The sequence below is a fragment of the Flavobacterium rarum (SeqCode) genome, assembly GCF_965234445.1.
GTDB classification, from domain to species: Bacteria; Bacteroidota; Bacteroidia; order Flavobacteriales; family Flavobacteriaceae; genus Flavobacterium; species Flavobacterium rarum.
In genome coordinates this window covers 115,344-173,014 of record NZ_OZ248503.1, presented here as the reverse complement: position 1 = coordinate 173,014, position 57,671 = coordinate 115,344, and the positions used below count along the sequence as shown (strand labels likewise).

49 protein-coding genes (2 of these 49 cut by a window edge) are annotated in these 57,671 nt (G+C 33.7%); 16 read left to right on the top strand and 33 right to left on the bottom strand.

Annotation, left to right across the window (positions count from 1 at the left end):
* Positions 1-1,389: the 3' portion of a T9SS type A sorting domain-containing protein gene (locus AC8GF4_RS14605; RefSeq protein ID WP_506595654.1), read on the top strand. Its footprint begins 393 nt before the window's first position; only the last 1,389 of its 1,782 coding nucleotides appear in the window; its start codon lies off the left edge, out of view; the stop codon is at positions 1,387-1,389.
* Between the two features lie 88 nt (positions 1,390-1,477).
* Here the strand turns inward: AC8GF4_RS14605 and AC8GF4_RS14600 are convergent, their stop codons facing one another.
* The 8 genes from AC8GF4_RS14600 to gcvP all read right to left on the bottom strand — a co-directional run bounded on the left by AC8GF4_RS14600 (position 1,478) and on the right by gcvP (position 11,097).
* Complete coding sequence (locus AC8GF4_RS14600; RefSeq protein WP_506595653.1) at positions 1,478-2,239, bottom strand: ABC transporter ATP-binding protein; 762 nt, start codon at positions 2,237-2,239, stop codon at positions 1,478-1,480.
* Entirely contained in the window at positions 2,236-2,985 is a 750-nt protein-coding gene (locus tag AC8GF4_RS14595; RefSeq protein ID WP_506595652.1) for an MlaE family ABC transporter permease, read from the bottom strand. The genes AC8GF4_RS14600 and AC8GF4_RS14595 overlap by 4 nt, the downstream gene beginning before the upstream one ends.
* A gap of 70 nt (positions 2,986-3,055) precedes the next feature.
* A complete protein-coding gene (locus AC8GF4_RS14590) occupies positions 3,056-3,904 on the bottom strand; it encodes a glycosyltransferase family 2 protein (protein ID WP_506595651.1) in 849 nt (282 codons plus the stop codon).
* A gap of 99 nt (positions 3,905-4,003) precedes the next feature.
* Positions 4,004-4,531: a methyltransferase domain-containing protein gene (locus AC8GF4_RS14585; protein ID WP_506595650.1), complete on the bottom strand. Its 528-nt coding sequence runs from the start codon at positions 4,529-4,531 to the stop codon at positions 4,004-4,006.
* A gap of 179 nt (positions 4,532-4,710) precedes the next feature.
* Positions 4,711-5,769 (bottom strand): 3-oxoacyl-ACP synthase III family protein, encoded by a 1,059-nt coding sequence (locus AC8GF4_RS14580; RefSeq protein WP_506595649.1) that lies wholly within the window; start codon positions 5,767-5,769, stop codon positions 4,711-4,713.
* 537 nt (positions 5,770-6,306) lie between these two features.
* Entirely contained in the window at positions 6,307-6,972 is a 666-nt protein-coding gene (locus AC8GF4_RS14575; protein WP_506595648.1) for a TonB-dependent receptor plug domain-containing protein, read from the bottom strand.
* Positions 6,973-7,158: 186 nt separating this feature from the next.
* Positions 7,159-7,824 carry a TonB-dependent receptor plug domain-containing protein gene (locus AC8GF4_RS14570; protein ID WP_506595647.1) on the bottom strand — a complete coding sequence of 222 codons (666 nt, stop codon included), beginning with the start codon at positions 7,822-7,824 and terminating at the stop codon, positions 7,159-7,161.
* 423 nt (positions 7,825-8,247) lie between these two features.
* Positions 8,248-11,097, bottom strand: coding sequence for an aminomethyl-transferring glycine dehydrogenase (gene gcvP / locus AC8GF4_RS14565; RefSeq protein ID WP_506595646.1), 2,850 nt, complete (start codon positions 11,095-11,097; stop codon positions 8,248-8,250).
* Positions 11,098-11,333: 236 nt separating this feature from the next.
* Between gcvP and AC8GF4_RS14560 the strand changes: the two genes are divergently transcribed.
* The 3 genes from AC8GF4_RS14560 to AC8GF4_RS14550 all read left to right on the top strand — a co-directional run bounded on the left by AC8GF4_RS14560 (position 11,334) and on the right by AC8GF4_RS14550 (position 14,696).
* On the top strand, positions 11,334-12,164 hold the full coding sequence (locus AC8GF4_RS14560; RefSeq protein ID WP_506595645.1) for a UbiA prenyltransferase family protein: 831 nt from the start codon (positions 11,334-11,336) through the stop codon (positions 12,162-12,164).
* Between the two features lie 151 nt (positions 12,165-12,315).
* Positions 12,316-13,008 carry an alpha/beta hydrolase gene (locus AC8GF4_RS14555; protein ID WP_506595644.1) on the top strand — a complete coding sequence of 231 codons (693 nt, stop codon included), beginning with the start codon at positions 12,316-12,318 and terminating at the stop codon, positions 13,006-13,008.
* Positions 13,009-13,553: 545 nt separating this feature from the next.
* Entirely contained in the window at positions 13,554-14,696 is a 1,143-nt protein-coding gene (locus AC8GF4_RS14550; RefSeq protein ID WP_506595643.1) for an ATP-binding protein, read from the top strand.
* On the opposite strand, the gene AC8GF4_RS14545 is transcribed toward AC8GF4_RS14550, so the two are convergent.
* From AC8GF4_RS14545 to AC8GF4_RS14485, 13 genes are all read right to left on the bottom strand, one after another.
* Positions 14,612-15,115, bottom strand: a complete 504-nt coding sequence (locus AC8GF4_RS14545; RefSeq protein ID WP_506595642.1) for an SRPBCC family protein — start codon at positions 15,113-15,115, stop codon at positions 14,612-14,614. The genes AC8GF4_RS14550 and AC8GF4_RS14545 overlap by 85 nt on opposite strands.
* Positions 15,112-16,023, bottom strand: a complete 912-nt coding sequence (locus tag AC8GF4_RS14540; protein WP_506595641.1) for a TIGR01777 family oxidoreductase — start codon at positions 16,021-16,023, stop codon at positions 15,112-15,114. Before AC8GF4_RS14540 ends, AC8GF4_RS14545 begins: the two co-directional genes overlap by 4 nt.
* A 1-nt stretch (position 16,024) precedes the next feature.
* A complete protein-coding gene (locus tag AC8GF4_RS14535; RefSeq protein WP_506595640.1) occupies positions 16,025-16,846 on the bottom strand; it encodes a DCC1-like thiol-disulfide oxidoreductase family protein in 822 nt (273 codons plus the stop codon).
* 65 nt (positions 16,847-16,911) lie between these two features.
* Positions 16,912-17,415 (bottom strand): GbsR/MarR family transcriptional regulator, encoded by a 504-nt coding sequence (locus tag AC8GF4_RS14530; protein ID WP_506595639.1) that lies wholly within the window; start codon positions 17,413-17,415, stop codon positions 16,912-16,914.
* Positions 17,416-17,628: 213 nt separating this feature from the next.
* Positions 17,629-18,360 (bottom strand): KilA-N domain-containing protein, encoded by a 732-nt coding sequence (locus AC8GF4_RS14525; protein WP_506595638.1) that lies wholly within the window; start codon positions 18,358-18,360, stop codon positions 17,629-17,631.
* Positions 18,361-18,393: 33 nt separating this feature from the next.
* Positions 18,394-20,421 (bottom strand): M3 family metallopeptidase, encoded by a 2,028-nt coding sequence (locus tag AC8GF4_RS14520; RefSeq protein WP_506595637.1) that lies wholly within the window; start codon positions 20,419-20,421, stop codon positions 18,394-18,396.
* Positions 20,422-20,715: 294 nt separating this feature from the next.
* The gene (gene purE / locus AC8GF4_RS14515) at positions 20,716-21,201 is read right to left on the bottom strand and encodes a 5-(carboxyamino)imidazole ribonucleotide mutase (protein WP_506595636.1); all 486 of its coding nucleotides are present in this window, start codon (positions 21,199-21,201) and stop codon (positions 20,716-20,718) included.
* Between the two features lie 87 nt (positions 21,202-21,288).
* A complete protein-coding gene (locus tag AC8GF4_RS14510) occupies positions 21,289-22,446 on the bottom strand; it encodes a 5-(carboxyamino)imidazole ribonucleotide synthase (RefSeq protein WP_506595635.1) in 1,158 nt (385 codons plus the stop codon).
* A gap of 1 nt (position 22,447) precedes the next feature.
* Complete coding sequence (locus tag AC8GF4_RS14505; RefSeq protein ID WP_506595634.1) at positions 22,448-22,870, bottom strand: type II toxin-antitoxin system VapC family toxin; 423 nt, start codon at positions 22,868-22,870, stop codon at positions 22,448-22,450.
* The gene (locus AC8GF4_RS14500) at positions 22,860-23,108 is read right to left on the bottom strand and encodes a DUF6364 family protein (protein ID WP_506595633.1); all 249 of its coding nucleotides are present in this window, start codon (positions 23,106-23,108) and stop codon (positions 22,860-22,862) included. Before AC8GF4_RS14500 ends, AC8GF4_RS14505 begins: the two co-directional genes overlap by 11 nt.
* A 132-nt stretch (positions 23,109-23,240) precedes the next feature.
* Entirely contained in the window at positions 23,241-23,537 is a 297-nt protein-coding gene (locus tag AC8GF4_RS14495; protein ID WP_506595632.1) for a type II toxin-antitoxin system RelE/ParE family toxin, read from the bottom strand.
* Positions 23,534-23,785 carry a hypothetical protein gene (locus AC8GF4_RS14490; protein WP_506595631.1) on the bottom strand — a complete coding sequence of 84 codons (252 nt, stop codon included), beginning with the start codon at positions 23,783-23,785 and terminating at the stop codon, positions 23,534-23,536. Before AC8GF4_RS14490 ends, AC8GF4_RS14495 begins: the two co-directional genes overlap by 4 nt.
* Before the next feature lie 194 nt (positions 23,786-23,979).
* A complete protein-coding gene (locus AC8GF4_RS14485) occupies positions 23,980-24,525 on the bottom strand; it encodes a HEAT-like fold family protein (RefSeq protein WP_506595630.1) in 546 nt (181 codons plus the stop codon).
* 91 nt (positions 24,526-24,616) lie between these two features.
* On the opposite strand from AC8GF4_RS14485, the gene hpt reads away from it, so the two are divergent.
* The 5 genes from hpt (at position 24,617) to AC8GF4_RS14460 (ending at position 31,256) form a co-directional block, all read left to right on the top strand.
* Positions 24,617-25,147, top strand: a complete 531-nt coding sequence (hpt, locus tag AC8GF4_RS14480) for a hypoxanthine phosphoribosyltransferase (protein WP_506595629.1) — start codon at positions 24,617-24,619, stop codon at positions 25,145-25,147.
* A 31-nt stretch (positions 25,148-25,178) separates the two neighbouring features.
* Positions 25,179-25,751: an adenylate kinase gene (locus AC8GF4_RS14475; protein WP_506595628.1), complete on the top strand. Its 573-nt coding sequence runs from the start codon at positions 25,179-25,181 to the stop codon at positions 25,749-25,751.
* A 208-nt stretch (positions 25,752-25,959) separates the two neighbouring features.
* On the top strand, positions 25,960-27,234 hold the full coding sequence (locus tag AC8GF4_RS14470; protein WP_506595627.1) for a hemolysin family protein: 1,275 nt from the start codon (positions 25,960-25,962) through the stop codon (positions 27,232-27,234).
* 166 nt (positions 27,235-27,400) lie between these two features.
* Entirely contained in the window at positions 27,401-28,402 is a 1,002-nt protein-coding gene (gene obgE, locus AC8GF4_RS14465) for a GTPase ObgE (RefSeq protein ID WP_506595626.1), read from the top strand.
* Between the two features lie 709 nt (positions 28,403-29,111).
* Positions 29,112-31,256 carry a S46 family peptidase gene (locus AC8GF4_RS14460; RefSeq protein WP_506595625.1) on the top strand — a complete coding sequence of 715 codons (2,145 nt, stop codon included), beginning with the start codon at positions 29,112-29,114 and terminating at the stop codon, positions 31,254-31,256.
* Positions 31,257-31,316: 60 nt separating this feature from the next.
* On the opposite strand, the gene AC8GF4_RS14455 is transcribed toward AC8GF4_RS14460, so the two are convergent.
* The 4 genes from AC8GF4_RS14455 to AC8GF4_RS14440 all read right to left on the bottom strand — a co-directional run bounded on the left by AC8GF4_RS14455 (position 31,317) and on the right by AC8GF4_RS14440 (position 40,215).
* Positions 31,317-32,306 (bottom strand): glycosyltransferase family protein, encoded by a 990-nt coding sequence (locus AC8GF4_RS14455; RefSeq protein WP_506595624.1) that lies wholly within the window; start codon positions 32,304-32,306, stop codon positions 31,317-31,319.
* A gap of 13 nt (positions 32,307-32,319) precedes the next feature.
* Positions 32,320-33,135 (bottom strand): UDP-2,3-diacylglucosamine diphosphatase, encoded by an 816-nt coding sequence (locus tag AC8GF4_RS14450; protein ID WP_506595623.1) that lies wholly within the window; start codon positions 33,133-33,135, stop codon positions 32,320-32,322.
* 140 nt (positions 33,136-33,275) lie between these two features.
* Complete coding sequence (locus AC8GF4_RS14445) at positions 33,276-33,866, bottom strand: Uma2 family endonuclease (protein ID WP_506595734.1); 591 nt, start codon at positions 33,864-33,866, stop codon at positions 33,276-33,278.
* Positions 33,867-33,936: 70 nt separating this feature from the next.
* Positions 33,937-40,215 carry an alpha-2-macroglobulin family protein gene (locus AC8GF4_RS14440; RefSeq protein ID WP_506595622.1) on the bottom strand — a complete coding sequence of 2,093 codons (6,279 nt, stop codon included), beginning with the start codon at positions 40,213-40,215 and terminating at the stop codon, positions 33,937-33,939.
* 133 nt (positions 40,216-40,348) lie between these two features.
* On the opposite strand from AC8GF4_RS14440, the gene AC8GF4_RS14435 reads away from it, so the two are divergent.
* Genes AC8GF4_RS14435 through AC8GF4_RS14410 form a run of 6 tightly spaced genes read left to right on the top strand, consistent with a single transcriptional unit; the run spans position 40,349 to position 45,148 of the window.
* On the top strand, positions 40,349-41,044 hold the full coding sequence (locus tag AC8GF4_RS14435) for a tetratricopeptide repeat protein (RefSeq protein WP_506595621.1): 696 nt from the start codon (positions 40,349-40,351) through the stop codon (positions 41,042-41,044).
* A gap of 46 nt (positions 41,045-41,090) precedes the next feature.
* Positions 41,091-42,446 (top strand): UDP-N-acetylmuramate--L-alanine ligase, encoded by a 1,356-nt coding sequence (locus AC8GF4_RS14430; RefSeq protein WP_506595620.1) that lies wholly within the window; start codon positions 41,091-41,093, stop codon positions 42,444-42,446.
* Between the two features lie 6 nt (positions 42,447-42,452).
* Positions 42,453-42,926, top strand: coding sequence for a GNAT family N-acetyltransferase (locus tag AC8GF4_RS14425; protein WP_506595619.1), 474 nt, complete (start codon positions 42,453-42,455; stop codon positions 42,924-42,926).
* A gap of 44 nt (positions 42,927-42,970) precedes the next feature.
* Positions 42,971-43,693, top strand: coding sequence for a RadC family protein (gene radC, locus AC8GF4_RS14420; protein WP_506595618.1), 723 nt, complete (start codon positions 42,971-42,973; stop codon positions 43,691-43,693).
* A 9-nt stretch (positions 43,694-43,702) separates the two neighbouring features.
* On the top strand, positions 43,703-44,389 hold the full coding sequence (locus tag AC8GF4_RS14415) for a YjjG family noncanonical pyrimidine nucleotidase (RefSeq protein ID WP_506595617.1): 687 nt from the start codon (positions 43,703-43,705) through the stop codon (positions 44,387-44,389).
* 3 nt (positions 44,390-44,392) lie between these two features.
* Complete coding sequence (locus tag AC8GF4_RS14410) at positions 44,393-45,148, top strand: hypothetical protein (RefSeq protein ID WP_506595616.1); 756 nt, start codon at positions 44,393-44,395, stop codon at positions 45,146-45,148.
* A gap of 63 nt (positions 45,149-45,211) precedes the next feature.
* On the opposite strand, the gene AC8GF4_RS14405 is transcribed toward AC8GF4_RS14410, so the two are convergent.
* A complete protein-coding gene (locus AC8GF4_RS14405; RefSeq protein ID WP_506595615.1) occupies positions 45,212-46,489 on the bottom strand; it encodes a replication-associated recombination protein A in 1,278 nt (425 codons plus the stop codon).
* Positions 46,490-46,811: 322 nt separating this feature from the next.
* Between AC8GF4_RS14405 and AC8GF4_RS14400 the strand changes: the two genes are divergently transcribed.
* Positions 46,812-47,609 carry a rhomboid family intramembrane serine protease gene (locus tag AC8GF4_RS14400; protein WP_506595614.1) on the top strand — a complete coding sequence of 266 codons (798 nt, stop codon included), beginning with the start codon at positions 46,812-46,814 and terminating at the stop codon, positions 47,607-47,609.
* A gap of 41 nt (positions 47,610-47,650) precedes the next feature.
* On the opposite strand, the gene rlmB is transcribed toward AC8GF4_RS14400, so the two are convergent.
* From rlmB to AC8GF4_RS14365, 7 genes are all read right to left on the bottom strand, one after another.
* Positions 47,651-48,385: a 23S rRNA (guanosine(2251)-2'-O)-methyltransferase RlmB gene (rlmB, locus tag AC8GF4_RS14395; RefSeq protein ID WP_269223836.1), complete on the bottom strand. Its 735-nt coding sequence runs from the start codon at positions 48,383-48,385 to the stop codon at positions 47,651-47,653.
* Between the two features lie 77 nt (positions 48,386-48,462).
* Positions 48,463-51,114 (bottom strand): reprolysin-like metallopeptidase, encoded by a 2,652-nt coding sequence (locus tag AC8GF4_RS14390; protein WP_506595613.1) that lies wholly within the window; start codon positions 51,112-51,114, stop codon positions 48,463-48,465.
* A gap of 331 nt (positions 51,115-51,445) precedes the next feature.
* Positions 51,446-51,958 (bottom strand): lipid-binding protein, encoded by a 513-nt coding sequence (locus AC8GF4_RS14385; protein WP_506595612.1) that lies wholly within the window; start codon positions 51,956-51,958, stop codon positions 51,446-51,448.
* Between the two features lie 10 nt (positions 51,959-51,968).
* On the bottom strand, positions 51,969-52,703 hold the full coding sequence (locus AC8GF4_RS14380; RefSeq protein WP_506595611.1) for a BT_2262 family domain-containing protein: 735 nt from the start codon (positions 52,701-52,703) through the stop codon (positions 51,969-51,971).
* Between the two features lie 11 nt (positions 52,704-52,714).
* On the bottom strand, positions 52,715-54,145 hold the full coding sequence (locus tag AC8GF4_RS14375; protein WP_506595610.1) for a SusD/RagB family nutrient-binding outer membrane lipoprotein: 1,431 nt from the start codon (positions 54,143-54,145) through the stop codon (positions 52,715-52,717).
* Between the two features lie 11 nt (positions 54,146-54,156).
* Positions 54,157-57,345: a SusC/RagA family TonB-linked outer membrane protein gene (locus AC8GF4_RS14370; protein WP_506595609.1), complete on the bottom strand. Its 3,189-nt coding sequence runs from the start codon at positions 57,343-57,345 to the stop codon at positions 54,157-54,159.
* A gap of 84 nt (positions 57,346-57,429) precedes the next feature.
* Positions 57,430-57,671, bottom strand: the end of a protein-coding gene (locus tag AC8GF4_RS14365; protein WP_506595608.1) for a BamA/TamA family outer membrane protein. 1,456 nt of this gene lie beyond the right edge of the window; only the last 242 of its 1,698 coding nucleotides appear in the window; its start codon lies off the right edge, out of view — the gene reads right to left on this strand; its stop codon occupies positions 57,430-57,432.

The window sequence follows — 57,671 nt, the reverse complement described above, 5'->3', positions numbered from 1 at the left end:
CCTGATATTGTTGTAGCTGCATTATTTCCCGGAAAGTCATACTGGGAGATAGATTTTCAATCCAAATATATGACAACTCTTAATCAATCTAAAAATATTTATCACGGCAGTATCAAATACAAAAAGAAAGTATTTTGGTTTATCCCAATATCCATATCTGTTACAAACATGGATGTAAATCAACCGTTAGGAATATTGCCTTATGATATTTATGGAGGAGGAATTCAGAAAACAAACAATAAACAGTTACCATTGGACAACATAGTTTCAAATGGCTTTGGGTTTATTCCTACTGCAAGTGCGTTGGATATTGGCAAAGGAACTACTGTAATTTACGATACCGAGTATCGTAAATCATTTGTTGGAGCAATTCCTCCAATAGCACCAAAAAATTCTCCTTTTCAAAATTTTGTATCAAATTTTGATATAAACAATACTACTAACAATTCAACACATATAAGTTTTAACCGTAGAAATGGCGATTGGTTAACTGCGGAACTTATTGCAAATAGTAACTCTGCAGCTTCTCCAGAATATGCAAATTGCTCTTATTTATGTTCAGGAACTACAGCACAAATGACAGGTCCAAATACTTTGTGCACATCAGCTGTATTTACTGTTCCTACTGGAGCTGCAACCTATAAATGGACAATTACTGAAGGAGCTAGTCTAGTATCATTTTCAGGAGATATAACTTCAAGTCTGTCTTTGACACATGTAGGTACAAGTTCAGGTTATGTTACTATTGCCATATCTTATGGAAACGTTGTTTGTGGAGAAGTTACTCTGACTAAAAGAATTTGGGTTGGGGAGCCTATATTTATTTTGGTTAGGGATAATAACGAATCAGAATTTTGTGATACAAAATATCATTATGTAACTTTTATTGCAAATTTGTTAGATTCAAATTCAAGCTTGCAGTTTGTTTCAATTTCTCCTAGTTCTGGTGTTACATATAATAGTCAAAATTCAATTACATTTAAATTTTCAAAAACGTATTCAGGTGTTTTTAATCCTACAATTAGAGCTGTCAACAATTGTGGTTCATTTTTAGTTGAACCTGAGGATGAAATTTATATACAAAACTGTAATTCTTTATCAGTGCAAAGTAAAGTTAATTTGCTAAATGCCAACAGTGATTTTTATTTGATTTATCCGAATCCGGCAACAGATATTATAAACATTACCATTTTTGATAAAAATAATACTCCAATTTCTGAAAATATCATAATTGCTACTTTATATGATTTAATGGGCGTTGAAAAAAGAAAAGTTAAGATTTTAAACAATACAGCTGCGATTGAGGTAAATGGTCTTAAGAAAGGGATATATGTATTAAAAATTGATATAGATGGACAAATTGAGAGCCATCAAGTGGCTATACAATAGTAAATTTGAAAATCGTCAAGGTATTACGCAAAAATGGTTTTGAGTTTTCTCAATACCATTTTTATTTTAAATATAAAAGTAAAAATGCTTATCCTTTCAAATACGCTTCTCGTACTTTTTTAAATAATTTTGATGAATAAACAAAATCTACTATAGCTTCATTTTCAGTAAGGAATATTTCTTCTTTGGTTCCTTCCCAAGCTTTGAGACCATTCTTTAAAAATAAAATCTTGTCACCTATTTCCATCACAGAATTCATGTCGTGCGTGTTTACTACTGTTGTAATGTTGTATTCTTCAGTGATTTCTTTGATAAGGTTATCAATCAAAATAGCTGTGTTTGGGTCCAATCCCGAATTGGGTTCGTCACAAAATAAATACTTTGGATTATTTACAATAGCACGGGCAATAGCAACTCTTTTTTGCATACCTCCCGAAATTTCCGAAGGTAGCTTTTTGTGGGCACCGATTAGATTTACTCTTTTTAGAACAAAATCAACGCGTTCCTGTATTTTGGAATTGCTATCGTTGGTAAACATCTTCAACGGGAAACCAACATTTTCGGCAACAGTCATGCTGTCAAACAAAGCACTTCCTTGAAAAAGCATACCAATTTCGGTGCGGATTTCTCGTTTTTCGTCAGAACTAAGGTCGGAATAAATTCGTCCATCAAAAGAAATGGTTCCAACTTCTGGAGTATGAATTCCTAATAATGATTTTAATAAAACTGTTTTTCCAGATCCACTTTGACCAATAATCAAATTGGTTTTTCCAGATTCAAAAATGCTGGAAACTCCTTTTAGAATTTTGACACCGCCAAATGATTTTTCTATGTTTTTTATTTCTATCATTTTGTTAGAAGTAATTGGGTAATAATATAATTGAGCAAGATGATGGTAACCGAAGTCCAAACAAAAGATACTGTGCTAGCTTTACCAACCTCAAGTGCTCCACCTTTCATATAATAACCATGAAAAGAGGGGATAGTTGCTAATAGCATACCAAATATAAAGGTCTTGGTAAATGCGTAAGCTATGTGGAATGGAATGAAATCTCTTTGAATTCCTTCGATAAAATCAATACTAGCTCCAAAACCGCCATAAACAGTTGCAATATAACCACCCGTTATCCCTAAAAACATTCCAATACCAATAAGGAAAGGGTATAAGAGTAAAGCTATGATTTTGGGAAATACCAAATAGTTAAGAGAGTTAACACCCATAACTTCAAGTGCGTCAATTTGTTCAGTTACACGCATTGATCCAATGCTGGATGTTATGAACGATCCCATTTTTCCAGCCATAATAATGGACATGAATGTGGGAGCAAATTCCAAAATCACCGATTGACGTGTAGCATACCCGATTAGGTATTTTGGAATAAAAGAGTTGGTTAAATTCAATGCTGTTTGCATAGAAACTACCCCACCAACAAAAAAAGAAATAAAGGCTACAATACCCAATGATCCAACAATTAAATCATCAACTTCTTTGAATATAAGTCCTTTCATAACGGACCATTTGGTTGGCTTCTTGAAAATTTCTACCCACATCAATAAATATTTTCCAATTTGGGAGGTATAGCGAATGAGCATCATAATTGTACAGAATATGGGCTAAATTACAAACTTGTTATGAGTTATAAGTTATGAGTTGGCAATTTTTTAATTAGAATAGTTTTTGTTTCATTTTTCGTAAACGATAATTTCTTACAAAAAGAGCTTGTTCTTTGGTGACTAATAATGGTGTTTTGGCTTTTTTTGCTTTCCAAAAACCTTTTATATAATCCAGAAACAATAGTGGTTTTTTCTTCATCATTGCCAATTTGGCCGATGCAATTGCCGTAATCCAAAAACCATATCCAAGAGTATAAAAAGCTTCTCCTTGTTTGTAGCGCGCCGTTTTGTTATAACTAGCACCTGTTGGCTTGAGGTGTTTTACGTGTAATGTCGAATCGGTGACTACTTTCCAATTGTAGTATTTGCAAAGCAATTCATCAACGGTGTCCCAGCCCATTGCAGGTTTTAAGCCTCCAATTTGTTGAAAGGTTTCTTTTCTATAGGCTTTCAATGCACCTCGAATATGATCTTTATCGGTTAGATTTTCCAGAACCCAATCCCCATTTTTTTCAATGTAGCAAAATCCGCCTGCCATTCCAATTGTCGGATCCGATTGAAAATGTTTTATAATAGTTTCGAAATAATTGGAAGGGAAAATTAAATCCGCGTCAATTTTTACGATTAAATCGTAATCTTCATCCAAAGTCTCAAATCCTTTTTGAAAAGCTTGAATCACCTTGCTTCCAGGTAAATGAATTGCGCTGGAAGTTTTGTTTACCAAAGTAATAAAAGGATTTTCTTTGGCAAAAGCCAGAACAATTTCGGCAGTTTTGTCGGTGGAATTATCATTGACAACGACTACTTTTTTAGGCAAAACAGTTTGCGAAATCAAAGATTGCAAGGTCAAAGCAATAAAAGCTTCTTCGTTGTAGGTTGGAATTACGATGTAATAGTTCATTTAAAAAATTTTAGATTTTAGATTCTAGATTTTAGATTAACGATTTGTTATAAAGCGTTAATTAAAAATCAAAAAATCAGGAATCGTTAAACAGCAATCTTAAATCTTAATTTTTTCCGCGTAAACAATATAGTATCTTGGAGTAAAAAATCGCAACAATGGGCGAAATCCAATTTTTTTAACGGGATGTGTGAATTTTTGGCTGTCGATAATTTTCCATCCTGTTTTTTCCAATAACCAGTCCAATTGCCAGTCTTCGAATTCGTGGTAGTGTCTGTCCCACATATCGGTTTTACTGCGATAAGCAGAAGAAAACCACAATCGTAATGGAATTGATATTACTAATTTATCCGATTTTATTTCGCTTAAAATAGTGTAGGGATTGAGTAAGTGTTCAAAAATTTCAAAAGCGGTAACCACATCTTGTTTCCCTTCCGAAAAAACGCTTTGATTTATATCTAAATCTTCGCCAGTAGTGTTTTTTACGGAATAGCCTTCTTCTTTCATGATTTTAGAAAAAGGATTGTCAACACCCAAATCGAGTATGCTTTGAGAAGTGGAGATGTGTTTTCTTAAAAATTCTAAAGTATGTTTGAATCTTTTATTGGGAAACGTTTTTTCGTACATGTTTTTATAATTTAACTATCGCCTTTGCTTTAGCGTTTGCAAATATAAAGATTCTGTTTCTTATACGGTTTGTAATAGGGTTTGTAATTTAAAATTTGTTCAATCTTGTCTTTAAAAACAAAGCCCACTGCACTAATAAAAGTGAAGTGGGCTTGGAATAAGTAAGCGTACAGCTTAGTTTAATAGCGATAGACAAAAGCATTGATGTTCATTCCGGCTCCTACAGAAGCAAAAATAACCACATCTCCTTTGTGAATTTCTTGGTCTTCGATTTGGCCTCTTATTAGCAAGTCAAAAAGAGTTGGTACGGTTGCAACACTGCTGTTTCCTAATTCATGTATACTCATTGGCATAATGTTTTTTGGAGGAGTTTGTCCGTATAATTTATAAAAACGTTGGATGATGGCTTCGTCCATTTTTTCGTTAGCCTGGTGTATCAGAATTTTTTTAACATCATCAATTCCTAAACCACTTTGATCCAAACAACTTTTCATGGCAGCTGGAACCTTGCTTAATGCAAATTCGTAAATTTTACGGCCATACATTTTGATGTATTTGGTATCTGGGTCTAATTCAGGATTGTATGATTTCCCGAAATAAAGAAAATTCGCTTCTTCGGCGGCATAAGTTGCGCTTTCGTAAGATAACATTCCAGTTTCATTGTCTGATGCTTCAATAATCGAAGCTCCAGCTCCGTCAGAGTAGATCATAGAATCCCTATCATGCGCATCGACTACACGGGACAAGGTTTCTCCGCCTATAACTAGGCATTTTTTTGCCATACCTGATTTTATAAATGCATTGGCTTGCAATACGCCTTCAATCCAGCCTGGGCAACCAAAAAGGATGTCGTAAGCGACACATTTAGGGTTCTTTATTTGTAATTTGTGTTTGACTCTTGTGGCCAAACTAGGAATAATATCGGATTGGGTTGTGCCAAATTTTACATCTCCAAAATTATGAGCGAAAATAATATAGTCGAGGGTTTCTGGGTCAATACCAGCGTTTTCTATTGCTCTTTGTGAAGCAAAGAAAGCCAGATCCGATGCAGTATAATGATCCTCGGCATACCTTCTTTTTTCGATACCTGTAATGCCTTTGAATTTATTAATTACGACTTCGTTTGGATAACCAAAGGGAGAACCATCCTCATTTAAGAAAACGTGTTCGCTAAAGTCGGTGTTGCTAATCTTTTTCTCAGGAATATAACTTCCTATACCAGTTATTTTTATTTTCATTGGGACAATTTCAAGATAAATTTCGGCTAAATTAATTATAAAAAATATACGATGGTTAAATTATTTACTATGCACGCATATAATTATGAAATATTAGATATAATGCAAAATTATTGAATATTTTTTATTGATTTTTAAAAAACATTGCGTTTAATTTTTGTAAAAGCGATAAGTAACAAAGTGTTGTTTTTTTGTGATAAAGTTTTTTTTACGAAATAACAAGGATAAATGTCATCTGATTTTCTATTTAAAGGTTGAATAATTTAAAGTGTTATTTTGTTTTAATTTCGGATGCTTTTTTTGAAAAGTATTTGTGAAATTTAATCAAGTAAAATAGCCTTTACGGGATGAATTACTACTTGAATTTTCTTAGTTAGTATTTAAATCTGGTTTCTAGGATTTAGTTGACTCGAAGATGACGCTACAAATTACTTTCTAATTTAAGTTAATATATGTCGCAGACGAGCCAAGTTGTGTACAATTAGTGCTAGATGGAAGTGGCTAAAAACACCTCACCTTTTAATATTGTAAAATAAATTATTTTATTGTTGTTATTATGATAACACCATTAGACCCTTGGGATCCGTAATAAGAAGCCTCAGCACCTTTTAAAACCCTTATTGATTTTACATTATTAGGAATAATATAATCAATACTTGATACTATCATCCCATCAACAACAAATAACGGCTCAGAAATAAAGTTTATGGAACTAACACCTTGAATAGTTATTTTGTTATCTCCCGAGACATTCACTCCTGCAACTTTGCCTCTAATCATATCATAGATAGTGTTGTAAGTACGCTTATCAGTTGAGGTATTTTTATTGGGTGATTCGGCAACTTCATATTTTTGATCTGATTCTGAATAGATAAGTGAGATATCACTTCCTTTTTTGATTTTTTTTGACTTATCAGCCTCTAAAAACACAAAACTCATCTTGTATTCATTATTATATTTAGAGGATAATAATCCGTAGGTATCAAAGTAAATATTAATGGTCTTCACTTTTGCAGGAATTAACACTTCAAAATCGCCATTCTTATTTGTTTGAACTTTGGAGTAAATGGAATCTAAATATATTTTGGCTTTTGCTACGGGTTTATTTTTAAAATCGACAACCTTCCCTGTTAGTTTATTTTGACCATAGCTCAAAATCACAAATAATAAACAAATAACGAGCAATATCTTTGAAATTTTCATAATAAGAATATTTAATTAAGAATTAGGGCGTTAATAAATTTAAAAAAATGAATAATCATTAATGTATTTAAAAATTATAACCATTTCTTCTCCGTGAAGACTCGGTTAGGAGTATTTATTTTGTCTGTTTACTATCGCTCGTGTAGAATCTGTACGTTCGGGTTTTAGAAAGATGTTTTATGAAAATTAATTTTTTGTAGTTATTACTATAGCACCTGCAGACCCGCGAGATCCATAAATAGCAGCCTCAGCATCTTTTAGAACCTCTATCGATTTTACATTGTTTGGAATCAGAAAATCAATATTTGAAACTATCATTCCATTAACAACAAATATTGGCGGGCCAACATATTTTATTGAACTAGATCCACGAATAGTTATTTTGTTATCATTTGAAACGGATACTCCAGCTACTTTACCTCTTATCATGTCATAAATAGTATTATAAGTGCGATTTTCTTTGGCGGTTTTTGTGTTTTGTGATTCAGAAACAACATATTTTTGATTTGTTTCTGAATATGCTAATGAAACATGACTCTCTTTTTTGATTTTTTTTGACTTATTAGTTTCTAAAAATACAAAACTCATATTGTCTTCATTGTTATATTTAGAAGATAATAATTCGTATTCATCAGAATAAACATTAATAGTACTCACTTTGGCAGGAATTAAAACTTCAAAATCGCCATTCTTATTTGTTTTAACTTTGGAATAGATGGAATCTAGATATATTTTGGCCTTTGCTATGGGTTTATTGTTAAAATCGACAACCTTCCCGGTTAGTTTATTTTGACCATAGCCCAAAACCACAAATGATAAACAAATAGTAAGCAATATCTTTGAAATTTTCATAATGAAATTATTTAATTAAGGATTTAGTTTGTTAAACTACAACATTTAAAATAATTATTATGTATTATACTTTGTAAATTTGTTTCGCTAGCGCGGATTTACTTTGTACGTCCGGTGTCGTTTTTGGAGCAATCCATGTGTTCGGGTTTTTGAAAGATGTTTTTATGAAAAACAAAATAGGTAGTTTAGCCCTGATGGGAGTGACATCCTTTTTTTTAAATAACCCTTTCAGTCCCGATAGGTATCAGGATGAACTCTTGAAGGGTTATTTTAAAAAAAGATACAGCGGACAGCAGGAGTGATGTTGATGAAAAACCATGAAATAGCTGCTCCTTATTTTGATCCTGACAAATGAAAACACAAAACCCTTTCAGTTTTAATGCTGAAAGGGTTTTGTATAATCTGTAATCTAAAATCTGTAATCTAACTCTCCATGTAAGCCTCAATTGGCGCACAGCTGCACACAAGGTTTCGGTCTCCGTAAGCGTCATCGGCTCTACGAACGGTAGGCCAGAATTTGTTTTCGGCGATGTAGTCTAATGGGAAAGCCGCTTGCTCTCTGCTGTATGGGAAATCCCAAGTTTCGGCAGTAAGCATGGCTAATGTATGAGGAGAATTTTTAAGTACGTTATTTTTGTCTTCCAATGAAGACGCTTCGATTTCTTTACGAATCGAAATCATAGCATCACAAAAACGGTCCAATTCTTCTAGGTTTTCACTCTCGGTTGGTTCAATCATTAAGGTTCCTGCCACAGGGAAAGAAACGGTTGGTGCGTGGAAACCATAATCCATTAAACGTTTGGCAATATCGGTAACTTCGATGCCTTTTTGTTTGAAAGGACGACATTCCAAAATCATTTCGTGAGCTGCACGACCCATTTCACCAGAATATAAAGTGTCGTAGTGACCGTTTAATTTTTCTTTGATGTAATTGGCGTTCAATATCGCGTGTTCTGTAGCTTCTTTCAAACCGTCTGCTCCTAGCATCGTGATGTAACCGTAAGAGATCAAACAGACCAAAGCCGATCCCCAAGGCGCTGCAGAAATACCAGTGATGGCATTGTCTCCACCTGTTGGGATAACTGGGTTTGACGGCAAGAATGTAACTAAGTGTTCGGCAACGCAAATTGGCCCAACACCTGGTCCGCCACCTCCGTGAGGGATAGCGAATGTTTTGTGAAGGTTCAAGTGACAAACGTCTGCTCCAATAGTTGCTGGGTTGGTCAAGCCAACTTGTGCATTCATATTGGCTCCGTCCATATAAACTTGCCCACCGTTTTCGTGGATTAATTGTGTGATTTCGATAATAGCGCTTTCAAAAACTCCGTGAGTTGATGGATAGGTTACCATCAAACAAGAAAGGTCATCTTTATGCTCAATTGCTTTTTGACGTAAATCTTCTACGTCTATATTTCCGTTTTCCAATGTTTTGGTAACGATAACTTTCATACCCGCCATAGCTGCCGAAGCCGGATTGGTTCCGTGAGCCGATGATGGAATTAAAGCAATATTTCGGTGGTGATCACCACGCGATTGGTGGTACGCACGAATCACCATAAGTCCTGCGTATTCTCCTTGTGCGCCTGAGTTAGGTTGCAAAGTGGTTCCTGCAAAACCGGTAATCACGTTTAATTGCTGTTCTAATTTAGACAACATTTCTTGGTATCCTTGTGCTTGTTCTAATGGAGCAAAAGGGTGAATGTTGTTCCAAAGTGCATTACTTAATGGCAACATCTCAGAAGCTGCATTTAATTTCATTGTACAAGAACCTAGAGAAATCATCGAGTGATTCAATGATAAATCTTTGCGTTCTAGCATTTTGATGTAACGCATCATTGCTGATTCTGAGTGGAATTTGTTGAAAACATCGTGTTGTAAGAAAGAGGATGTTCTAACTAATTCTTCAGGAAAATGATTGACTTCTGATACCATTTCGATGGTTTTCGCTTGAGTGCCATTTGTGGCAGCAAAAATCCCTACAATCGTATTAATATCGGCAATACTTGTTGTTTCGTTCAAAGAAATTGAAATGGTATTGTTGTCTATGTAATAAAAGTTTACTTCGTTTTGTTCAGCAATTGTGCGCACTTTTTGAGCATCGGCTTTGATAACGATAGTGTCAAAGAAAGCAGTATTGGTTTGTAGTAAACCTAGTTTCTCCAATTCGTTTGACAAAGTGGCTGTCAAAGCGTGAACTTTGTCTGCGATATATTGCAAACCTTTCGGCCCATGATATACAGCGTACATTCCTGCCATAACCGAAAGTAAAACCTGAGCAGTACAGATATTGGATGTTGCTTTATCACGTTTGATGTGTTGTTCACGAGTTTGCAAAGCCATACGCAATGCACGATTCCCGTTAGTATCAACAGTTACCCCGATGATTCTTCCTGGCATAGATCTTTTATACTCGTCTTTGGTGGCAAAGTAAGCAGCGTGTGGTCCACCGTAACCTAGCGGAATTCCGAAACGTTGTGTAGTTCCAACTACTACTGCAGCTCCCATTTCTCCTGGAGGCGTCAGTTTTGTTAAGCTTAAAATATCAGCAGCTACGGCTACCTTTATTTCATTGGCTGCAGCTTTTGCAATAAAAGAGGTATAGTCATTTACTTGACCGTATTTACCTGGGTATTGAAGAATTGCTCCGAAAAAGTCGGATGAGAAATCAAAAGTTTCGTGGTTACCCACCACCAATTCTATTCCGATTGGAGTAGAACGTGTTTGTAAAACCGATAAAGTTTGAGGTAATATTTCTTCGGAAACAAAGAATTTATTGGTATTGTTTTTCTTTTGGTCACGTGATCTTACGTCGAAAAGTAATGCCATTGCTTCGGCAGCGGCTGTAGCTTCGTCAAGTAGAGAAGCATTAGCGATTTCCATTCCGGTCAATTCAACCACCATAGTTTGAAAATTCAAAATAGCTTCCAGACGACCTTGAGCAATTTCGGCTTGGTAAGGCGTATAAGCAGTGTACCATCCTGGGTTTTCAAAAATATTTCTTTGAATAACCGCTGGAACAATTGCCTGATTATATCCTAAACCAATATATGACTGGAACATTTTGTTTTTGCTTCCTAGCTGCGTAATATGATTGGCATATTCATATTCGGTCATTGCTGGGTCTAAAGCAAGAGGTGTTTTTAGGCGAATATCATCCGGAAGTGTTTCATAAACCAGTTGCTCGATGGAGTCAACTCCTACGGTTTTGAGCATGTGTTGTAAGTCGGTTTCTCTCGGGCCAATGTGTCTTAAAGCAAAAGAATCTGTTTTCATGTTTGTAGTTACTATTTGTTTTTTTAAGTCTAATGGAAAAGCGGGATTGTGTAAATATTCAATTATATTTGAATTTAAGTCCAATCCAGACTATTAAGTGTAGAAATAAAAGTGATGTGTTTTTTCGTGGTGCAAAAATAAATATTAATCTCTTAATAAAGTCCTTTTTTAACTTGATTTTATAGGGATTTTTCAACTAATGAGCTGGTTTATTAACAATTGATTAATTTTGTTTAATGAAGGTTTTAAAAATTATTTTCCAATTTTACATAAACAGTAGCATACATGTTGGTTTGTCGTGTTTTGCATTGGTGCAAGTTACTCAAATTGCATTCCACATTTCACAACAAAATACGGTGGGCTATTTTGCTTTTTGGGGTACAATTGTTGGGTATAATTTTGTGAAATATGCAGAATTGGCAAGCGCAAAGAGACTACAAATGAGAAAACAACTACGTGTAATTACGGTGTTTACTTTCTGTTCTTTTATTTTGGTTGGTTATTATTTCTTTCTTTTAGAAAGCCTTACTAAAATAGTGGCTTTCATTTTTCTGGGATTGACAATGCTTTATACGCTGCCTTTTTTTCCAAATAGAAAGAATGCTCGAAATTGGGCGGGAGTAAAGATTTATATCGTATCGTTTTGCTGGGTTGGAGCGTCGGTATTTTTGCCTTTGTTGAATGCGAGTTTTTCACTTAACACAAATACTGGAATATTCTCCATACAGCGATTTTTGTTGATTTTTGTTTTGATTCTCATCTTTGAAATTATCGATTTGCGATTTGACAACCCCAATTTAAGAACCGTACCGCAACAAATAGGAGTGAAGAATACCAAGATATTGGGCTATGTTTTATTATTTATTTTTTGTGCTTTGGAAGTTTTCAATTTCAATGGCAATAACAATGTAGAATTTTTGCCATTGCAATTGAATTTTGCCATTGCTATTGTAATTGCTCTTTTTTTGGCTTTTGCAAATGAACGGCGCTCGAAATATTATACTTCATTTTGGGTTGAAAGTGTTCCTGTTGTTTGGTGGGTATTTATAAATATAACTATTCAATGAGAAATATTTTGAATTTCTAAAACCATATTTGTTGATAAGTAAATCATTGTTAAAACAGAGAAATCGTTAGTTGTTTTTAATTTAGCATTTTATAAATCAACTTAGGGAACAATTTTAAATTTCCATTTTTTTTCCTCAACACAATCTAGTTATGAAAAGACATATTGTATTCTTTATATTGATTCTTACTTTATTTGCCAACTTGTCTTTTGGTCAAAACACTGTTGAAGCTAAAGACAAAGTACTTGTTATGGATTTTGAGTCTGCTTATGTTAAAGCAAGAAAAGTTCAAATTTATTTACCTAAAGAATACGAAGAAAACCCGACCAAGAATTTTCCTGTTTTGTATATGCAGGATGGACAAAATTTGTTTGACACTCAAACTGCACATAAAGGTAGGGCTTGGGAATTAGACAAAAGTAGCCGTAATGCAATCAAAAATAATGAAATAATTCCTTGTATTATTGTAGGAATCTCAAATGTTAACACTCGTTTTTTTGAATATTTTCCTCAAAAAGCCACTCTTTATTTAACCAAAGATGACTATGTATTGATGGAACAAGGAGGCTTAGAACAAGCTAGTGACACTTCTAATTATTTGGCAGATAACTATCTTAAATTTTTAGTTAATGAATTAAAGCCATTTATAGACAAAAATTACCGTACTAAAACAGAAGCAGCTTCAACAGCCATTGGTGGTAGCTCTTCGGGTGCGCTTATTTCATTGTATGCAATTTGCGAATATCCACAAATTTTCGGCCAAGCTGCTTGTATATCAACACATTGTCTGTGTTGTTTGATAACGAGTTTATCTCTCCATCAGAGTCTATACGTACCTATTTAAAACACAATTTACCAGACCCTAAAACACACCGAATTTACTTTGATCATGGTACATTGGCCATTGATCGTTTTTATGAAATACATCAAATAAAGGTAGACCAATTAATGCTTAAAAAAGGATATATAAAAGGAAAAAACTGGGAAACTCTAAAATTTGAAGGAGCTACTCATAGTGAGGATTCGTGGAAAAAGAGGTCAAATGTTTTTTTGAGATTTTTATTCAAAGCTTAATTAATAGTCTTTCTCTTTATTTTACAATACTATGACAATATCACTTTTCAATTTACAGCATTATCATTGCCATTGATTTTTTGATATTGCTATTGCCTTGGCTTTCGTCAATGAAAAACGTTCCAAATATTACACTTCTTTTTGGGTTGAAAGTATTCCTATTGTTTGGTGGGTTTACCTTTTGTATTTTTAAAAATATACTAATTGGTGAATATAATCACTAAAAAGTATATTAATTGGTGAATACAACCATCAAAAAACATAATAATTGGTGAAAATAAAATTATTTCATTACATTTGTATAAAATTAATGTAATGATAATAAGGAGTTTAATAGATAGAATAAGAGATAGATTGAATAAAGGAAAAGCAATCGTCCTTGTTGGCCCTCGTCAAGTAGGGAAAACGACTTTGATAAATGCTTTGTTAAAGGATATCTCGTATTTGTTTTTGGACGGAGACGATTCGGTGGTAATGGATACTTTGGCGAATGCCAATACCGAAACGTTAAAGAATATTATTGGAGAGTATAAATACGTCTTTATTGATGAGGTACAGCGCATTCCAAACATTGGGTTAAAACTTAAAATTATTGTGGATCAAATAAAAGATGTTCAAGTGATTGTGAGTGGTTCATCGGTTTTGGATATTCATAATCTCACACAAGAACCGCTTACGGGAAGGAAATTTGAGTTTCAAATGTTTCCTGTTTCTTGGAGTGAATTCGAGAATAATGTGGGTTATATCAAAGCGCAACAGCAACTCGAACTGAGATTACTTTACGGAATGTATCCCGATGTAATCAATAATTTTGGAAATGAATATGAGATTCTAAAAAACTTGGTGTCGAGTTATTTGTACAAAGATATTCTGGCTTTGACCGGAATTCGAAAATCCGAAGTTTTAGAAAAAATTCTACAGGCATTGGCGTTGCAGATTGGCAGTGAAGTAAGTTACAACGAAATTGCACAATTGGTGGGAGTCGATAAAAATACGGTTAGTAATTATATTGATTTGCTCGAAAAAAGTTTTGTGATTTTTAAGTTGAATAGCTTCAGCCGAAATGTCCGAAATGAAATAAAAGCCAACAGAAAAATATATTTCTATGACAATGGCGTTCGGAATATGCTGATAGGGAATTTTAATTTTTTGGAATTCCGTCAAGACAAAGGAGCGCTTTGGGAAAACTTCCTGATTTCAGAACGTATGAAGGTATTGAGCTACCAAAATAGTGTTGCAAAACCTTATTTCTGGCGTACTACTCAACAGCAAGAAGTCGATTATGTAGAAACCGTTGCCGATGAAGTTAACGCTTACGAATTCAAATGGAAAACCAAAAAAGTGAAACTGCCCAAAACTTTTTCGGATAATTATCAAGGGAGTTTTACCGTTGTGACTGTGGAGAATTTTAGGGAGTTTTTGAAGATTAAGTTTTCTGAAACGGTTTTCAAGACCTGATTTCTATCCAAAAGAAACTGAGTCAGATGTTTTTTCAAAAATAAAAAATCAAATAATTTTCCAATAATACCAGACGGAGTTTCATATTGCAGTTTATCTGTCATTGTAGTAATTCCGTTTTGTTCTTCATATAAATGTTCATGTTTGAAGGTTTTGAATTTTCCTTCTTCCATTTCATCCACAAAATAATTGCAAAAAGACATGGTGGTAATTCGACTTTTGTGTGTGAGATAAAACCCGAAATGTTTGCCTCGCCAAGTTACTGTTTCGTCAAGATTGATTAGTCCAAAAATTATACCTGCAATAGCAACTTCTTTTGATTTACTGGCTGATTGCTGATGAATATCGATATTTCTGGAAACATCAAAAACAGTTTCTATTGGGGCTTTAATTTTTGTTGTGAGGTGAATGGTTGTCATTTGCTTAATAAATTTTGAAAAGTATTATCAATATTTCCAAACTTGAATTTAAAACCGTTATCTAAAAGTTTTTTCGGAATCACGTTTCTGCTTTTTAAAACTAATTCAGTTTCTGTTCGAATGAAAAAAGAGCCAATTTCAAGAAGGAAAGCACTCATCGGAATTCCAAAAGAGAAACCAACTGCTTTTCGGAGTTTCTGCATAAAATCAGAATTTGAAATGGGTTCAGGTGAAACAATATTTACAATTCCGGTCATTTCATTTTCGATTATAAAATCAATGGCTCTTGCAAAATCTTCTTCATGAATCCAACTGATGAATTGATTTCCATTTCCTTGTTTTCCGCCAAAACCAAGTTTAGCCAAAGTCTTCAACGGAATAAAAGCTCCACCATTTTTTCCTAACACAATTGAAGTTCTCAAAGCGGTTTTTAATGTATAAGGAGTTTCAGTTTTGAAAAATGATTTTTCCCAGGATAAGGCAACATTTATAGAAAAATCATTTCCAATTTCGCCATGAACTTCATCCATTTGTTTATCCAAAGAAAAACGATAAATCGTAGAAGTTGATGAATTGAGCCAGTGTTTTGGTGGATTTTTGCAATGCAAAACTGCTTTGTTCAAAATTTTAGTACTTTGAATTCGAGACAATAAAATTTCTTTCTTATTCTTTTCGGTGTAACGGCAATCTACAGATTTTCCGGTAAGATTTATTAAAACTGTTGCACTCTCAAGTTCAGATTCCCAGCCTGAAAATGTTTTGGCATCCCAGTTTACATATTTTATTCCTTCAATTGTTTGAGATTTTCCTCTGGTTAGAATGACAATTTCTTCGAATTTATCTTTGAAATGGTTTGTTAGAACTTGGCCTAGAAATCCTGTTCCTGCTGCTATGATGAGTTTTTTCATTTTATAAATTTAAAATTACTAGTAGCGCAATTATTCTATACAAAACCCAAGTGTAGGTGAGATAAAAAGGAAGATTTAAAATTTTAATTCGTCTTATATGCTCTGCAAACATTATTAAAACTGTTGTCCCAAACCAACCTAAAACCATTGTTTCCGATAAGTTCAAAAATTGATGTAGAATTAGTATCGGCATCAGTAGGATAGAGCCCATTAAAGAAACGGTCATTAAATTTCCCGCATAATTGATTAGTGTCCTTTTGTTAAATTTTAAAAGAAATACACTTTGAAAAACAATTTGACCTATAGCTAAAACAACTTCTCTTAAGATGCTTGATTTTGGTAAATACGAAATCAAATCTGAATATTTGAATAAAGCAAAAGTGGTGATCATTACTGCAAATCCGATAAAAATAAGTCTGTATTTAATATTGAAATCTGGAATACATTGTAATTTGCTTTCCTCTTTTTCTTTACTTGGAATAATGACTTTTCGATTATAAGAAACAAAAGAATACAACTTTTTCAAGATGAAATGGATTGGTTTTGCTGTTCCGACTTTCTCCATCCAAGGGAATGAAAATCCAATGACTTTCAATAAGCTATCAATTCCATAGATTACCGTTTTTCTTTTGTTGTCAATTAAAGCGATTTCATTTGCAGCACGTTTTATGTTTACAAATTTTTGTTCTTCTTGAGATAATTGGCAGAATGCTTTTCTTCCATTTTCATCGAGCATACCACTTTTTATGAAGCCAGTAGTGTATACATGGCAAAGTGGACAATCTTCGTCGTATAATAGGGTTTGGTGTTCAAGAGTTTTCATTTTCATTTCATTTTTAAACTTTCAGAAAAAAATGAAAGTTTTAATTAAATTTTTTTGTTTATAAATTATTTCATTATTTTCAAAACTAATCTCCCCAACCAGTTTTCATTAAATTCAGTCATTTTGTCTAGCATATTATCCGCTTTTAAAACAAAATCATACAATTTAGTAGTCTGATCTACAAAGTGTTTTTCTTCAGCAGTATCTTTCGATTCAATCGAGGAAACTTCTTTTAATATTTTAAGAGCGGGTTTGATTTCTCTTTTACTTCTTTCTCTCGCAATTTTTGAAGCTAATTCATCCAAATCTTTTTCGGCAGTAAAAAATTCTCTACGTTCTCCTGCTTTGTATTCTTTGTAAACAATTCCCCAATCCATTAATGCTCTTAAATTCATACTGGCATTTCCTCGTGAGATTTGCAATTCTTCCATCACATCCTCCATAGAAACAGCTTCGCTCGAAACCATCAACAAAGCATGAATTTGTGCCATGGTTTTGTTAATTCCCCACTGAGAACCTAAAGCTCCCCAGGTCTGGACGAATTTATTTTTTGCTTCTTTGAATTCCATTTTGGGTTTATTTTTTTTGTTGAGACAAATGTAAGTAAAAGTTTTTAAACTTTCAAAAATAAATGAAAGTTTATTTTTGAAAAGAAACCGAAGTACTGCTACTTCGGTTTAATCTAAAAATAAAAAAAGCTATTTCAATTTTTTAACCTGTTTGCTATTCATCAATGCTTTCATTTGGGTTATTGCAATAGCATTCAGTTGCATTAATCGTTCTTATTGTGGTTGACCTTGATGAATAAAAACCGAATTCAAGCTTTCTAAATTAGACAAAACTACCAATTGTTCGATGGTTGCCATATCTCGAATATTTCCGTCAGTATTGGGGTTCTCTTCTTTCCATTGCTTTGCTGTAATTCCAAATAAGGACATATTTAGCAAATCGGCTTCATTGGCATAAATGAAGTTTATTTTGCTTTTATCTAGGCATTCCGGGATTAGATTGGTTTTTATGGCATCGGTATGAATGTGATAATTTACTTTGGCTAAAGTGCGTTGAATATTCCATTCTAATTTTAGGCGGTCGTTTTCATCGTCTTTTAAACGTTGAAATTCTTTGATGAGATAAATTTTAAATTCAGGACTAATCCACATTCCAAATTCAAAAGCAATATCAGGATGGGCAAAAGTACCACCATATCTTCCTGTGGTTGCGCGAATCCCTATGGCATTTGTTTTTTCTGTCCAATCTTTGACGCTTAATTTGTAACTATTTAAACCGGCTTGACTTTTAATTATGGCGAATTCGCCATAATTAAAACTTGGATTATAGATGCTCTCCCAAATTCCTAAATATTCAATGGTATTTCGGTTTCTTAACCAATCTGAAATGAAAAAATCGCCATCTTTAGCTTTGAGCATATCAGTTAGCGATATAAAATCAGAATTGTCTTTTTGAATTATAGTGATTTCTTTTCCTTGAACATTTATTGTTTTACTTTTTGCCATAAATCTAAAAATCTTAAATCGTTAATCAGCAATCTAAACCAACCCCGCTCTCTTCAACAAAGCATCCGGCTTCGGTTCCTGTCCTCTAAAACGTTTGTACAAAATCATCGGGTGTTCTGTTCCTCCTTTTGAAAGCACATTTTCTTTGAACTTCTCGGCTACTTCGGTATTAAATATTCCTTCTTCCAAGAAATAATCAAAAGCGTCTGCATCTAGTACTTCTGCCCATTTGTAGCTATAATATCCCGATGAATATCCTCCTTGGAAAATATGTGAGAAGGCAGTACTCATTGCATTTTCTTTTACATCAGGATACAATTGTGTTGAAGCAAATTGCTCGGTTTCAAAAGCCTTAATTTCAGTAATATTGCTTGGATCTTGTCCGTGCCAAGCCATGTCCAACAATCCGAAACTCAATTGACGCATCGTAGCCAAACCTTCTTGAAAACTGGCACTTTCTTTAATTTTTTGCACATATTCTTGTGGAATCACTTCTCCAGTTTCGTAATGGTGTGCAAACAAAGCCAATGCTTCTGGTTCGTAACACCAGTTTTCCATAATCTGACTTGGCAATTCCACAAAATCCCAATAAACAGATGTTCCCGAAAGATTCGGATAAGTAGTGTTGGCTAACATACCGTGCAATCCGTGGCCAAATTCATGAAATAAGGTCGTCACTTCATTAAATGTTAAAAGCGACGGTTTAGTTTCGGTAGGTTTTGTAAAGTTGCACACATTCGAAATATGCGGTCTTTCGTTGATGCCGTCCTTTATATATTGTGATTTGAATAATGTCATCCAAGCGCCATTTCGTTTTCCTTTTCTCGGAAAGAAATCGGCATAAAAAACAGCAACCAACTCATTCTGTTTGTCTGTTACTTCGTAAGTAGTAACTTCTTTATGGTATTTGTCGATATCAAAAACTTCGGTAAAAGTCAATCCGTATAGTTTTTTGGCAATGGTAAAAGCGCCGTTTAGTACTTTTTCTAACTGAAAGTAAGGTTTTAGTTTTTCATCATCCAAATTGAACAATTGTTGTTTCAGTTTTTCAGAATAATAAGCCCCGTCCCATTTTTCAAGCTGTTCGATGCCGTCTAACTCTCTGGCAAATAACGATAATTGTTCAAACTCTTTTTGCGCAGCCGGTTTGGCTTTGGCCAATAAATCATTGGAGAAGGACAATACTTTTTCAGGACTTTCGGCCATGCGTTCTTCAAGGACAAAATGAGCATGCGTTTTATAACCCAAAAGATTGGCTCTTTCAAATCGCAATTGGGTAATTTTTAAAACAATTTCCTGATTGTCAAATTCGTTATTCTGAAAACATCTGGCACCAAAAGCAATCGCCATTTTTTTACGCAATTCACGGTTGTCTGCATACGTCACAAACGGAATATAACTTGGATGATCCAGTGTAAACATCCACCCTTCTTTTTCTTGTGCTTTCGCCAATGAACGAGCGGCTTCTACTGTTCCTTCCGGTAAACCTGCCAATTCCTTTTCATCAGTAAGATGCAATTCGAAAGCGTTGGTTTCAGCCAAAACATTTTCACCAAACTGCAAACTCAATTTTGATAATTCTTTGTCGATTTCTCGCAACTGATTTTTCTTGTCTTCGGGTAAATTGGCTCCATTCCTTGAAAAACTTTTATATTGTTTGTCAAGTAGTGTTGTTTGCTCTGGATTTAAGTTTAATGAATCCATTTGCTCATAAACTGTTTTTACTTTGGCAAACAAATCGGCATTCAATCGAACATCATTTCCAAATTCAGAAAGTAATGGAGAAACGTCTTGAGCAATTTTTTGCATTTCGTCACTTGTTTCAGCTGAATTTAAATTAAAAAATATACTAGAAATCCGGTCTAGAGTATCTCCGCTAAACGATAATATTTCAATTGTATTTTGAAAAGTAGGATTTTCTGTATCGTTAACAATAGCGTCAATTTCAGCTTTAGCTAAGGCAATTGCTTCTTGAAAAGCCGATAGATAATCTTCGTTTTTTATTTTAGAAAATGGCGCTGTATCTAGCTTTGTGTCAAATTGTTGAAGTAATATATTCATAATATTTTGTCTTTTTTATTTCGAATTGTAACTTTTGAAAAAATATTTTTTTTATTTTATAAAAAATAAAATAGGGAATAATTGTTAAAACTTATGTTAAACGTGTTGTTTATCGATTTTTTACGTAAGTTTGTCGAGTAATTAATTCACACATCAATTAATTGCATCGAAATTATAAACTCTTTTTGCCCCAAATCGATCGGATTTTATATTTAAAAAATTTATTGATAATACTAAATTTCCCCGAGTTTAGAGTTTACAATATCAAAAAAGCTCCTTTTTTAGGAGCTTTTTTTATTTATTTAAATTTGCAGATGATTGATAAACAGATTCTTTCAAACCTTCTTTGTATTGAATGATTTGATCAAGTACATTTTTGTTTGCACTACCAATAATTTGTGCAGCAAGTATTCCAGCATTTTTAGCTCCGTTTAGGGCTACTGTTGCTACAGGAACACCTCCAGGCATTTGTAAAATTGACAAAACACTGTCCCAGCCATCAATAGAGTTGCTGGATTTTACAGGAACTCCAATGACAGGTAATGGAGACATCGAAGCCACCATTCCCGGTAAATGTGCAGCACCTCCAGCTCCAGCAATAATTACTGAAATCCCGCGAGTATGTGCGTTTTTACTAAAATCAAATAATTTTTCGGGTGTTCTATGTGCCGATACAATATCGACTTCTACTGCTATATCAAATTCTTTTAAAATGTCTATGGCATCTTGCATTACAGGCATGTCCGAAATGCTTCCCATGATTATGGCTACTTTGCTCATTGTTGTCGTTTAATGTTGTTTAATATTTTTTAATATTGTTTAATCTGAGTTTAAAGTTGTTTAACGAAATCTGCAACTGACCACTTATTACTGACCACTAATCACTCGTATCGTATTCTTTACGTCCTCCGCAATTCTCCTCGCTTCGTTTATATCTTCATTGACAATGGTTACGTGTCCCATTTTTCGAAAAGGACGGGTTTGTTTTTTACCGTAAATGTGTGGCGTAACTCCATTCCAACCTAATATTTTCTCTATGTTTTCGTAAACGACATCTCCAGAAAATCCTTCAGCACCAGAAAGATTAACCATAATCCCAGCTACTTTACTTTCAGTGTTTCCCAATGGTAAATCCAGAATCGCGCGCAAGTGATTTTCAAATTGAGAAGTGTAACTGGCTTCAATCGAGTAATGACCAGAGTTATGAGGGCGAGGAGCCACTTCGTTTACTAAGATTTCATCGTCTTCGGTCTGAAACATTTCAACGGCCAGTAGTCCAACGTGATTGAATTGCTGTGAAACATTCAAAGCGATTGCTCTTGCTTTTTCAGCTACTTTGTCATCAATTCGAGCAGGACAAATTACATATTCCACTTGGTTGGCTTCGGGGTGAAACTCCATTTCGACTACAGGATATGTTCTTATTTCTCCCGATGGATTGCGGCAAACAATTACGGCCAATTCATTTTTAAACGGCACCATCGTTTCTGCAATACACTCCACATTAGGTAAATTGTCTAAATCGGATGTTTGTCTAATAACTTTGACACCATTACCATCGTAACCAAATTCAGTACACTTCCAAACAAAAGGCATCTCGACTCCGCTCGATGTGACGATAGATTTTAGATTTTCTAAATCGGTAAACCTTTTAAAAGGAGCGGTCGGAATGTTATTTTGGATATAAAACTCCTTCTGAATCCCTTTGTTCTGAATCAGTTTTAATGTTTTTGGTGAAGGATACACTTTTGTTCCTTCATTTTCCAATTTTTCAAGCGCCTCAAGATTGACCAATTCGATTTCGAAAGTCAAAACATCAACTTTTTTACCAAAATTGTAAACAGTTTCAAAATCCATTAAGTCGCCTTGAGAAAAATGATTGCAGGCTATTTTACAAGGTGCTTCATCGCTAGGGTCAAGAACATAAGTTTGTATATCGAATTTTCGGGTGTCAAACAATAGCATTTTGCCCAATTGTCCGCCACCAAGTATGCCTAATTTAAAAGAAGAGGAAAAATAGTTCATTTTATATTATTTTATTTAAAAATTCATCTGGAGTATATACATTAATTTCTGAAAATTTAAAATCTTTCAAATCTCTGGTTATAATGCAATCCATTGTGTTTATTGATTGTGCGGTAGTAATTTGAATGGCATCTTCAAAATCTTTATGGTTAGATTTTAAACTTTTTTTCAAAATAGATTCTGTAACGGCTATTATTGAAATAGTGTCTAATAAATCTTCAATGATAGAACGCAATTCTTTTTCGTCAACCACTCTTCTTGCAATATAATGCACTGTAGCAATAGAATGTGATGAAGAATACATTTTGATTTTATGCCGTTGGCAATAGTCGAAAATTGAAATTGCATTTTTTGAAAACGGTAATCGATTAGCAACGATATCAACCAAAATATTGGTATCAAGGAAGATATGTTTAAAAACCATATTTTTCTCTATAATGTTCTTCTTTTGCTTTTTCTTCGTCAAAATCGGGAGGAAGCGTTATTCTTCCAATCAATTTTTTTACTTTAGGATGAATATCATCTGCTATTTCTGATTTTTCTGTAAGATTTTTAAAGTAATTTTCTACCAATTCAGACAAACTTCTACCTGTTTTTTTTGCATACGATTTTGCGTCTTCAATAACGGTTTTTTCTAACGATAATGTGAGTTTAGTGTTCATATACGTGTAGTTTTTGCAAATGTACGGATATATTTTTATTTGGTATATTTTTGGAAATAGAAAAGTGTTTTTTAACCCTGATTTTGATTCGGAATATTAGGGAATTGTAGAAAATGGTTTGGAATAAGACAATTATAAAAACGTCAAATAGCTTTCGGGATTTTGACGGTTGTCTTTGAAAAGTAAAAATTCTAAAAAGTCTTTTTCTATGTTGACTTCATAGTAAAGTGAGGCGTTTTTATGTAGAATAATTTCTCTAATGTTGCCCTTATATGGTTTGCCTAAATAATTGTCTTTTAATAATAACTCTTCGATTTCATCTACCAAAATTATAAAATCGGATTCCACTTTTTCGTTCCATAAGAAAAGTAAAAAGTCTAAAATTTCAAAATAGGAACTAGTGGCATTGTGTGACCAAATGATTTTCATTTATGGGTCAATTTTATGCTTTCCATTCTTTCTTTTCTCATTTTTTTGATTTGTTCACTTGTGTATGTTTTCCCCTCACGAGCCTGTTCTTGCGACTTATCCAACAATTGATTCAGGATATTTTGTCCATATTCCGAGTTCCAACTTTTTATATTGGTTACGTCATCATAAATTCTGTCAATCATTTCTTCGGAATTTTCGTTCTGAATTTGTTCGATTAAGGCGGATTTTTTTTCTTGAAGGGTCATAGTCAATTGATTTATAAAACAAATTTACAAAATAAATAGTTGCAAAAAAGCAAAATAACTCCTTCGTAGCCCCGATGTGAGGGAAAATCCTTTTATTTTTTTTCTTTAAAAAAATAAAAGATTTGGAAGGACAGCGGGAACCAATACCAACTGAAAATGCCTAAACTTTCGCTCCTAAAATGGCTACTCTTTTTCTATTTTATTTTCTTCAAAACTTCTTTGGCAACAGCCTTGTACGCCGCAGTATGATTTGGAAAATCTTTGGTGATTATGGTTTTCAATTCGGGATGAATCCAATCAAAATGTTGGCCCAAAATGTATAAAGTACGCATTGAATAGGCTTTGGTAGCTACTTTGATATCGTTTATGAGCCAGTCAAAAGAGGTTTCTGTGATTTCTTCTAAATGCTTTTCAGAAAGTATTATTTCCTTTTTTTTATAATGAGAAATTACCAATAGCTGACAAATTTTGGCTGCAGGACGTATGGCACTTTCATCTTTAAGGTTTTTGATGTTGGAACAGAAAAAATCCAAATGTTCTTCAAGCCATTCCAATTTTTGATAACAAACAAATTCTAGAATCCAAAAGGCTTTTGATGCATTTTTGTACGAAACTTGAAAACAAAGACTAACCAACTCAGAGAAAAGCTTCGGATTGTCAAGAACTTCATTAGCGTATTTTTGCCGAATCACTCTGTATCCAGTTACATTTTTTAATTTTTTTTTGAATTCAGAGACCATCGTAAGTTTTTTTGGTTTAAAAGTACAAATCAATTGACAATTGTCAAAAGTGAAATCCCTATCTTTGCCAAATATTTTAAAACATATAACTGTGATACAACTACACGATAAACAATTTGTTCCGTTTATTTCAGCCAAAGAAATAAATTTTGCCATTGAAAAAATGGTAGCTCAAATAGAAGACGATTTTTTTGATGAAACTCCTGTTTTTGTTGGAGTATTGAATGGCTCTTTTATGGTAGTTTCCGATTTTTTAAAATTATACAAAAAACCATGTGAAGTTTCATTTATCAAATTGGCTTCTTATGAAGGAACGTCTTCTACAGAATCAGTAAAACAATTAATTGGATTAAACCAAGACTTAACAGGCAGAACTGTTGTTGTTATTGAAGATATTATCGATACAGGTAATACTTTGGAAGAATTGAAAAAGTTGTTTAAAAGTCAAAATGTTAAGCATTTTAAAATTGCAACACTATTCTTTAAACCAGATGCTTACAAGAAAGATTTGAAAATTGATTATGTAGGGATTCGAATTCCGAACAAATTCATTGTTGGATTTGGTCTGGATTACGATGGTTTAGGAAGAAACCTTCCTGAAGTATATCAATTAAAAGAATAAGCAATTAGTAAAAATCACATATTATAAAGAAATGATCAATATAGTTTTATTTGGAAAGCCAGGAGCAGGAAAAGGAACTCAGGCAGAATTTTTAAAAGAAAAATACAAATTAACACACATTTCAACCGGAGATGTTTTTCGTTATAACCTGAAAAACGACACTCCATTAGGTAAAGAAGCAAGAGTGTATATGGACGCTGGAGATTTGGTTCCGGACGAATTGACCACCAAAATGCTTATTGATGAGGTAAACAAACATTTGGATTCCAACGGAATTCTTTTTGACGGTTATCCAAGAACAATCGGTCAAGCCGAAGCATTAGATGCATTTTTACCAACAATTGGTTCAAGCGTAGCTGCTACGGTAGCTCTTGAAGCCGATGATAATATTCTGGTAGCAAGATTGTTGGAAAGAGGAAAAACCAGTGGAAGAGTTGATGATCAAGACGAAGAAAAAATCAGAAATCGTTACCAAGAATACAACGAAAAAACTGCTCCATTGATGGGGTATTATAAAGAGCAGAATAAATTTCACGCTGTAAACGGAATAGGAACTATTCAAGAAATTACCGAGAGATTGACAGCAGTTATTGATAATTTGTAGAAGCAATCTCCAGCTGTACGTTGCAAGTCCTCGTCCCGTTGTTTATTTTTCTAAAGCGCCTCATAAGCTTCTTTCAGTCGCTTTTGAGTCACTCATAAAAATTAAACAACAGGACTGTGGGCTTTTCACTTCCATCTGGGCTATGAAAATAAGATTACACAACAACGGGATGCTTTGAAATCCAAAATATAAACGAATTATCTAAACATTGGAAATAGTAATAATATTTTTTCTAATACTCTTAAATGGGGTTTTCTCAATGTCTGAAATAGCATTGATTTCGGCAAGGAAAAACAGATTGGAAACCGCAGCAAAAAAAGGGAACAAAAGCGCGCAAATCGCTTTGGATTTAGCCAATTCGCCCAATAAATTCCTCTCAACAGTACAAATTGGGATAACACTTATTGGAATACTTACTGGTATTTACAGCGGGGACAAAATCACCGCCGATGTGGAAACATTTGTAAAAGGATTTCACGTATTAGCACCGTTTTCACATTCAATTGCAGTAGGAATTGTTGTAGTAGTATTGACGTTTTTTTCATTAGTATTAGGTGAATTATTGCCTAAAAGAATTGGATTAAACCACCCTGAAGGTATTGCCAAAGCAGTAGCATTACCCATGAAAATTGTTTCGATAATCACGGCACCTTTTATTTGGCTGCTAATGTCTTCGACCGATTTTTTATTAGATATTCTAAAAATAAAGCCTACTGCCGACGGCAAAGTCACTGAAGAAGAGATAAAAGCCATTATTAAAGAAGGAACAGAAGGTGGTGAAGTTCAGGAAATAGAACAAGATATAGTAGAACGTGTTTTTCATATTGGAGATCGAAAAATCAATTCGTTGATGACCCATAGAAAAGCAGTTATGATTTTGCCTTTGCATGCGGATAAGAACAAAGTAAAGGAGTTTATGTTGAAAGAACTGCATTCTATTTACCCAGTTTATGGAGATAATCACGATGATATTGTTGGAGTAGTTAACTTGAAAAATATCTTCGCTCATTTTGAAAATGAAAACTTCAATTTGGCCGAAATTATGACAGAAGCTCCTTTTATGATGGAGCAAACCACGGCTTACAAAGCACTGGAACAGTTTAAGGAAACAGGAGTTCATTATGCATTGGTTTCAGATGAATATGGTGTTTTTCAAGGAGTAATTACTTTAAATGACATTCTTGAAGCATTAGTAGGGAATGCATCCGATTTTTATAAAGATGACTTCCAATTAATCGAGAGAGAAGACGGAACTTGGATGGTAGATGGACATTATTCACTACACGATTTCTTGACTTATTTTGAATTGGATGATTTGATAAATGATTATGAAGTTACCACCGTGAGTGGATTAATAATGACCGAATTGTCTCGTATTCCAAAAGAAGGGGAAAAGTTGATTTGGCAAAAATTTGAGTTAGAGGTCATCGATATGGATGGCGTGAAGATTGATAAAGTAATGGTTAAGGCCTTAAAAGGTTAAAATTTGGTTTAATAGTTTAAGAAGTTTAAAGTAGTCTAAAAGTTTAATAGTGTTCAAAGTAGTTTAAATTTAGTTAAAATTCAGCTAAACCTTAAACATTCTAACCATTTTCAAACATTTAAACCAGTTTTAAACCCTTAAACCTTTAAACTTTAAACAAAAGAATATGACAGAAGGGAATTTTGTAGACTACGTAAAAATTTATGTTTCTTCAGGAAAAGGTGGAAAAGGGTCTACGCATTTGCATAGAGAAAAATTTATTGAAAAAGGTGGGCCAGATGGTGGAGATGGTGGTCGTGGTGGACACGTATTTCTAGTTGGTAATAAAAGTCTTTGGACTTTGTTTCACTTGAAGTTTGCACGTCATATCAAAGCAGGTAACGGTGGAGACGGAAGTGGAGATCGTAGTACAGGAGCCGATGGTGATGACAAATACATTGAAGTTCCATTGGGAACAGTAGTAAAAGATAAAGAAACAGGAGAAACTTTATTTGAAATTACGGATGATGGAGAGAAACAAGTTCTTTCTCGTGGTGGTAAGGGAGGTCTAGGAAACTGGCACTTTAGAAGCTCAACCAACCAAACTCCACGCTATTCGCAACCAGGTTTGCCAGGTGTAGAAATGGATGTGATTTTGGAACTCAAAGTATTGGCAGACGTAGGTTTGGTAGGTTTTCCAAATGCAGGAAAATCGACCTTATTGTCGGTATTGACTTCGGCAAAACCAAAAATTGCCGATTATCCATTTACGACTTTAAAACCCAATCTTGGTATTGTAGCGTACAGAGATTTTCAATCGTTTGTAATTGCTGATATTCCTGGAATTATTGAAGGTGCCGCCGAAGGAAAAGGACTTGGTCATTATTTCTTGCGTCACATCGAACGTAATTCGACTTTATTGTTTCTTGTACCAGTTGATACACCAGACATTAAAGCAGAGTACGATATTTTGGTGAATGAATTGACAAAATACAATCCAGAAATGCTGGACAAAGAACGTTTGTTGGTCATTTCAAAATGCGATATGCTCGATGACGAATTAAAAGCAGAATTAAAAACAGAATTAGACGTTGCTTTCAAAGACGTTCCGTATATGTTTATTTCATCAGTCGCCCAACAAGGTTTGACGGAACTGAAAGACAAATTATGGAAAATGCTGAACGACTAATTTTTCGATTATAAAGAATTTAAAAAGTGTTTCCTCGTGAAGCACTTTTTTTATGCGCCTAATCCTGCCATCCACTATAGCCCTCAGTCAGTCTTTTTTTTTTGCTGGGGCTGGCAGGAGCTTCCTTTGGTCGCTCTGCCATTCCCCGCAAAAAATAGTCGACTTTCCTTCGGGGCTGTCGTTGCTGTCAGGGGCGGGATTCCAATAACCCAAGAAAGTTTATCCGAATAGAATGATAAACTAGGATGAATGTAGAATGAGCACGGAAGGCTTGGACTCGATTTTTTGTATTGTAAACCTGAGTTCGATTATTCAATAATTTGGTTTTCATTGGATATCCTGCAAGGTTTTTTTTAACCTTGTAGGTGTAAATCCAGACAACAAGATATCTACAAGGTTCTGTAAAAAACCTTGCAGGAACATTAGCAAACATAGTTTGTTTGTAAATAGGCTTTGCACTTTATAAATCGAACTCAGGTTGTGAACTATTTTTAGGGTTATCCATCTTTTCTGTCATTATATAATTCTTAAAATTTAGTTAATGATTACCTATTTGGTTGTGTTTAATGCAGTAATGTTTTAGTAAGATTATCAAATTGATTATATTCGCATCACTTAAAAAACAAATTTAAAAAGTGATTCTACCTCCTCTTCATAGAAATTAAGTCGAGACTGTCTCCTTTTTATTAAAACCAATTAAAATAGATTTATGAAAAAAATTGTATTATTCTTAACCATGTGTCTAATGGCTTTTCCTGTAAGAGCCGATGAAGGAATGTGGTTTTTGATGTTTATCGAAAGATTAAACCATAGAGATATGGCAAAAATGGGCTTGCAATTGACAGCCGAAGAAATTTACAGCATCAATCATCATAGTTTGAAAGATGCAGTAGTCCAATTTAACGGAGGTTGTACTGCCGAAATTGTTTCAAAAGAAGGATTAGTATTGACCAATCACCATTGCGGGTACGATGCTATTGCAGAACTTTCTACCGAAGAACAAAATTATTTAAAAAATGGATTTTGGGCCAAAAGCAAAAGCGAAGAATTAAAACCAAAATCATTATACGTTCGTTTCTTTGTTCGAATGGATGATGTTTCCAAAAGAATTTTATCAAAAGTAAATGATAAAATGACCGAGGCAGAACGCAACAAAGCCATTCAGCAAGAAATTGCTTTAATCGAAAAAGAAAATAACGAAGGAGGTAAATACACCGTTTCTGTTCGTCCTTTCTTTCAAGGAAACGAGTATTATTATTTTGTTTACCAAGATTATAAAGACGTTCGTTTGGTAGGAACACCAACAGAAAGTCTTGGTAAATTTGGGGGTGATACAGACAACTGGGAATGGCCTCGTCATACTGCCGATTTCTCTATGTTTAGAGTATATGCCGATAAAGATGGAAATCCTGCAGAGTATTCAAAAGACAATGTGCCTTTGCAACCGAAACACCATTTGCCAGTAAATATTAAAGGGCTTAAAGAAAATGATTATGCAATGATTCTAGGTTATCCTGGAAGAACCAACCGATGGATGCCATCAGGTGGTATTGCACAAAATGTTGGATATGCATTTCCAGCTTGGGTTGAAGGTGCCAAAACGGGTATGGATAATATGAAAAAGTATATGAGCAAAGATGCGGGTGTAAACTTGAAATATGCTTCTAAGTATGCTTCTACTGCCAATTATTGGAAAAATCGTCAAGGTATGATTGACGCTTTGACTAAAGCACAAACGGCTACTACAAAATCAAAAGAAGAAGCAAAGTTTAATGACTGGGCTAATAAACCAGAGAACAAAGAAAAATACGGTACGGTAATAGCGACTATTAATGATTATTACGCAAAAACAAATTTAAAATCACGTCACGATAATTACCTTTCTCAATTAATGAGAACGGCTACTTATGGTGCTGGTCCTTCGGTTTTAGGGAATGCTTTGATTGGATATTATAATGAAAATGAGGCTAAAAGAGCTGAGTTGCTCCCTAAAATTAATGGTTTGATTGAAAACTACTTTGGTGAATTTTACGCTCCATTAGAGAAAGATATTCTTACGGCTCAATTAAATTTATATGCTTCTAAAGCGTCTGAATATGGTTTGGCGCCTGAAGTTGGTAAAATGAAAGCTACCAATAATGGTGACTTTACATCGGATGTGAATAAAGCAATCTCTGGGAGTATTTTTGCTAACAAAGAAACGGTTGAAGCTTTTATGAAAGATCCTAAACCAGGTATGATCGTAGTGGATCCATTATATGTTATTTCAAATGATTTAATTACCAAAATTAGAGCTAAAACAGCAGAGCAACTAAAAGCAGACGATGATTTTGCTATTGCTTACCGCAAATTAGTCGAAGGTTTGAGAGAATCTAAATTAAATACGATTCAGTATCCTGATGCCAACTCAACCTTGCGTTTGACTTACGGAAAAGTACGTTCTTTACCAGCAGATAAACGAAATGATGCCAAAGTGAATAATTATACAACAATGGCTGGAATGGTAAATAAATACAAAGCAGGTGATGCCGAATTTGATTTACCAGCTCGTTTGTTAGAATTAAACAAAGCCAAAGATTTTGGTCAATATGCTGATAAAGCAGGATATATGCCAGTCAATTTCTTGACCGACAATGACATTACTGGTGGAAATTCTGGTTCTCCAGTATTGAATGGTAAAGGGGAGTTAATTGGTGTGGCATTTGATGGTAATATCGAAGCGATGGCTGGAGATGTTATTTTTGACAAAAAATTGCAAAGAACCATCAATCTAGATATTCGTTTTGTTCTTTGGATTATTGATAAATATGCGGGAGCAAAAAATATTATTGATGAAATGACTATCATTAAATAATATTTTTCTTTTTAGATAAAAAGCCGTCTCATTTTTGTAATGAGACGGCTTTTTTATTAGTTAATCATGATAAGTATCAAATAAATACTGAAGTGTCTCATTGACATTATTGGCTTTCATGGTTGGATATTTTGTAGAAGAGTAAAGCCAATTTTCTATTATTAAATCAAAATCATCGCCAACTTCATATACAACTGGAACTCCCAATTTTTTAAGCGCCGCCGCATTGCATTCTTGTTCATAATGTTTCCTGATTGGAATAGAAAGTATTTTTTTGCCAAGATATAAAGCTTCAGCAGGCGTTTCAAATCCTCCGCCAGTAATAATTCCTTCGCATTTTATAAGACTTTTGTTGAAGTAGTCTTGATTTACTGGAAAATAGGTAACATTTTTTATGGTGTGTTTTACTTGAACATCATTTAAAAACCAATGAAACTTCAAATTAGGAAGTTTATTAAAAGCTTTTTCCAAGCAATCCTTTTGAAAAGAGGGTAAATACACAGTGATATGCCCGGAATTTTTTGGTTCGGCATTTAGAATTTCATCTTTGATGATGGGAGGATAAATAAATTCATCGTATTTGTCAAAATGCAACCCAATATTTTTTGGAGAAGGTGCATAATGTTTGAGAATCATTTCTCCCATAACACTTTTATGGTTGGGTCTGGGTGTTTTAGGAGATATAAAACTGGCTTGGTGTCCAAATTGTATCGAATGTACTTTTTGCATTTTGCAGGCCAACGAAGTAATTGAGTCAAAATCATTGATAACCACATCATAGTTTTTTAGTGGTAAAGCTGCTGCATCTTTATACATTTGCCTAGGTTTAATGTTTTTGACAATATCCCAATAATCCAAACCACCGCATTTACTGTAATGCAAACTACAGCCTTCACTTTTAAATTTTATAGGCAAATTGACATCTAGGCTGGCATTGTTGCCGCTCATGAAAAAATCAACTTCACCAAATTTTTGAAGATATGGATATAATTGAATGGCTCTGCTGATGTGACCGTTACCTGTTGCCTGAATAGCGTAAAATATTTTCATTGTTGCTGTTGTTTTAGGAAAGAATTTTGTTGACAATGTCATTAACCACTTTTTCCTCAATGGAATCACTGTCTTTGTAATGATCTTTTTTATAATGATAAAGGCTCCATTTTTGCTTTTTATATTCTAATGCAGTTAGGTTTTCTATCCAGTCCCCGCTATTTAAATACATTACTTTTCCGTGTTCATTTTCTATTTCCTTCATCTGGGGTTTGTGTATATGTCCACAAACAACGTAACTGTACTTTTTTTGGATGGCCACATCTGCAGCAGTAGTTTCAAAATTGGAGATAAAAGAAACTGCTTTCTTAACGCTGTCCTTAATCATTTTGGAATAACTTCTTTTTTCTTTGCCCAAAAGTCCCAAAAACCAATTAATTAAGCTGTTGATTAAAATCAATAAATCGTATCCTTTTCCTCCAAGTTTGGCTAGTATTTTTGCATATCCCTGAGTCGAAGAATCGAATACATCTCCATGGAAAATCCAAGTTTTTTTACCATCTAAATCAAGAATAAGTTTGTCAACCAATTCAAAATTTCCTAGAATAAAATCAGTGTATTTGCGCAAAGCTTCATCGTGATTTCCGGTAATGTAAATTACTCGTGTCCCAAGATTGGACATTTTTATAATTTGCCTTAAAACGTTCATGTGAGCGGCTGGAAAGTAGCTTTTAGTGAAACTCCATATATCGATGATGTCTCCGTTTAAAACCAAAGTTTGAGGGTTTATTGATTTTAAATATTGCAATAATTCTTTGGCGTGGCAGCCATAAGTGCCTAAATGAACGTCGCTTATGACTACTAGTGGAATTTTTCTTCTTCTTTTCATATTTAGTTTTTACGAAAGTAAGACCGTTATGTTATGTCAATGTATTCCCAGTATTATTTATATATAAAAAAACCGTCGAGTTACTAGAACAAGACGGTTGTGGAAATATTTGAATTTTTAAAATTAATTTGGGACAAATATTAATTGAAAATTTCTTCCAAAACAAAATCCAATTGTGGAAATAAAGGGCTTTTTATTTGATCTTCTTCAATCAAAGGATGTATTCCTATAAATTGTTTTTCTTTCAAAATATAAATCAAAATGGTTTTGTCGGCGGGATTCACAATCCAATATTCTAAAACACCTGCTTCTTCATACAAATCAAATTTGTATTTCATTTCTTTTTTGGAATTACCAGGAGAAAGTATTTCGATAACTAAGTCTGGCGCACCAAACGCACCTCTTTGGTCTAACTTGTTTTCATCACAAATAACACATAAATCAGGTTGTACCACTGTGAAAATTTCACTGTCATTCGTAGATTTCTTTTTGTCCAATAATCGAACATCAAAAGGAGCATAGAATAAATTATAAGAATTATTTTTGAGTCCTTTCCATATAATTACTGCCAAGTTACCCGAAATTTTTTGATGTAAAGTGCCAGGAGAAAGGCCCATTTTAGAAATTTTCCCTTTGTATAACTCAACTCTTTCATCAAACTGCCAACTGAGATAGTCTGCATAGGAATACGTTTTATCAAAATCCAATTGGTTGATGTCAGTTATCATAATTGATTTATTTGTTACAAATATAAGAAAAATTGAAGTGCGATTTTGAACGTCATTTTTAGTGGCTTTTGATTCACTCTTTCACATTCACTCTAATTCCCTTAGTATGACTGGTATATTCTGGAGCATACATACTTTCAATAGTTGAAATTCCATTAGAGAAATTTCCAGTGTTGTTTACTCGAATGTCGTTTTCCAGTACATAAGTTCCTTTGTTTATTCGGTCAAAAAAGAAATGGGTTGCAACGTCTTTGGTACTTTTATAAAACCCCAACCCTCCTTGATATTGATAGGAGGAAAGCACATCTATAGGTTCAAAACACGAAGCTCGCATGTCTTTTAAGTGAATAAATTCTACATCTTCTTTGGATGTAATAATTAAGCGAACGGTAACCAAATCACCAATCTTTATTGGATTTTTTGTTATGATTTTTTGTAATATTTCGCCTTTGTCGGTATTTTTCTTTAAATACAACTCTTTGGAAACCGACAAGTTGTTGTTCAAATTGTTTTTTATTTTATCTAAATCTTCAAAATATTGCCAGTAAACACCTCCATAACCAGGCACTTTCGATTTGTTAGTAATAGTTATTGTTGCCATATCTTTTTTGATTTCATCCGCTTTCCAGTTCAGTTTTATGTAGCCTGTCTCGGCTTCTTTTTCATTTTCGGACAGTTTTTTGCTCATTATTTTCTGCTCGCCAATCTGGAAAGTAGTATTGTTTTTTACGCTCAACCAATCAGAGCCTTGCATCAGTAACGCATACACGGCTTCGGTGGTGGCTTTTGTGGTGGGCCAATTTTTGGTTTGTTTATTTTTAAGTAACCAAACTTTCATTGCATCGACAGATTTAGTGTCTTTGTCCACTTCTGAAAAAGCTTCAATTAATAATGCTTGGGTTTCAATAGGAGCTTGGTACCAATACCAACCCGATTTGTTGGCAATCCAATACATTCCCCAATCTTCATTGTTTGAAGCGGTTTCTTTTAGACTTTCTATTATTTTTTTGGCAGATGAGGTTTCTCCAAAACGATTCAATGCCAAAGCAGTCATTCCTTTTTCATACAAAGAATAGTTTAGCCAGTTTTCCTTGGCCGTTTCTAAATAGCGCTTAGTTATTTTCTTTAAAGTATCGGAAGGCGGATACTCTTTTAAATAAAAACTGCGGGTATAGAGATAATGCAAATCGGAATTGGGATTTAGCCAAATTAATTTGTCAGTTGCTTTCAGATTTTGAGTTCTAATTTTATGATATTCTAAAAATTTGCTATCAATAAACGGAATGCCTTTTTCGGAAATGGCATCTATTTTTTCAATAGTTGCATCATCAGCATTTAATTTTGCCAAATGCCCTAATCCAGCCAAAATATGTCTGGTGATGTATTCGTTTTCGTCACTTCCGTCAAACCACGCAAATCCGCCAGAAGGTTTTTGCTTTTGTTTTAATTTGTCAAAAGTGGCTTGTTGCGTGCTTTTCATTTTTTCTAAATCAAAGAGCAAGGCCAGTTTCTTTTTCTTTTCGTCTTCACTTTGAGCGTCGTTTAGCCAAGGCGTTTCGGCAAGAATAATCGATTTTAGTTCTTCGTTTTCTTCCAGTTTGGAATTCAGTTTTCCGTTTTTTCTCCAAGTTTCAAAAATCGTAGCGATTTTTGGATTACGGGAAATGATTTCCGAAGCCAAAGCATTGGCATAAAAACGGGCGAAGGTTTGTTCGGCACATTCGTGTTCGTATTCCATTAAATATGGCAGGGATTGAATCGCCATCCAAGATGGATTGGAAGTGTATTCCAGCGTAAACAGATGGCTTTTTAAAGTAGTGGAAGTGTTGTTTTTGAGATTCTCAAATGTGTATTCTTTCTTCGAATTTTCTCTCACCCAAATCGGAATACTTTCAGTAACCAGCATATTGTTTGTCAAAACGGGCAAGATGTTTTCTTCTCCATCAGAGAAATTTCCAGCTTTTGCCAAAATTTTATATTGAACTCCTTGCAGTCCTTCTGGAATGGCAATTGTCCAACTGGCAGTTGAATTTCCAAATGCACCAATAGTGAAGTTTTTGATGTTTTTTGTATTTATCATTTTTGCATCTATGGGTTGCATAGTCGTTGCATCAAAAAGCTGTAAAATAGCAATTCCTGTTTTGGATTCTTTGGTGATATTCGAGATCTTCGCACTGATCACAATTGTGTCTTTTTCTCTAAAAAATCTAGGGAAATTAGGCATTACCATTAATTCTTTTTGAGTGATAACGCTTTTTTCCAAATAGCCGGTTACGGCATCTTTATTGTGTGCCAATAAACGAAGTTTCCAAGCAGTTAAGGCTTCGGGAGAAGTGAAATTAAAACTTACTTTCCCTTTCGAATCTGTTTTTAAATTCGGGAAAAAGAAAGCCGTTTCAGATAGATTTTTTCTTGCTTTTACTTGAGTTAGTGCTTCCAAAGATTTTTTCGTTGTAATGATGATGACGCCATTTTTTCCTTTTTCTCCGTATAAAGCTTTTGCTTTGTCTCCTTTTAAAACATCCATCGAAAGAATATCTGATGGATTGATTAATTTTATTTGTTCAGCATTCATAGGTTCTCCGTCTACTATATATAATGGATTGGTTGTTTTTCCATCAATACTTGCTGATCCTCTGACTGTAATGTCTTCAGCTTTGGCTACTACTGGTTTCACAAATTTAACTTGGTCTACTTTAGGAGGTGGAGGAGGTGATACAAGGTTGTTTTTCGTGTCTTTACGGCTTTCTTCGTTAACTGTCAATACCGCATCGGCATCTCCTTTAATTGTTTCATTTCCAACTTTTTTATCTTTAATATCATCGAAAGACATTACAAATCCATAAGTGGAGTAATTAATATCAAATCCAAACCATTTTAATAGAGTTTCTTCATTTTGAAATTCCAATGGTTTTGATTCTACATTTAGATTTTGGATATAAATATTGGTTTTATCAAATCCTAAACCGGTTCTGAAATACACGCCATTATTATTATAGTCATAAAAGTTCAATGCGCCCCATTCCGTTTTGGTAAATTGGTCTAATGAACTGTCATACATGGATGCCAAAATTTCGGCTTCCGATTTGGTATTGGAAGCATTCAATTTAAATGACCAATTTTCATTACTTCCAGGCTGGATTTTATTTCTAAAACTTTCGACCAAAAATTCCATCTTGGGTTCGTCAAATTTTAATTCAATTTCTAATTGGTCATTGAAAGCTTGATTTTCAAAAATACTTTCAAAACTAATTTTCAGGGACTTTTCGAAATCCTTTTGAAGCGGAATCGTAATGGTAGCTTGATGGTTTTCTAAAACTATATTTTTTTCATAAAAAGAACTGTTTTTATAATTAGCAATAGTATGAATATGCAATGTGTCCAATGTTGAGCGGATCTGAACGATTACAAAGCCATCTTTCTTCGGGTCTTTATTGATTTGCTCAACAGTGAATAATTTATTTGGGCTGTATTTGTCTTTGTTTTGTATAATTGAAAAATTAGAAACAGTTTCGATAGGATTTTCAAAACTGTCTTTCGCAGAAAAGACCACTTTATAATTTCCAGATTGATATTCGGATATAAAATCGAGAGCGAGTTTTTTGTCTTTTTCAGTATCTATTTTTTTAGAAAACACCAAGGTTTCTGTTGGTTTTTTGGAAGTTTCAGAGTTAATTTCGTAAGGAAATAATTTTTCAAAATCGGCATCAGGAATAGTGCTGATTTCAGGTTGTTGAAAAACTCTAGATTTGAATTTATTTGGAAACGGACTTACAAAATACAATTTGATTTCGCCTTTTACGGCTTTAAATTCACCATTCAAATTGGTGCTGTTCAAAGTGATTTCATTTTTGTTTTTCGTTTCAATGCTGTTTGGAATAGTAGCATTCAGCACCAAATTATGATAGCCCACTTTGATAGTGGTTACCGCAGTATGCGTTTCTCCGTTGATGTCGGTTACGCTTGCGTTAATTCGATAATTAAAAACAGGAAGTTGTTCCTTACTCGCATTTTTAGACGGTTTTGCAATGAAATCAATCACAAATTTTCCAGAAGCATCTGTCTTGGTTTCACTACTTACTAAAATTTCTTCGGGCTCGTTATTATAATAATTTCGGAAAGAATTCGTAAAACGAGTTATTGTATACGTTACTTTGGCATCCGAAATAGTGCTTCCCGCAAATGCTTTGGCAGTTCCTTTTACCGTAACCGATTGATTCACCTGAAAGCTTTCTTTTTTCGGTTCAAATGTTACTTCAAACTTCGGACGCTTGTATTCCTCTACTTTAAAATAAGTGCAGGAGTTTTCAAAATCTACGTTATCCCAAAATGGATGCTCGTCTTTTGTTTTAAAATAAATAACATCTTTTTTGTAATCTACAGGTTTTTCTGCTTGAATTCTAAAATTTCCTGTCAAGCCCGTTTTTGGTAAAACAAATTCACCAGAAAAGGAACCAAATTCATTTGTGGTAACTTCAAATTCTTTAGAGTTGGTGTAATTAGGATCTTGGATGGTTATTTTGAAAGAAGTATTGGGAACAACACTTGATTGGTTTTTCTTTTTTTGAATGGCAATTCCTTTGTAATAAACGGTCTGTCCTGGTCTGTAAATGGCGCGATCCAAGTAAAATTCTATCTTGCCTTTAAAGTTTTTTTCTTCGTCATTTCCAGAATAATCAGCACTATAGGCAAGATAGTTTTTATGGATTAAAATGGTGTCGTTCGCCGTTGTTAGTAAAATGGGATAAGAATTGAAATAGCTGTTTTTGTTTTCTTTTGGTTCATAGACTGCTAAGCCATCCGCATTGGTTTTTATCTCGAAATAGCTTGATTTCAAAGAGACATTTGCCATCGGTTTTCCTGTTTTTCTATCGAGAACAGTATACTGTTCTTTGCCTCCTTTTGAATTTGCCAAAACCGAAATATTCGAAACTGTGATGGTTTCGTAGCCAAATCCTTTTTTGTCTTTGGAGTCAGTTTCGCTTTCAAAATAAACCAAATAACTGCCTGTCTCCATTTGTGGCAAAAGGATTTCAGTGGTGTATTCAAAATAGTCTTTTTTGTCAATAAGGTAGTAATTTTTTGTAATTAATGGTTTTTTATTAGTTATAATTTGAGTGGCCAGACTGTCTAGTTTGTTAGGGGTATTATGAAATTCGGCAATTTTACTGTAGTTTATTTTATAAAAGGAAATCGTTAAATTGTTGGTGTTTTTATATCGAATAAAAGCTCTGGCATTCTCTTTATTGTAAATGTATTTTTGAAGTTCGACTTGAATTGTTTTTGAAAGCAGTTCTTCCTTTTTTTGAATCGCGAGTTTGTAGGTGTTCGAATTATTGTTAATAGTTAAAATGCTTTCTAATTCGGCAATCGCTTTGCTGTTGTAATCAGGATGCGTTTCCTTGGAGGCCAATCTGGCGTGGGTATTAGCCTTTTCTAATTGAATTTTTTGCAATTCAATTACTTCTTTTGTTTCTTTTTCTAAATCAATTAGGGCATTCAATAAATCTTCATCCGATTTTATAAGATAGTTGGAACAAAACAGTATGCGTTCTAATTTATTTTCAATAGTTGGTGCATCAGCTTCTAGTTTTTGATAAAATGAAAGCACTTTTTTTACATTTTCATCTTTGATAAGATCAAGATTTAATTTTAAAAAGGCATCAGTATTGCCTAAAAGAATGTTTTTATAATTTTCATATTCTTTTGGTTGAAAATTCCATTCGTATATTTTTGATTTATAAAAAGCAATATTTTCTTTTAACAAATAATCAAACAGATTTTCTTTTTTGAATTTTTCTAAAGTAAAAAAATCAAAAATAGCTTCATAATTGGTTAGTGGTGTTGTTTTTAAAACAGCTTCATTTTCCAGCGTTTTTTCGAAAATAGCATTTATTTCTATCTCTGATTTAAAATTGGCAGTTGCTTCAGGAAGATTCTCATCAACTGCCGTCGCTATAGAATCAACAACTACTGCCACTTCTTCATCTAAACTGACTGAAGTATCACCGTAATAGGAATACTCGCTCAAACATTTTCCGTAAACCAAATTCAAAATTGCTTGAGACGGAATACTTACTTGCTTAATTTGGGATTTTAAATTATTTAAAATTTTAGTTTGTGCATTTTCATCCACAACTTGTAAATACTTAGACGAATAGAAAAAACACTTAATAATTTGGACTTCTTCTTTTTTGGCGAACGCCTTTTTGTAAATTTTAGCAACAATTTGATTGGCCGTTTTTATTTTGCCTTCATTTTCATTTTTAAGGACTTTGTTCCAGTCTTTTTCGTATTGTTGGGCAAATAAGGATGTTGATATAAAAAGAAGAATTAAATAAATATTTTTCATAATAGGTTTTAAGTCGTGTTGTCTCCTTTTTTATATAAAAAAAAGTCGTTTTTATTAAAAATAATTTTCGTACAAATTACTAATTTTTACTTAAAAACAAATTATACTTGTTCCATTTTCTTATTTTTGAACAATGAAAAAAATATTGATTTTATTTTTGCTATTTCCTTTCCTAATTTTCGCTCAAACCAATTTCGAAAAAGGAGAGAAATTGTTTGTTGATGGAAAATTCGAACAAGCAAAACCATTGTTTGAAAGTTATATTAAAAGCAATCCTAACCACCTAAAAACTATCGAATATTTAGGGGATATTTCAGGTCAAGAAAAATCTTGGGACAAGTGTATTGAATATTATAAAAAACTTAAAATATTAAAGCCATCTGAAGCCAATTATTACTACAAATATGGAGGTGCATTGGGAATGAAATCTTTGGAAGTCAATAAATTCAAAGCGTTAGGAATGATTAGTGAAGTTCGTTCTTCTTTTGAAAAAGCCATCGCTTTAAATCCAAAACACTTAGAAGCGCGTTGGGCATTAATCGAACTGAATCTGCAATTGCCTGGAATTGTTGGCGGAAGCGAATCCAAAGCCATAAAATATTCAACAGAGTTACGCGAATTATCTCCAGTTGATGGGTATTTATCCCGAGGTCATATTGAAGAATATTTTAAAAGATATGGACAAGCCGAACAACAATACAAAAGAGCGGTATTAATTGGCGGATCTAAATTGTGTTACCAAAAATTGGCCGATTTGTATAAAAACAAAATGAAACAACCCGATAAGTCCAATACCGTTTGGGAAGAATATAAAAACAGAAAACAATAATTAAATCGAGTAGTCGGTTAAAGATCAAAGATAAAAAGTACTATAAATGAGAACACATTTCATTGCCATAGGCGGAAGCGCAATGCACAACCTAGCATTGGCATTACACAACAAAGGATATCAAGTTACGGGAAGTGATGATGCTATATTTGAACCATCAAAATCTCGTTTGGATAAAAAAGGAATTCTGCCAGCCGAGTTGGGTTGGTTTCCTGAGAAAATCACCACCGATATTGAAGCCATAATTCTTGGAATGCATGCCAAAGCTGATAATCCGGAACTCTTGAAAGCTCAGGAATTAGGACTTAAAATTTATTCGTATCCAGAGTTTTTATATGAACAGTCCAAAAATAAAACCCGTGTCGTAATTGGTGGTTCTCACGGAAAAACTACTATTACTTCGATGATTTTGCACGTGATGCATTATCACAATATTGAAGTCGATTATATGGTAGGAGCGCAGCTAGAAGGCTTTGATACAATGGTTCATCTTACCGAAGAGAATGATTTTATGGTTTTGGAAGGCGATGAATATTTGTCTTCACCAATTGACAGAAGACCTAAATTTCATTTATACCAACCAAATATTGCCTTGATTTCGGGAATTGCTTGGGATCATATCAATGTTTTTCCAACCTATGATTTTTATGTAGAGCAATTTGAAATTTTTATTGATAAAATTACAAATGGCGGGATTTTGGTTTACAATGAAGACGATGCCGAAGTAAAACTTGTTGCTGAAAAAGCAACAAATCCAATACGAAAATTGGCGTACCATACTCCAAAATACACCGTAAATGATGGCGTAACTTTATTGGAAACACCAGAAGGTGCAATGCCTATAGAAGTTTTTGGCGCTCACAATCTAAATAACTTGGCTGGAGCCAAATGGATTTGTCAAAATATGGGTGTAGATGAGGCTGATTTCTATGAAGCGATTGCCAGTTTTAAAGGTGCATCCAAACGTTTGGAAAAAATTGCCGAAAGTAAAACCAAAGTGGCTTACAAAGATTTTGCCCATTCACCTAGTAAAGTAGCAGCGACTACTAAAGCGGTGAAAGAGCAATATCCAAATCGTACAGTAGTTGCCTGTTTGGAATTGCACACCTACAGCAGTTTGAATGCTGAATTTTTAAAAGAATACGAAGGTGCCTTAGAATATGCCGATGTTGCCGTAGTTTTCTATTCTCCGGATGCGGTTAAAATCAAACAATTGGAAGAAGTAACGTATGACCAAATTGCCAAGGCTTTTAATAGAGAAGATTTAATTATTTACACGAATCCAGCAGCTTTCAAAGACTATTTGTTTAATCTAAATCTGGATAATTCAGCTTTGTTGTTGATGAGTTCTGGGAATTATGGAGGACTGAACTTTGATGAAGTAAAAGGATTAATTGAATAAAACACCATGGGAGATTCCATTAGAATTGTAAAAACGACCAGCGAAAACCCTGATTTTTTATCGTTGATAAAGACATTTGATGTATACCTGTGGGATCGTTACCCCGAATTGAAAACCAATTATTGGGGAAATAATATCATTGAATTGAATCGTAATGTTGTTGTTATTTATTTGGATGAAAAGCCCGTTGCTTGTGGCTGTTTTAAAAAATACGACAAAAACACGATAGAAATTAAGAGAATGTTTGTTGCTCCAGAAGCTCGTGGATTGGGTTTAGCCCAAAGAATATTACAGGAATTGGAGCAATGGTCACTAGAATTAGGATATTCGATTTCTATTTTGGAAACCTTGTATAAACAGCAAGAAGCAATTAGTCTGTATCAAAAAGTAGGATATGAAATTGTAGATAATTATGAGCCTTATGTGGGTTTGGAGAATAGTATTTGCATGAGAAAACAAATAGTAAGGATTGATTTGTAAAAGAGGTAATTTAAAATGGTGTATATTTAAATCTTTATGGAATTATGATTTTAGACGATTCTAATTCCCCCTTCGGAGGGCAGGGGGCTTTTCCCATTACCAATTGGTCCGAAGACGACAAGCCACGTGAAAAATTAATGCTCAAAGGCAAAAGTGTTTTGAGCGATGCCGAATTAATTGCAATACTCATTGGATCGGGAAGTCGAAACGAATCGGCGGTAGATTTGAGTAAACGAATTTTGGCCAGTGTCGATCATAATTTGAATGCTCTAGGTAAATTGTCTATTGCACAATTGATGAATTTTAAGGGTATAGGAGAGGCCAAAGCCATTTCCATAATTGCCGCAATGGAGTTGGGAAGACGAAGAAGAAATGAAGATGCAATTGAGTTAACAAAAATAACTTCAAGTAAAGCTGTTTTTGACATTATGCAACCCATAATAGGAGAGCTACCTCACGAAGAATTTTGGGTTTTGTTTTTGAATAATTCCAACAAAATACTTTTCAAAACACAACTGAGTAAAGGCGGAATGACAGGAACAATGGTTGATGTTCGAATTGTTTTTAAATTGGCTTTCGAACAAAATGCAACGGCAATAATTCTCACGCACAATCATCCTTCCGGAAAATTACAGGCCAGCGATGCCGATATTCAAATAACCAAAAAGATTAAAACCGCAGGTCAACAATTGGATATTCCAGTTTTAGATCATATAATTATCACAGAAACGGGGTATTATAGCTTTGTTGATGAAGGAATATTTTAAATTACATATATGAAAAACAAAATAACCGATATATTCTTCGACTTAGACCATACACTATGGGACTTTGATGTCAACTCAGAGTTGGCTTTTCAAGCTATTTTCAAAAAGGACCATCCCACAATTCAAATTGCTGATTTTATAGAAAAGTATGCTCCGATCAATCAAGCCTGTTGGAAATTATACCAGTATGATAAAATAACTCATGCTGAATTAAGGTATAATCGTCTTAAACACACTTTTGACGCTTTGGAATATTTTGTTTCTGATGAACAAATAGAAAGTATTGCCCATGATTATATTCAGTTATTACCCGAAAATAATCGCTTGTTTAATGGAACAATCGAAGTGCTGGAATATCTAGAAAAAAAGTATAAATTGCACATTATTACCAACGGTTTCGCCGATGTACAATACAAAAAAATTAACAATTCAAATCTTGGAGGTTTTTTTAAAACAATAACCAATTCCGAGATGGCGGGGGTTAAAAAGCCCAATCCTATAATTTTTGAATATGCCCTTAATTCGGCAAAAGCCAATAAAGAAAACAGTGTCATGATTGGAGATTGCCTAGAAGCAGATGTGCAAGGAGCATTAGATGCAGGATTAGACGCCATTTTTTTTAATGACAAGAAAGTACAAGCAAAACAACATATTAAACAAGTAACTCATTTATTAGAACTAAAAAAATATTTATAAATCATGAAGACTAAATTTCTATTCTTATTATTTCTTATTTCAAGTTATGCTTTTTCTCAATCGATCAATGATTATGTGGCAGTAATAGTTCCTGTAAAGTATGATTTTGTTAAAAGCGAAAATCAATATCGACTCAATACATTAACAAAGTTCAATTTGCAGAAAGCAGGTTTTGAAGCTTTTTATACCAATGAAAACACCTCAAATCAATACAATGATAGATGTAAACTTTTGTATGTAGACGTTTCGAAAGAAAACGGATTTATGACGACTAAATTATTCATAACTTTCAAAGATTGTAATGGTAAAATTATCTTCAAATCCGATATAGGAAAAAGCCGTGAAAAAGATTTTGAAGTTGCTTATACTGAGGCATTGAATATGGCTTTTGAGTCTATTTATGCATTGCAATACAAATATAATAGTGCTGCAATTGGCCAAAATCCGGGAATAGTTTCTCCAGTAATTGTACCTGTTGCTGCTACAGCTGTAGTTGCTGCTGTTGCTGTAAATGTATCAAGTGGTAGTGCAGAAACAGATGGGAAAGTGTTATTTGCCCAACCCATTAAAAACGGATTTCAATTAGTGGATATTACTCCAAAAGTAGTTATGAAAGCCTATAAAACTACAAACCCATCAATTTATATAGCTTCCAAAGAAAATACACAAGGGGTTATGGTTCTAAAAGAAAACCAATGGTTCTTTGAATATTATGAAAAAGATACTTTAATGTCAGAGAAATTAACAGTAAAGTTTTAATCAGCAACAATTTTCAACTTCAATTGCAATATTTCTAAATTCATAAAATTGCTATCTCAAATCTCAATACCCGTATTTGTCTTTCCATCTGTTTTTAAGGAATTCACGAGTCGTATTTTCTCTTGAATTAGTCCCTGGAACATAAATAGGGGTATTGCTTAGAGCGTCTGGTAAAAACTCTTGCTCTGCGAAATTGTTCGCATAATCGTGAGAATATTTATAGTCTTCGCCATATCCTAATTCTTTCATTAATTTGGTAGGCGCATTACGCAAATGAATGGGTACGGGCAAATCTCCAGTTTGTTTGACCAGTTGTTGTGCCGTACCAATCGCCAAATACGAAGCATTACTTTTAGGCGAAGTAGCCAAATAAATAGCACACTGACTCAAAATAATTCGGCTCTCTGGATAACCAATTGTCGATACAGCCTGAAAAGCATTATTAGCCATAATAAAAGCAGTAGGATTGGCATTCCCAATATCTTCACTAGATAAAATCAACATTCGTCTGGCAATAAATTTTACATCTTCGCCACCTTCAATCATTCGAGCCAACCAATAAACCGCCCCATTGGGATCACTGCCACGAATCGATTTTATAAAAGCCGAAACAATGTCATAATGTTGTTCACCACTTTTGTCATACAAAACCGTATTTTGCTGCACCAATTCAAAAACACGTTCGTTGGTAATCAAGACTTCGTTATCAGTCGAAGCGTTTACGACCAGTTCAAAAATATTTAATAGCTTTCGTCCATCACCTCCGGAAAGTCGCAACAGCGCTTCTGTTTCTCGCAGTTCAATCTTTTTTGAGGCCAAATGAGCATCCATTTTCATCGCTCTTTGTAGTAAAAGCTCCAAGTCGGCTTTAGTAAAAGCATTCAGAATATAGACCTGACAACGAGACAATAAAGCGGGTATCACTTCAAAACTCGGATTTTCGGTAGTTGCGCCAATTAATGTAATCCATCCTTTTTCGACAGCAGCCAACAATGAATCCTGTTGCGATTTACTAAAACGATGAATCTCATCAATAAACAAAATTGGGTTTTTGGCTGTAAATAACCCACCACTTTGTTTCGCTTTTTCAATTACATCCCGAATGTCTTTCACCCCAGAGTTAATCGCGCTTAATATGTAAAAAGGACGTTTCGACTCTTGAGCAATAATTTGCGCCAAAGTAGTTTTCCCTGTTCCTGGAGGTCCCCAAAATAGTAACGAAGGAATAATCCCTTTGGCAATTTGTTGTGTCAACGAGCCGTTGGGTCCTACCAAATGCGATTGACTGATATAATCTTCTAGTTTTTGTGGGCGTATGCGTTCTGCGAGTGGTGCTTCCATTAATTGATTTTAAAATCTGAAATCGTTAATCTTCAATCAAAAATCTAACGATGGTAAAATTAAACATTCTATTTGTATTTCAGTAGCTATTTCCAGCTGTCCACTATATCTTTTCTTAAGGTGAAGAAAAATAACCTTAAGAAAAGGATGCCGTTTCCATCTGGGCTAGGGCATGCGTTTTCATAATAGAAATTATTTTATATGACAAAATAGCACTAAATTGCTTTTGGATACATTTTTGATTTATTTAAAGTAAAAAAAACTAAAATTCTAATTTGTCTAACTAATCTAAGAAGTCTAACAATCTGAATTGTCTAAAAAAATGGAAGAAAACCAATTTAAATTCACCAATGCCGTAATAGGAGTGCCACTTTTTTTTGTATTGTTCTTGTGGTTTATTTATTGGTTGGAAATTCGTTTTGGTTTCGATTTCGATCATAACGGAATTTTACCGCGAACTTTTTCCGGTTTGCAGGGCGTTGTTTTCAGTCCGTTCATCCATTCCAATATTGAACACCTTTATAATAATTCGATTCCATTACTAGTGCTATTGGCCGCTTTGTTCTTTTTTTACAGCAAAGAAGCAGTTGGAATAGTAGTATACGGAATTTTATTTTCAGGAATCCTTACATGGATTATCGGAAGAGAAAATTACCACATTGGAGCTAGTAGTTTAATTTACGTATTGGTTTCTTTTATTTTTTTCAAAGGAATCCAAACCCAATATTATCGATTGGTAGCCTTGTCTCTTACCGTTGTAGTGCTCTATGGCGGTACGGTTTGGTATGTCTTTCCGAAAGTCGATGAAGCCATTTCTTGGGAAGGACATTTATCCGGTTTAATTGCTGGTTTTGTACTTACTTTTTTATACAAAAAGGCAGAATTCAAAAAAATACTGAAATACGATTGGGAACGACCAGATTATGATCCGTCACAAGATAAATTCATGCAGCGCTTTGATGAAAATAGCAATTTTGTCAATCCGCCAAAACCTGAGATTATTGATGAAACTCATTCTGAAATCAATCCTTTTTTTATTTCTAACTCAAATGTGATTTATGATTTTATCGAAAATAAAGAGGTCATAAACGAAAAAAATGAATCAAAACCGGAGCTTTGATTCATTTGTGTTTTTCACTCCCCCATTTGGGGGCTGGGAGGCTAGCTTCTCTGACGGACTGCTTCGTACAAAAAAGCACCACAAGCCACTGAAACGTTTAGAGAGCCTATAGTTCCAAACATTGGTAATTTAGCCTTCTCGTCAACTATTTTTAGCACTGATGGATTTACCCCTCGATCTTCAGATCCCATAATAATGGCTACAGGTTCATTCAAAGAAATATCATATATGTTTTGATCCGTTTTCTCAGTTGCGGCTACAGTTTTAATACCGCTAGCTTGCAATAAGAAAATAGCATCTTTTATGTGTTCAACTTTACAAATCGGAATGTTAAACACAGCACCTGCCGAAGTTTTTACAGTATCGCCATTCACTGGAGCCGAACCTGCTTTCTGAACAATAATTCCATTTACACCCGTACATTCTGCTGTTCTAATTATAGCACCAAAATTACGAGCATCCGAGATTTGATCCAAAATTAAAAACAAAGGTTTCTTACCGTTATCAATAACTGTTTCTATTAAGCTTTCCAAATCAAAAAAGGAAATAGGGGAGATGGTGGCAACTGCACCTTGGTGATTGTTAGGAGTAAGCCTGTTAAGTTTTTCAACTGGTACATAAGAGAAATTGATATTGCCACGTTTCATCACTTTCATCAAGTCTTTCATTAGTTCGCTACTTGCTTCCTTCTGAATATATACTTTATCAACTGTTGCGCCCGCTTGTATGGCTTCAATTATTGCTCTAATCCCAAATATTTGATGTTCTTTTTCCATAGTGCAAAGTTAGGTAAAAGGTTTGTAAAAAAAAAACCACCAGCTAGGTTGGTGGTTTTGAGTTAATATTTTTTCCTTTATTCAATAATTATTTTCTTTTCCTCTTTTCTATCTCCATCAATAACTTTTAGTACATAGATTCCTGGGTTTATATTTTTTAATTTAATTTCTTCGTTAAAACTAGATTTATTCGGATATTTTTCATCAAAAAGTTTTCGTCCTAATAAATCGTATACACATATTGAAATGTTAGCTGTGGATTTGCTGTTAAATTGAATGTTAAGTGTTCCTTTGCTCGGATTTGGGTACGACATAAAAGAGTCGATTTTGAAATCTTTTTCGCTCAAAGAAGTGAACTTTTTAGTGCAGATTGTTAGTGAAGCGTTGTCTATTTTACCAATATCGCCATTGCTTGGATCTCTAAATCTCAAAGTCCATTCGTTTTGAGGGTTTTGCCCGTTTAATATATTTAACGGTTCAGCAGGGCTAACTTTTTGAACGGCTGTATTCGAACATGAAATTGGATTTCCTTGATCGTCAAAGTTTAGCTTCAAACTAGAATTTCCACAATTTTTATTTAAAAGTTTTACAATAGTTCCTTGAGAGCTTATCAATTCTATTTCTATATCTGACATAAATGTATGTGTTACACCAATGTTTACAGTTACATTTGTAATGGTATCCAAGCCTGATGGAACTGTAATTGTTTTTGACATAAAGGTTTTGGTTTCTGGAATATCATATGGAGCATCAAAGGTATAAGTATTACAAGCTGAAGTAACATTGTAACCAATTGCAAATACTGTTTTATTAACTGTGTAGTAGATATTGTTTACAGGTTCTATTAAAAGTCTACAATTTGTAGTTTTTATATCTGGCACAGTTATTTCTTCAATCCCGTCATTAGGTGTATTCGAAGCTAATGATATTGGAAACGTCATTCCTCCATCAGTTGAAAGTTTAATATTCACAGTAGCTGAACCATCTAAATTTTCTGAACCATTTACGTTCCAAGTTATTCTTTCAGTAGTGTTTTGAGTCCATCCGATATCGCTTGTACTTTGCGATGTAAATTCAAAAGGACCTGCATTTTCACTTATTGTAACAGTTGTGAAATCTGTAGCTGTTTGGGCTGTTTTAGATATTGCGTTATCTCTTGCTGTTAGTGAGAAGTTAAGCACTCTGCCTATTGTAGAAACAGACTCCCATTTTGTAGACAATTTGTTGGCTAGGACATCTTTTAATGCTGGCATATACCTGATTGGTGTGCTACTCGGGTATAAAGATCTAAAAAGTGGGCCGTCAATTTTGGTAGAAAAAACTGTACTGTTAGCATCAATTTGCGTTATTGCACTATCGTTTTGTTCCCAACAATAAGAAACGTTGTCCCCTTCTTGATCCGTTCCGGTTCCTTTAAGGACGAATGCTGTTCCTTTTGGTATAGTATGGTTTAACCCAGCATCGATTAATGGAGGATTATTTGTTGTTTCTTTATCAATTGATGCTTTTGAAGAAAGGTTACTTTGAATCTGAAGAATACTATTTACACTGTAATAATCGTCTGAATGCATTTGTACATTATAATTAGTTACACCAGCATAGCCCATAATTGTTGAGCCACTTCCAGGCTCAATGTTTGCACCAGTACCTTCAATTTTATGAGAGAAAGTGTGATTAGCTCCTAATTGATGTCCCATTTCGTGGGCTACTATATCAATATCAAAGAAATCACCAATTGGAGGAATATTTCCTGGGGCAGAGTAACCGCTACCTTTTCCTCTTGGAGCATTGACGGTAGGGTTTTCACAAATGCATCCAATGCAACCAGCATTGCCACCACCACCAGAACCAGCAAATAAATGCCCAATATCGTAATTGTTGTTTGTAATTACCTTAGTTAGATTTTCTTGTAATTCTATATTCCATTTTGCACCTAGTGGATTATCTGCCCCTAAAGAAGCATCAGAATAGGGATCCGTATTTGGATCTAAATAGATGATTTGATTGTTATTAGCAATGATTTCGAATTTTACTGCAAAATCTTTATTAAGGACACCGTTAACTCTTGTCATTGTGGCATTCATACCCCCCAATACACCTTCGACAGTATTGCCAAAATGGCTTGAATATTCTCCATTGCAGGATAATGCTAAACGGAATGTTTTTAATGTTTTATTATTTGCTTTAACTCGATTGGTTATTTTGTTGTTTAATTTAACATCATCCGTTGAACATGTAAAAGGTAAACGCTCGGTTGTTATACTTTCAGAATTTGATAAGACGTAAATTGACTTATCTCCTGAGGATTGTTCGATAAATTCGGATCCGCTATCTGCTCTAAGTGTCATGGTTTGAATTCCATTTTGTGATATGCTAAAGTGAATTGTTGCAGTAGGATCATTTATTCCAATTCCTGCATATGCTCTAATATTAGGGTATAATTTTTGTAATTCAGGAGCGAAATTCGAAGATTCCCACACATTAAATTTCTCTAATTCACCTTTTGTGTTTGGGAATTCAATTTCATTACCCTTTTTTTTGCTGTCTTGGACTGCAGTTTCTGAAAGTATTTGTAATAGAAGAGTTTTATTTAATTCATATTGAAGGGTTTTTTCTGAATTTTTTAGTGCTGATTTGTTACTATTTATTCTCTTCCAAAGTGAATTGGTTTGTGCATTATTATAGATTGAAAATAAGACAAAAAATAAGAGGAGTATTTTTTTTTTCATATTTTAATATTTAATGTTTTTTTTGTACTATGTAATTTGCATATTTTCATTGGTGTTTATATCATCGGTTACTATCTTATTTAGGTACTCGATAATTTTTAATTGTGACCAATTTAAGTTAATGCTAATTTCGTAGCTTGTTAATATTTTTTTAATTTATGGAATATATAACGATTATATTTAGATCGTCTAACTTCACGCTAATAAAGATTATAGCTACAAAATTAGTCTGCTCTATTTTGTCAGTTATTAAATGTTAAAACAATTTAATTTCTGAAAAAAAACCATCACTAATTAAAGTGATGGTTTTATTTTGATTTAAATCAAAAATCTAATATTCGTCTTCTTTGAAACCAGTTCTTTTATGACCTTCATAAGATATGATTGTTCCTGGAGGATCATAACTAAATTGAGCTTTAAAAGTAATTTTATCTACTTTGTGTCCAGCTTTAGAAAGGCCAGTACCTTTTTCGATCTTTCCGTCAGTAATAGTTACTGTACTTTTTGGGGTACCACTTACGTCTAAATCCAATAAGTTTGGAGATGCTGTAGCGCTAAAAGTTCCATCATTATTTATGATCATTTTACATTTTATTGCATAACCGTCACCGTGATCATCGATCCACATAGTGTTGTCATTAGCTGCAGTGTTATATGTGTAATGGTGTACGTGCTGTGCTAAAATTCCAGATGCATCAGAAATATCAATATACCAATCTCCAGCAAATTGTTCTGTTGTTGTTCCTCCAGGATTTGGGTCACCTCCCTCATCACAAGATGAGAAAGAAGTAATCATAAGAATACTAAAAAGTACTTTTACAATATTATTTTTTAATTTATTCATTTTTATTGTATTAAAGTTGAACTTGAGTTAATTTAGCTATAAAAGTGTAAGCTGTTGGTGCGGTCCAAGTAGTTGTAAGTACAACTTCTTTAGTAGCTGCGTTAACAGTCAAGTCTTTTATATTTGCTACTCCACCAAAACCAGAATTGGTTAATGGATTTCCAGGGTATGTAAAAGTATTTGTTGCTATGTTTCCAGTAATTGTCCCTCCTGGAGTTATATAACCTATACCTAAACCTCTTCCGTATTCGTACCAACCTCCAAATGCATCTGATATTTGAAATGTACCATTTGCGTTTTTCCAAATATAAATATATTTTATATTTCTGTAATTTGCACTTGGAGTAGCTCCATTTCTGCTTATGGTACAAAGATAAACGCCTTCAATACTGTTTACTAAATCTCCAGTTTTGTATACAACAACTTTACGAGATGCAGTTGCAAAAAATCCATCTTTATTTGTTGCGGTATATGTTTGTATGTATTCATCAGGTGTGTTTGTATCAAGTGTTTTTGCACCTCGATATTTACCTGTAAATGTACTAACATTTGGAATAACTTTACCTCCTTCTGTAGAAACGCATCCTAAATCTGAATAAGTTCCACCTTGTGGTACAAAAACTGTTGCAGCTCCATTTAATTCGAGCAGAGGGTAATTTGTAACTGTTGATACATTTGCTGTGTCATCAGTACTACAAGCAATTGCTAAAAGACTTGTAAATATAATTGTGATTATTTTTTTCATTTCGAATATTTTTAATTCCACCATATTTTAGTAGTAATTGGTACTAAAACAGGTGTGTTTGGGTTAGCATTTCTTTCTGATATAGGATACACCAATCTTTTTGGAAATAATCCATTAGTAATTCCAGCTTTTGAATAAACGATTTGACCAGCAATGTATCCTGGTTTGTCATGATAAAGTGCTGATGTTTTTGGGTAACCTGTTCTATTTGTTTCCAAAAATGCTTCAAATCCATTACCAGGAAAACTTGCAATCCATTTTTGAGTAATAATTGTTTCCAATTTTTGATCAAAAGTTCCTGTAGATGGATATTCATAACCTCCACCTGCAGCTACAAAAGCAGATCCATTTAATGCATATCTTACAAAATTAGCATTTACGGCAGCATCATACAACGCTTTGCCAGATGTATTGTTTCTTTCTAATGCTTCTGCCTGAAGTAATAAACTTTCTTCTATTGTCATTAAATAAGCCGGAGTAGTTGGTTTTAATGTTACAACAGCAAAGGTAGCTTGGCCAGCTGGATTGTTTAGATCGCCTTGATTTAATGAATTTCCTACAGCATAATACTTACCTTTTCTTGGGTCAACTTTTGAATCGAAATAAGAAGCTAATGTAGTACTCATTCTTAAGTTTGTTGCTGTGTTTAATTGCCTGTTGTTTGATTCATATAGCGGATTACTTAAATCAGGGGCATCTGTAAATTGATCCATACCAGCATCAATATTTAAAAATTGTACTCCGGAGTTTAATAGTTGAGTAATACCAGCTTCAGCAATTGCTTTTCTAGAGCTATTGGTTTGTCTCATGTAAATTTTCAACTTAAGTGTATTCGCTAGTTTTACCCAGTTATTCATAGCTCCATCAAATATTAAATCATCTTTTCCTGGAGTTTCTCCTTTAGATTCAGACAAATTTTTCGATAAAGCAATATTTAAATCATTTAGCATTAAATCATAAACTTCAACTCCGGTATTAAATTTTGGCGTTAAATTATTTATATTATTTGCTTCAGTATAAGGTATGTCGCCATATATATCTGTTAAAACTTGTGAAGCTTGAACTTCTAGAGTTGTAGCAATTAAGTAATAATTCCAATTACCTTCATTTAAAGCTCTTCTCTTTACGTTCCTAATGTCTCCTAATGCATCATACATAGCATTCCAGATATTGTTGTAATCTGATGTTCCAATTGCATAAGTATCAATTTCTTTATATTGATTCGCTGCATTACTTTGTGTCCAGTATTGTGACCACATACCTCCAATTATTGCTAATGACGCACCTTCTGCACCAATAATTCCTGTAATTCCTGCAGGTAATTGGGAAGATAGTGGAGCACTACTTGGATTTAATGAATCTGGATCTCTATTTATGTCTAAATCTGAACAACCTACTATTAAGATTGATAAGACTATTATACTTGCTATTAATTTTTTCATTTTTCTTTAATTTAGAATGTTAATTTAAGAGATGCCCCATATGAATATTGTGAAGGGTTTGTACCAAATTCACCTTGCTCACTTCCTAAACCAGATCCGAAAGTTGATAATTCTGGATCAACATATGCATTACCATCTGGCGTCCATAATGCTAGATTTTTACCATAGATACTAAAAGAAGCATTTGATAATCCTAATTTTTTAGTTAAATCAAATGGTACATTGTACGTTAATGATACGTCTCTTAGTCTTACAAATGTTTTGTCAATAACATGTGAGTTTTCAGTAGCAGCATTATTTGATGGGTTGTAAAAATCTGTTTGACTTTCAAACGAAACAGCTGTGCTGTTTTCTTGATAACCTGTAACATTTCCAGAAGCATCTGTAATTTCGTTAACAGAATTTGGAATTACAAAAGTATTTCTATCATTATAAGTAGTTTCAATACCGTTTCCTGTAAAATGAGATAATCTCTTAGTATATGAATACATTTCACCCCCTTGTTTCCAATCGATATTAAAAGCTAAAGATAAATTTTTATATGCAAATTTATTTCTAAATCCCATAATGAAGTCTCTTTGTGAGTTACCTATTTTTTGTTGATCATCACTAACTTCGTAAAAACCGGTAGTTTTGTTTACAATGTACTTACCATCGTCTGTTTTTCTTGGTACAAAATTTTGAAATTCTCCAATTGGTTGGCCTTTAACCGCATTCCAACTTACACTGTAATTTGAAGCTAATTGTAATTTTTCTACTCCTCCAGCTATGTCTGTTACTTCAGAAATGTTTTTTGTAAATGTTGTTCCAAAATCCCATTTGAAATTTTCATATTGTAAAACTGCTATATTTAATGCAATTTCAACACCCTTATTTTGGATGTCTACAATGTTAGCTGTTTGACTAGCAAAACCTGTTGAAGTAGCTAATGGTCTAGCAAAAAGTACATCAACTGTTTTCTTGTTGTATACGGAAGCATCTAAATTTACTCTTTTAGAAAATAAAGCTGCTTCAAAACCTAGTTCAAATTCGTCGGTGATTTCAGGTTTTAATTGTGAGTTTCCAAGATTTCCTGCAAATTCGTAACCATTAACTCCTCCTATTGGTAAAAGTATTTGACCAGATCCTGCATTGGCAACACCTTGTATTAAAGTTGATTCTGTTTGATAAACTCCTGTGTCATTTGCTATTTGTGCATAACCTGCTCTTAGTTTTAAATAATATTCAGGAGAATCTAATACGATACCACTGATCGCGGCAGATGGATAAAAATATGAGTTGTTGCCTTGAGGTAAAGTTGAAGTCCAGTCATTTCTACCTGTTAATGTCAAAAATACTACATTCTTATATGATGTTTCTAATGAACCAAATACAGAGTATGACTTTCTTAAAGTATTACCTTGAGTCACTACTGGTTTAAGAGAAGTGTTAGATAATTCATAATAATTTGGAATATCTAAATTTGTAATAGAAGCTTGTAAGAATGATGATTTTCTTTCATTGGTATTTAAACCTAACATTGCATTTACGGTGAAGTCTTCGGCTACTTTTGAGTTAAAGTTGAAATTCAAGTTGTTGTCGAATTCTGTATTTTCATTTGTAGATTCTGTAACTCCACCAACTACTTCAATAGTACTTGCTAAATCTTGTGCTGATCCATCAGCATAATTTATTTTTGCGCCGTATGATTTTATTGTTTCTAGACGATAATCACCACCTCCTTGGTAGCTTGCAGAAAACTTATCATTTATTTTGTAAGTAAAATTAACATTACCAAACAATCTATTTCCATCAATATTAGTACTATTTTCATTTACTGTCCAATATGGATTACTCGCATATGGTGTAAAAAAGTTACTATTATTATTGAATGGATTATTTTTATAGTCTTTTAAATCTACAATACTAATATCCGTTGGCATTTGTAAAAGCTCTTGAGTAAGCGTATTTCCTTCTCCAGAAGCTGAACCTTGACCAGTGTTAACAGCATTTTGTATTTTTCTAACATAGTTAATGCTAGTTTTAACACTAATTTTATTATCTGTTATCCCTGCATTAAGTCCAAAAGTTTTACGCTTGTAAGAGTCTGCGGAAGTTGGGATAATACCGTCAGAATTTACATCAGAATAATTTAAAGAGAAGTTTGAGTTTTCTCCACCGCCACTTAGTCTTAGACTATTGGTATATGTGGTACCCATATCGTAGAAATCCTTAATATTGTTTTCTAACGCAACATACGGTTTTATTTGTTGAGAATTATCTACAATAGAACCCCAAGGTCTTATTTCGCCATTAAAGGCAGGTCCCCAAGAACCGTTTTCATTACTAGCATTGTTACCAGGCTGATTATTTGACCATGATTTGCCATTCCAACCTTGTCCAAATTGATTTTGAAAGTGAGGAACTCTTGCAACTTGTGAAAAATCAGTTGATGTTAAGAATTCAACTGAAATTTTAGATTTATTCTTAGCTGATTTTGTTGTGATTAAGATAACTCCATTAGAAGCTCTTGAACCATAAAGTGCCGAAGCAGCGGCACCTTTAAGTATAGACATACTTTCTATGTTGTTTGGATCTAAATCACTTACCCCATTACCTCCATCAAATGATCTACTTGTTCCAGATGATCCATTTGAGCTATTGTTTATTGGTGTTCCATCTACAACATATAAAGGGCTTACGCTACTTAAGCTGTTAAAACCTCTTATAACTACTTTTGAAGATGCTCCAACTTGTGCTGGTGCTACAATATCAACACCTGCAACTCTTCCTGAAAGAGATTCAAAAACATTAACATTGGTAACTTCTGTTAAGTCTTTTGCGCCTACATTAGCTGTTGCGTAACCTAGGGATCTCTTTTGTTTTTTAATACCCAAAGCAGTTACTACTACACTCTCTAATTGAGTTGCGTCACTTGAAAGTTTTACATTTACTGTAGTAGATGCGGCACTTTTTTCTGATGATTTCATCCCAACATAACTAAACACCAAAATATCGCTTGGTGCTGCTTTGATAGTATATCTTCCATCAAAATCTGATTGTGTTCCATTTTTTGTTCCTTTGATCAATACACTAACACCTGGTAAAGGCATTCCTGCATTATCGGAAACAATTCCTGAAACAGATCTTTCTTGCGCAAAAGTTAGTTGCGCCACAAGTACTACTAGGAGTACTAAGAATCCATTGAACTTTAGTTTCATTTTTAAATATTTTGAATTAGTGAGGCAAAAATCATAATAAATTGTTAACTATCCTAATATCTTAAAGTCTTTTTTTTGTTAAAGCTAAAATTTAACATTATAACTTATAGTTATGTTTGTGTTATAAAATTTCAATTCTTGTTTGTTTGTCTTTCCATTTGTAATTGAAAATTTCAATAGACCACTTGTGGTTTCTACGCCTAGGCCTACTCCGATTCCTAAAAGTCTTTTGTTTTTGTTTTCCTTTAAAGTATTGGTTGGATCCTCATAATAACAGTAATCTAGAATCGAATTAAAATACAATTTTTGTGATGTCAAAAGTTTAT

Excerpts from the sequence above, each read along its gene's own strand:
- AC8GF4_RS14550 (WP_506595643.1), top strand. The coding sequence starts at position 13,554 with ATGATAATAAGGAGTTTAATAGATAGAATAAGAGATAGATTGAATAAA.
- AC8GF4_RS14575 (WP_506595648.1), bottom strand. The coding sequence starts at position 6,972 with ATGAAAATTTCAAAGATATTGCTCGTTATTTGTTTATTATTTGTGATT.
- gcvP (WP_506595646.1), bottom strand. The coding sequence starts at position 11,097 with ATGAAAACAGATTCTTTTGCTTTAAGACACATTGGCCCGAGAGAAACC.
- AC8GF4_RS14525 (WP_506595638.1), bottom strand. The coding sequence starts at position 18,360 with ATGGCAAAAAGTAAAACAATAAATGTTCAAGGAAAAGAAATCACTATA.
- AC8GF4_RS14590 (WP_506595651.1), bottom strand. The coding sequence starts at position 3,904 with ATGAACTATTACATCGTAATTCCAACCTACAACGAAGAAGCTTTTATT.
- AC8GF4_RS14540 (WP_506595641.1), bottom strand. The coding sequence starts at position 16,023 with ATGAAAAAACTCATCATAGCAGCAGGAACAGGATTTCTAGGCCAAGTT.
- AC8GF4_RS14435 (WP_506595621.1), top strand. The coding sequence starts at position 40,349 with ATGAAAAAAATATTGATTTTATTTTTGCTATTTCCTTTCCTAATTTTC.
- AC8GF4_RS14505 (WP_506595634.1), bottom strand. The coding sequence starts at position 22,870 with ATGGTTTTTAAACATATCTTCCTTGATACCAATATTTTGGTTGATATC.
- AC8GF4_RS14485 (WP_506595630.1), bottom strand. The coding sequence starts at position 24,525 with ATGGTCTCTGAATTCAAAAAAAAATTAAAAAATGTAACTGGATACAGA.
- obgE (WP_506595626.1), top strand. The coding sequence starts at position 27,401 with ATGACAGAAGGGAATTTTGTAGACTACGTAAAAATTTATGTTTCTTCA.
- purE (WP_506595636.1), bottom strand. The coding sequence starts at position 21,201 with ATGAGCAAAGTAGCCATAATCATGGGAAGCATTTCGGACATGCCTGTA.
- AC8GF4_RS14450 (WP_506595623.1), bottom strand. The coding sequence starts at position 33,135 with ATGAAAAGAAGAAGAAAAATTCCACTAGTAGTCATAAGCGACGTTCAT.
- AC8GF4_RS14560 (WP_506595645.1), top strand. The coding sequence starts at position 11,334 with ATGAAGGTTTTAAAAATTATTTTCCAATTTTACATAAACAGTAGCATA.
- AC8GF4_RS14510 (WP_506595635.1), bottom strand. The coding sequence starts at position 22,446 with ATGAACTATTTTTCCTCTTCTTTTAAATTAGGCATACTTGGTGGCGGA.
- AC8GF4_RS14490 (WP_506595631.1), bottom strand. The coding sequence starts at position 23,785 with ATGACCCTTCAAGAAAAAAAATCCGCCTTAATCGAACAAATTCAGAAC.
- AC8GF4_RS14460 (WP_506595625.1), top strand. The coding sequence starts at position 29,112 with ATGAAAAAAATTGTATTATTCTTAACCATGTGTCTAATGGCTTTTCCT.
- AC8GF4_RS14390 (WP_506595613.1), bottom strand. The coding sequence starts at position 51,114 with ATGAAAAAAAAAATACTCCTCTTATTTTTTGTCTTATTTTCAATCTAT.
- AC8GF4_RS14380 (WP_506595611.1), bottom strand. The coding sequence starts at position 52,703 with ATGAAAAAAATAATCACAATTATATTTACAAGTCTTTTAGCAATTGCT.
- AC8GF4_RS14430 (WP_506595620.1), top strand. The coding sequence starts at position 41,091 with ATGAGAACACATTTCATTGCCATAGGCGGAAGCGCAATGCACAACCTA.
- AC8GF4_RS14385 (WP_506595612.1), bottom strand. The coding sequence starts at position 51,958 with ATGAATAAATTAAAAAATAATATTGTAAAAGTACTTTTTAGTATTCTT.
- AC8GF4_RS14530 (WP_506595639.1), bottom strand. The coding sequence starts at position 17,415 with ATGGAATTCAAAGAAGCAAAAAATAAATTCGTCCAGACCTGGGGAGCT.
- AC8GF4_RS14580 (WP_506595649.1), bottom strand. The coding sequence starts at position 5,769 with ATGAAAATAAAAATAACTGGTATAGGAAGTTATATTCCTGAGAAAAAG.
- rlmB (WP_269223836.1), bottom strand. The coding sequence starts at position 48,385 with ATGGAAAAAGAACATCAAATATTTGGGATTAGAGCAATAATTGAAGCC.
- AC8GF4_RS14570 (WP_506595647.1), bottom strand. The coding sequence starts at position 7,824 with ATGAAAATTTCAAAGATATTGCTTACTATTTGTTTATCATTTGTGGTT.
- AC8GF4_RS14405 (WP_506595615.1), bottom strand. The coding sequence starts at position 46,489 with ATGGAAGCACCACTCGCAGAACGCATACGCCCACAAAAACTAGAAGAT.
- AC8GF4_RS14415 (WP_506595617.1), top strand. The coding sequence starts at position 43,703 with ATGAAAAACAAAATAACCGATATATTCTTCGACTTAGACCATACACTA.
- radC (WP_506595618.1), top strand. The coding sequence starts at position 42,971 with ATGATTTTAGACGATTCTAATTCCCCCTTCGGAGGGCAGGGGGCTTTT.
- AC8GF4_RS14410 (WP_506595616.1), top strand. The coding sequence starts at position 44,393 with ATGAAGACTAAATTTCTATTCTTATTATTTCTTATTTCAAGTTATGCT.
- AC8GF4_RS14545 (WP_506595642.1), bottom strand. The coding sequence starts at position 15,115 with ATGACAACCATTCACCTCACAACAAAAATTAAAGCCCCAATAGAAACT.
- AC8GF4_RS14585 (WP_506595650.1), bottom strand. The coding sequence starts at position 4,531 with ATGTACGAAAAAACGTTTCCCAATAAAAGATTCAAACATACTTTAGAA.
- AC8GF4_RS14535 (WP_506595640.1), bottom strand. The coding sequence starts at position 16,846 with ATGAAAACTCTTGAACACCAAACCCTATTATACGACGAAGATTGTCCA.
- AC8GF4_RS14400 (WP_506595614.1), top strand. The coding sequence starts at position 46,812 with ATGGAAGAAAACCAATTTAAATTCACCAATGCCGTAATAGGAGTGCCA.
- AC8GF4_RS14555 (WP_506595644.1), top strand. The coding sequence starts at position 12,316 with ATGAAAAGACATATTGTATTCTTTATATTGATTCTTACTTTATTTGCC.
- AC8GF4_RS14520 (WP_506595637.1), bottom strand. The coding sequence starts at position 20,421 with ATGAATATATTACTTCAACAATTTGACACAAAGCTAGATACAGCGCCA.
- AC8GF4_RS14440 (WP_506595622.1), bottom strand. The coding sequence starts at position 40,215 with ATGAAAAATATTTATTTAATTCTTCTTTTTATATCAACATCCTTATTT.
- AC8GF4_RS14600 (WP_506595653.1), bottom strand. The coding sequence starts at position 2,239 with ATGATAGAAATAAAAAACATAGAAAAATCATTTGGCGGTGTCAAAATT.
- AC8GF4_RS14455 (WP_506595624.1), bottom strand. The coding sequence starts at position 32,306 with ATGAAAATATTTTACGCTATTCAGGCAACAGGTAACGGTCACATCAGC.
- AC8GF4_RS14500 (WP_506595633.1), bottom strand. The coding sequence starts at position 23,108 with ATGAACACTAAACTCACATTATCGTTAGAAAAAACCGTTATTGAAGAC.
- AC8GF4_RS14375 (WP_506595610.1), bottom strand. The coding sequence starts at position 54,145 with ATGAAAAAATTAATAGCAAGTATAATAGTCTTATCAATCTTAATAGTA.
- AC8GF4_RS14425 (WP_506595619.1), top strand. The coding sequence starts at position 42,453 with ATGGGAGATTCCATTAGAATTGTAAAAACGACCAGCGAAAACCCTGAT.
- AC8GF4_RS14475 (WP_506595628.1), top strand. The coding sequence starts at position 25,179 with ATGATCAATATAGTTTTATTTGGAAAGCCAGGAGCAGGAAAAGGAACT.
- AC8GF4_RS14370 (WP_506595609.1), bottom strand. The coding sequence starts at position 57,345 with ATGAAACTAAAGTTCAATGGATTCTTAGTACTCCTAGTAGTACTTGTG.
- AC8GF4_RS14495 (WP_506595632.1), bottom strand. The coding sequence starts at position 23,537 with ATGAAAATCATTTGGTCACACAATGCCACTAGTTCCTATTTTGAAATT.
- AC8GF4_RS14595 (WP_506595652.1), bottom strand. The coding sequence starts at position 2,985 with ATGATGCTCATTCGCTATACCTCCCAAATTGGAAAATATTTATTGATG.